The 57671-nt window shown below is 62.0% G+C and carries 33 protein-coding genes, 1 tRNA gene and 1 pseudogene (2 of these 35 cut by a window edge); 20 read left to right on the forward strand and 15 right to left on the reverse strand.

Annotated elements, in window-relative coordinates:
- A protein-coding gene (locus ACN19L_RS11455; protein ID WP_426489646.1) for a translocation/assembly module TamB domain-containing protein crosses the window boundary here: on the reverse strand, nucleotides 1-1753 show its 5' portion. Its footprint begins 3734 nt before the window's first position; 1753 of the gene's 5487 nt are visible here — the first part of the coding sequence; its start codon is at nucleotides 1751-1753; the stop codon falls past the left edge of the window.
- 238 nt (nucleotides 1754-1991) lie between these two features.
- Here ACN19L_RS11455 and ACN19L_RS11460 point away from each other — a divergent pair, with 238 nt between their 5' ends.
- The 8 genes and pseudogenes from ACN19L_RS11460 (at nucleotide 1992) to ACN19L_RS11495 (ending at nucleotide 25661) form a co-directional block, all read left to right on the forward strand.
- Nucleotides 1992-2390, forward strand: coding sequence for a carboxypeptidase regulatory-like domain-containing protein (locus tag ACN19L_RS11460; RefSeq protein ID WP_426489647.1), 399 nt, complete (start codon nucleotides 1992-1994; stop codon nucleotides 2388-2390).
- A 209-nt stretch (nucleotides 2391-2599) separates the two neighbouring features.
- Nucleotides 2600-5335 (forward strand): 4-alpha-glucanotransferase, encoded by a 2736-nt coding sequence (locus tag ACN19L_RS11465; protein WP_426489648.1) that lies wholly within the window; start codon nucleotides 2600-2602, stop codon nucleotides 5333-5335.
- A 767-nt stretch (nucleotides 5336-6102) separates the two neighbouring features.
- Nucleotides 6103-12987, forward strand: a complete 6885-nt coding sequence (locus ACN19L_RS11470) for a T9SS type A sorting domain-containing protein (RefSeq protein ID WP_426489649.1) — start codon at nucleotides 6103-6105, stop codon at nucleotides 12985-12987.
- Nucleotides 12988-13297: 310 nt separating this feature from the next.
- Nucleotides 13298-14118, forward strand: a pseudogene (locus ACN19L_RS11475) (IS5 family transposase).
- 297 nt (nucleotides 14119-14415) lie between these two features.
- Complete coding sequence (locus ACN19L_RS11480; RefSeq protein WP_426489650.1) at nucleotides 14416-21594, forward strand: T9SS type A sorting domain-containing protein; 7179 nt, start codon at nucleotides 14416-14418, stop codon at nucleotides 21592-21594.
- A 144-nt stretch (nucleotides 21595-21738) separates the two neighbouring features.
- Nucleotides 21739-22686, forward strand: a complete 948-nt coding sequence (locus ACN19L_RS11485; protein WP_426489651.1) for an NAD(P)/FAD-dependent oxidoreductase — start codon at nucleotides 21739-21741, stop codon at nucleotides 22684-22686.
- A 105-nt stretch (nucleotides 22687-22791) separates the two neighbouring features.
- Nucleotides 22792-25302 carry a DUF5686 family protein gene (locus ACN19L_RS11490; RefSeq protein WP_426489652.1) on the forward strand — a complete coding sequence of 837 codons (2511 nt, stop codon included), beginning with the start codon at nucleotides 22792-22794 and terminating at the stop codon, nucleotides 25300-25302.
- An 83-nt stretch (nucleotides 25303-25385) separates the two neighbouring features.
- On the forward strand, nucleotides 25386-25661 hold the full coding sequence (locus ACN19L_RS11495; protein WP_426489653.1) for a hypothetical protein: 276 nt from the start codon (nucleotides 25386-25388) through the stop codon (nucleotides 25659-25661).
- Between the two features lie 125 nt (nucleotides 25662-25786).
- On the opposite strand, the gene ACN19L_RS11500 is transcribed toward ACN19L_RS11495, so the two are convergent.
- From ACN19L_RS11500 to hemW, 4 genes are all read right to left on the reverse strand, one after another.
- The gene (locus ACN19L_RS11500; protein ID WP_426489654.1) at nucleotides 25787-26560 is read right to left on the reverse strand and encodes a cyclase family protein; all 774 of its coding nucleotides are present in this window, start codon (nucleotides 26558-26560) and stop codon (nucleotides 25787-25789) included.
- Nucleotides 26561-26592: 32 nt separating this feature from the next.
- Entirely contained in the window at nucleotides 26593-27237 is a 645-nt protein-coding gene (locus ACN19L_RS11505; RefSeq protein ID WP_426489655.1) for an alpha/beta fold hydrolase, read from the reverse strand.
- A 111-nt stretch (nucleotides 27238-27348) separates the two neighbouring features.
- Nucleotides 27349-27834: a hypothetical protein gene (locus tag ACN19L_RS11510; protein WP_226271721.1), complete on the reverse strand. Its 486-nt coding sequence runs from the start codon at nucleotides 27832-27834 to the stop codon at nucleotides 27349-27351.
- A gap of 162 nt (nucleotides 27835-27996) precedes the next feature.
- Nucleotides 27997-29133: a radical SAM family heme chaperone HemW gene (gene hemW / locus ACN19L_RS11515; RefSeq protein WP_426489656.1), complete on the reverse strand. Its 1137-nt coding sequence runs from the start codon at nucleotides 29131-29133 to the stop codon at nucleotides 27997-27999.
- A gap of 109 nt (nucleotides 29134-29242) precedes the next feature.
- Between hemW and ACN19L_RS11520 the strand changes: the two genes are divergently transcribed.
- The gene (locus ACN19L_RS11520) at nucleotides 29243-31111 is read left to right on the forward strand and encodes a BamA/TamA family outer membrane protein (RefSeq protein WP_426489657.1); all 1869 of its coding nucleotides are present in this window, start codon (nucleotides 29243-29245) and stop codon (nucleotides 31109-31111) included.
- 145 nt (nucleotides 31112-31256) lie between these two features.
- Here ACN19L_RS11520 and ACN19L_RS11525 read toward each other — a convergent pair whose 3' ends face one another.
- Nucleotides 31257-32411 (reverse strand): alpha/beta hydrolase, encoded by a 1155-nt coding sequence (locus ACN19L_RS11525; protein WP_426489658.1) that lies wholly within the window; start codon nucleotides 32409-32411, stop codon nucleotides 31257-31259.
- 231 nt (nucleotides 32412-32642) lie between these two features.
- Here ACN19L_RS11525 and ACN19L_RS11530 point away from each other — a divergent pair.
- A tRNA-Met gene (locus tag ACN19L_RS11530) sits at nucleotides 32643-32715 on the forward strand.
- A gap of 200 nt (nucleotides 32716-32915) precedes the next feature.
- On the opposite strand, the gene ACN19L_RS11535 is transcribed toward ACN19L_RS11530, so the two are convergent.
- Nucleotides 32916-33398 carry a GAF domain-containing protein gene (locus ACN19L_RS11535; RefSeq protein WP_426489659.1) on the reverse strand — a complete coding sequence of 161 codons (483 nt, stop codon included), beginning with the start codon at nucleotides 33396-33398 and terminating at the stop codon, nucleotides 32916-32918.
- Nucleotides 33399-33745: 347 nt separating this feature from the next.
- Here ACN19L_RS11535 and ACN19L_RS11540 point away from each other — a divergent pair, with 347 nt between their 5' ends.
- A complete protein-coding gene (locus ACN19L_RS11540; RefSeq protein WP_426489660.1) occupies nucleotides 33746-34291 on the forward strand; it encodes a dihydrofolate reductase family protein in 546 nt (181 codons plus the stop codon).
- Nucleotides 34292-34408: 117 nt separating this feature from the next.
- Here ACN19L_RS11540 and ACN19L_RS11545 read toward each other — a convergent pair whose 3' ends face one another.
- From ACN19L_RS11545 to ACN19L_RS11560, 4 genes are all read right to left on the reverse strand, one after another.
- Nucleotides 34409-35089, reverse strand: coding sequence for a phosphatidylserine decarboxylase family protein (locus tag ACN19L_RS11545; RefSeq protein ID WP_426489661.1), 681 nt, complete (start codon nucleotides 35087-35089; stop codon nucleotides 34409-34411).
- Between the two features lie 244 nt (nucleotides 35090-35333).
- Nucleotides 35334-36623, reverse strand: a complete 1290-nt coding sequence (locus ACN19L_RS11550) for a Glu/Leu/Phe/Val family dehydrogenase (RefSeq protein ID WP_426489662.1) — start codon at nucleotides 36621-36623, stop codon at nucleotides 35334-35336.
- Nucleotides 36624-36946: 323 nt separating this feature from the next.
- Nucleotides 36947-37909, reverse strand: a complete 963-nt coding sequence (locus ACN19L_RS11555) for a phosphatidate cytidylyltransferase (RefSeq protein ID WP_426489663.1) — start codon at nucleotides 37907-37909, stop codon at nucleotides 36947-36949.
- A 48-nt stretch (nucleotides 37910-37957) separates the two neighbouring features.
- On the reverse strand, nucleotides 37958-38983 hold the full coding sequence (locus ACN19L_RS11560) for a CPBP family intramembrane glutamic endopeptidase (RefSeq protein ID WP_426489664.1): 1026 nt from the start codon (nucleotides 38981-38983) through the stop codon (nucleotides 37958-37960).
- Nucleotides 38984-39135: 152 nt separating this feature from the next.
- On the opposite strand from ACN19L_RS11560, the gene dusB reads away from it, so the two are divergent.
- Nucleotides 39136-40125, forward strand: coding sequence for a tRNA dihydrouridine synthase DusB (gene dusB / locus ACN19L_RS11565; RefSeq protein ID WP_426489665.1), 990 nt, complete (start codon nucleotides 39136-39138; stop codon nucleotides 40123-40125).
- Nucleotides 40126-40288: 163 nt separating this feature from the next.
- On the forward strand, nucleotides 40289-41251 hold the full coding sequence (locus ACN19L_RS11570; protein WP_426489666.1) for a DMT family transporter: 963 nt from the start codon (nucleotides 40289-40291) through the stop codon (nucleotides 41249-41251).
- Nucleotides 41252-41298: 47 nt separating this feature from the next.
- Here the strand turns inward: ACN19L_RS11570 and ACN19L_RS11575 are convergent, their stop codons facing one another.
- The 4 genes from ACN19L_RS11575 to ACN19L_RS11590 all read right to left on the reverse strand — a co-directional run bounded on the left by ACN19L_RS11575 (nucleotide 41299) and on the right by ACN19L_RS11590 (nucleotide 49687).
- On the reverse strand, nucleotides 41299-42261 hold the full coding sequence (locus tag ACN19L_RS11575; protein ID WP_426489667.1) for a lipid A-modifier LpxR family protein: 963 nt from the start codon (nucleotides 42259-42261) through the stop codon (nucleotides 41299-41301).
- Between the two features lie 160 nt (nucleotides 42262-42421).
- Complete coding sequence (locus tag ACN19L_RS11580; protein ID WP_426489668.1) at nucleotides 42422-42997, reverse strand: transposase; 576 nt, start codon at nucleotides 42995-42997, stop codon at nucleotides 42422-42424.
- Between the two features lie 33 nt (nucleotides 42998-43030).
- Complete coding sequence (locus tag ACN19L_RS11585) at nucleotides 43031-47812, reverse strand: DUF3320 domain-containing protein (RefSeq protein WP_426489669.1); 4782 nt, start codon at nucleotides 47810-47812, stop codon at nucleotides 43031-43033.
- A gap of 117 nt (nucleotides 47813-47929) precedes the next feature.
- Entirely contained in the window at nucleotides 47930-49687 is a 1758-nt protein-coding gene (locus tag ACN19L_RS11590) for an amino acid permease (RefSeq protein ID WP_426489670.1), read from the reverse strand.
- 111 nt (nucleotides 49688-49798) lie between these two features.
- On the opposite strand from ACN19L_RS11590, the gene ACN19L_RS11595 reads away from it, so the two are divergent.
- From ACN19L_RS11595 to ACN19L_RS11625, 7 genes are all read left to right on the forward strand, one after another.
- On the forward strand, nucleotides 49799-50521 hold the full coding sequence (locus ACN19L_RS11595; protein WP_426489671.1) for a carboxypeptidase-like regulatory domain-containing protein: 723 nt from the start codon (nucleotides 49799-49801) through the stop codon (nucleotides 50519-50521).
- Nucleotides 50522-50592: 71 nt separating this feature from the next.
- Nucleotides 50593-51303, forward strand: coding sequence for a carboxypeptidase-like regulatory domain-containing protein (locus tag ACN19L_RS11600; RefSeq protein ID WP_426489672.1), 711 nt, complete (start codon nucleotides 50593-50595; stop codon nucleotides 51301-51303).
- A gap of 154 nt (nucleotides 51304-51457) precedes the next feature.
- Nucleotides 51458-51772: a hypothetical protein gene (locus ACN19L_RS11605; RefSeq protein ID WP_426489673.1), complete on the forward strand. Its 315-nt coding sequence runs from the start codon at nucleotides 51458-51460 to the stop codon at nucleotides 51770-51772.
- Between the two features lie 277 nt (nucleotides 51773-52049).
- Nucleotides 52050-54512 carry a TonB-dependent siderophore receptor gene (locus ACN19L_RS11610; RefSeq protein ID WP_426489674.1) on the forward strand — a complete coding sequence of 821 codons (2463 nt, stop codon included), beginning with the start codon at nucleotides 52050-52052 and terminating at the stop codon, nucleotides 54510-54512.
- 114 nt (nucleotides 54513-54626) lie between these two features.
- Complete coding sequence (locus ACN19L_RS11615; RefSeq protein ID WP_426489675.1) at nucleotides 54627-55334, forward strand: ABC transporter ATP-binding protein; 708 nt, start codon at nucleotides 54627-54629, stop codon at nucleotides 55332-55334.
- Between the two features lie 3 nt (nucleotides 55335-55337).
- On the forward strand, nucleotides 55338-56756 hold the full coding sequence (locus ACN19L_RS11620; RefSeq protein WP_426489676.1) for an ABC transporter permease: 1419 nt from the start codon (nucleotides 55338-55340) through the stop codon (nucleotides 56754-56756).
- A 4-nt stretch (nucleotides 56757-56760) separates the two neighbouring features.
- A protein-coding gene (locus tag ACN19L_RS11625; RefSeq protein WP_426489677.1) for an ABC transporter permease crosses the window boundary here: on the forward strand, nucleotides 56761-57671 show its 5' portion. It continues 472 nt past the right edge of the window; only the first 911 of its 1383 coding nucleotides appear in the window; it begins with the start codon at nucleotides 56761-56763; its stop codon lies off the right edge, out of view.

The following is a 57671-nucleotide window of genomic DNA, read 5'->3' on the forward strand; positions in this document are numbered from 1 at the left end:
TATTGGTGAGGGCCAGGTTGCTGATGCGGCCCCGCACCTGCCCGCTCATGGTCATGGGGGCGTTGGGGTTGATGCCCAGCTCCGGCAGCGTGCCCTTGGGCAACAGGCTGCGCAGGTCGTTTTCGGTGGTGCGCACGTAGCCCAGGTTCAGGTCCAGCACCAGCCGGTCGTCGGTGTTGGGCAGGCCCTGGATGCGGCCTGAGCCCCGCACCACGGAGTTGCGGAAGCCCGTGAAGTCCAGGTTCTGCACCCGCAAATCACCCAGCCGCCCGCTCACCAATCCACTTATCAAAAACGACTGATTAGGCCCGCTGCTGAACGGGGGCGTGTCAATCAGGCTGGGCGTGATATACAGCACGTCGCGGAAGCCCAGACGGGCCTCGCGCAGGTCACCGTTCATCCGCAGGTTGGGCAGGTCGTCGGGAATAGCCGCTAAGTCTTTGAAGCCAATACCGATGCGGCGCTTGAGGTGGCTGTGGGGCGTAACCAGGTCCAGGTTATTGAGCTGAATACGGTTGGCGTCGTAGAGCACGTCGGCGGCAGCGCGGGTGATGGCAAAGCCACTCTGCTCCTGCCCCGCCAATTGGTTGATACGGCCGGTGGTGCTGTCCTGGGAGTAGCGCAGGTCCTCAGTATTGAGCGTGAGGTTCGTGAACTTCAGGTGGTTGTAGTCCATGCCCTTAATGCGCGTCTGCTGCCGGGGCTCGTTGAAGTTGTCGAAGGCCACGTCCACCCCGCTGATATCCGACTGCTTGAGCGTCACTACCCAGCTGGCTTCCTGGCCGGTGGCGTTTTCCACCGAGGCGTTCAGGTCGCGCACGGCTTCGGCGGGGTTCACCACGCGCCGCTCCACCGGCACGTTCTCGTTCTGGGCGTAGGCAAAGGTGGTATTCTTGAGCCGGAGCGTGTTCAGCGCCACCCGGCTATTTTTCAGGTCGATGTTATCGGCCGTCACGTCGGCCTCGCCAATGCGGGTGCTGATGAACTGGGCTGAGGGGTCGTTCCGGTAGCTCAGGCTCACGTTCTGGAGCTGGGCCCGGTTCAGGCCGAATTCCAGCTGCAAAGCGGCCGTATCCTGGGGAGTGTCCGGCGGCACCTTCGTCTGCACGATGGTAACGCCGGTGTTGCGCAAAGCGGCCTGGTCTACCCTATAGGTGGAGCCATCCACGTCCACCTCGTCCATGCTCACGGCCAGCTCGCCCACCCGGGTGCGCACGTTCATCCCGTCCACCTGGTCGTTGTAGGTGAGCAGGATATTGGTCAGGCGCAGGTCGCCGATGTTATACTTAAAGCCCGCCCCGGTCGTATCGGCCGGGGTGGTTTTTACCGTGGAGGTATCCCCGCTGGCAAACGCTTTTACAATAAAGTCGTAGTTGGAGATACTGTCGGGCTCGGTGCGCTTAATGGCCAGCCGCCCGTCGTTCAGCTCCAGGCTCTTCAGGTTCACCTGTGAATTGAGCAAATCCCAGATACCCAGGTCCACGCCCAGATGCCCTACCGACAGCAACGTGTCGCCTTTCTGGTCTTCCAGGTACACGCCATCGAAGCTAATGGCGTGCCGGAAGTCGGAGCGAAACTTGCCGATACGGACCTCCGTCTGCAGCTTATCGCGCAGGTAGTCTTCCGCCTTGCGGGCCACAAAGTCCTGGCCCGAAGAAGTCTGAATATAGACGTACAGGCCAGCCAGCAGCAGCAGCACCAACCCAATCAGGCCCAGCAGGCCATATAAAATACGACGTAGAGTAACCGGCAAAAGGCAGAGCGTATAGATGAAACTCAGTGAGCCAAACGCAAAATTTTGGCTATGGTTTGGCAACCTACTCGTTTCAGCAATGACAACTGCATTTTATTGACTAATCTAGCTGAACAGTAGCGCGCCGCTACCACTGTACCGGGGAAACAGCATTTTCCCGGTACGGTCCGTTCTCTCTACCCGTTCACCGCTCACACCCATGCTACCACCCGCTGTTTCTCGCGTATTATCAGTCCGGATGCGTCCTCTTGCCCGTGCCACCGGCTCACTGGCGCTGTTACTACTGGCTTTGACCGGCCGGGCCCAGTCGCCCTCTCCAACTGCCCCCCTGGAGTTTACGGGGGCCGTATTCAGCACCTCCGGGCAGCCACTGGCCGGGGCTACGGTGGCGGTAGAGGGCAAGGCCCTGCAAACAGCCATTGCCAACGCCGAAGGATTCTTTTTGCTCCGCCTGCCGGCCGGGCAACCGGCCCGGCTGGTGGTGGCATTTCCCAGCCACGAAACGCAGATAATAACACTCAACGCCCCTGAAAAAGAGAAAAATCTGGTCGTGACGCTCCCGCAACTTTCGAAGTACTCCGCCGATGCCAAGGCATTACGAGCCCGCCAGAAAAAATACCGCCGCGCACGACAATAGCATCCGGGAGACTGGGCGGGTTATTGAGCACTCACTCCGGCCACGCGGCCCTGCATCAACGCGGCACCAACCAGGCATCAACCCGGCATTAGTCCGAAAAAAAATCACCGTAATTGCCCCCCGAAATGGCTGGTTACCGCAGGTTTCCGGTGCTGTTTTAGCGTATTAAGAGCTATCTTCGGGCCCCAATTTTTACTTGTCCGTTCCCGATGATTCTTCGCTTTACGCTACCCTTCCGCACGGCCTGGGGCCAGCGCCTGGTGGTGTGCGGTTCCTTGCCCAGTCTGGGCCAGTGGAACCTCGACCAAGCCCTGAGCCTCCATTACCAGCCTGAGTCCGGTTTTTGGACCCAGGAAATCAGCCTGCCCGACGACCAGTTGGGTACCGTAGAGTACAAATACGTCCTGCTGGATGAGCGGGACGGCGGCAAGCACTGGGAATGGGGTCCCAACCGCGCCATCGGTACCGAGCCCGGTCAGTTTACCCGTATTGTGCTGGAAGATTACTGGCGGGCTCCTGCCCTGCCCGAGAATGAGTTGCATACCGCCGCCTTTACCAAGGCCCTGATGCGCCGTCTGGTGGCCCCTGCTCCGGCCGCTAACCCGGCCCGGCTGGCCGACTCGGTGGTGCGCTTCCAGCTTTCGGCCCCGCGCGTGGATTCCGACCACCAGCTCTGCGTACTGGGCTCAGACCCCGCGTTGGGGGCCTGGGATGCCAAGAAGGCCGTGGTATTATCGGATGCCGACTACCCGACCTGGTGCGCCGATGTGGCCCTGGAAAATCCGGGCCGGACGGTGCAGTATAAATACGGTATCTGGGACCCGCGCGACAAGAAGATTCTGCAGTTGGAAGCCGGCGAAGACCGCCTGATTGCTGCCAGCCAGGACAAGCGTACCCTACGCGTGAAGGCCGACGACCAGTTTCGCTACCCCACCGGCAACTGGCGCGGAGCCGGCGTGGCGCTGCCGGTGTTTGCCCTGCGCAGCCGCCAGGGCCTGGGCGTGGGCGAGTTTCCCGACATCAAGCTTTTGGTGGATTGGGCCGTGGCTACCGGCCTCAAGCTGGTGCAGGTGCTGCCCATCAACGACACCGTGGCCACTCACACGTGGGTGGATAGCTACCCCTACGCCGCCATTTCGGTGTTTGCCCTGCACCCGCAGTATCTGAACCTTGATGCCGTAGCCGAGTTGCAGGACGAAGCCGCCCGCGAGGAGCTGGCCCGCCTGCGCGAGGAGTTCAACGCCAAGGATTTTGTGGATTACGAGCCGGTGATGAACGCCAAGTGGAAGTTCATCAAACAGCTCTACCAACAGGAAAAGGCGGCCTTGCTGGCCGACCCCATGTACCAGCTGTTCCGCGACGAGCAGAAATCCTGGCTGCTGCCCTACGCGGCCTTCTGCGGCCTGCGCGACCGGTTTGGTACGGCCGACTTCACGCAGTGGCCCGAGGAGTTCCGCTCACCGGCCGTGGCTGCGGAGCTGGTGCGCGAGGACAACCCTGAGTTCGACGAGTTTGGCGTGCATCTGTTCACGCAGTTCCACCTTGACCGGCAGCTGCTGGACGCCGTGGACTACGCCCGCCAGCACGGCGTGGTAGTGAAGGGCGACCTGCCCATCGGCATCTACCGCCACTCGGTGGACGCCTGGACGCAGCCCGAGCTGTACCACATGCACCAGCAGGCCGGTGCCCCGCCCGACGATTTCTCGGTGACGGGCCAGAACTGGCGTTTCCCTACCTATAACTGGGAGCGGATGGCCGAGGATGGCTACCAGTGGTGGCAGCAGCGCATGGGCCACCTGGCCCGCTACTTCGACGCCCTGCGCATCGACCATATTCTGGGCTTTTTCCGCATCTGGGAAATTCCGGGGCACTCGGTGGAAGGGTTGCTCGGGCACTTCTCGCCCGCCCTGCCCCTGCACCGCCACGAAATTGAGCAGCGCGTGGGCTGGTTTGATTACGGCCGCATGTGTGAGCCGTATATCCGCTGGCACACTCTGCAAGAAATCTTCCACGGCCAGGCCCAGAACGTGTTCGATGAGTTTATGGAGGATGCCGGCTACGGCGCTATCCGCCTGAAGGAGCACGTGCGCACCCAGCGCCAGATGGAGGCCGTGTTTGCCGAGAAAATCCAGCAGGATCCCGCCAACACCGAACACTATACCTGGCTGCGTACCGGCCTGTATAAGCTGGCCAACGAGGTGCTGTTCGTGCCCGACGACCAGCAGCCCGATTTCTACCACCCGCGCATTACGGTGTACCTGAGCCGCTCCTTCAAGGAGCTGGACGAGCAGACCCGCCCCCGCATGCACGAGGTGTACATCGACTTCTTCTTCCGCCGCCACGAGGATTTCTGGCGTCGCCAGGGGCTTGTTAAGCTGCCCGCCGTGCGCTGGGCCACCGATATGCTCATCTGCGGCGAAGACCTGGGCATGGTGCCCGAGTCGGTGCCGGGCGTGATGAAGGCCTTGGGCATCCTGGGCCTCAACATTCAGCGCATGCCCTCCGACCCGAATGTAGAGTTCGGGCACCCCAATGCGGCCCCATACCTGAGCGTGGTAAGCCCCGGCTCGCACGATATGAGCACCGTGCGCGGCTGGTGGGAGGAAGACCGGGAGAAAACCCAGAAGTTCTTCGAAACCATTCTGGGCCATTGGGGTGAGCAGGCTCCGCAGTACTGTGAGCCGTGGGTAGCCCGCGAAATAACCGTGCAACATCTGTATTCCCCAGCTATGTGGGCCATTTTCCCGCTGCAGGATTTGCTGGCCATGGATGCCCGCCTGCGTCGCCAGGACCCCTTGGAGGAGCAGATTAACGTGCCGGCCAACCCCACGCACTTCTGGAAATACCGCTTCCACATTCCGCTGGAGGAGTTGCGCCAGGAAACCGGGTTCAATGATGAGGTGCAGCAGCTGGTAAACCAGAGCGGCCGCAACCAGACGTATTAACCCTCCGCGTATCCGCGTATTCATTCGGCAAACGAAAAGCGCCCGGCCAGTTGGTCGGGCGCTTTTCGTTTGGTAGGGCCGGAATGGTTAAGTAGGTCGCGTTCCACCGACGTAACCCCGAACTAGATGTGACTGGTTGTCCGCTTACAGCAATCAGTCACTGTTTTCAGCGGCGGGCAGATCCCGCCGTTGCTACAGGTGGCGTAAAGCTCAGCAGGGGCAACCGGTACTATTTCGGCTCCAGCTTTTTCCTGTTTCATTTCTGGAAACTGTGTGTATACCCAGGATGAAATCTGTCAACTCAGAACCGAGCAGCTACTGGCATCCCGCTGCTTTATTTATTGATTTTCAACCTGATACACGATAAGCCTTTTAGCACTTAAATCAGTTTCGATTTTCCTCGGAATCTGATTCAAAATGATTCAACTTCCCAATTTTAGAATGTATCTATCTCATTACTAAGCAATTGAACCAATTGCTGTTTTCTGTACGTAAGTTAACACAGCACGACTGAGCTTTTGTCGGAAACAAAGAGCAGTGGCGACGGAATTGTGAGGTATCGATTCCGTTAGTCGCCCCCTGAATGCCGGAGTACCGGCTCTGCTTTGTGTAACTGACAGCGGCTGATCTGGCTGAGTTTATACCCTATTTATGCACTCATGAGGAAAGCTTTACGTCTTTGGGCAGCACTCCTTTTTTGCGCCTATCTGGCCTCACCCAATGCACGGGCTCAACGTACGGTTCCGGCCAGCACCCTACCCGCCGTGATGCCCAGCATCAGTGACCTGCAACCCCCATCTTTCCGGCAGCATAAGCCGGTTGTTGTGCCGGCCCAATTTGTAACAATGCAGGCTACGCCCGGCCAGAGTGCCAGCCGGCCTACGGCGGCCCCCACCGTTGCCAGCCAGACGGCTACTATCGGGGGTACAACCGGGCTATTCTACATTATAAACCTGGCGGTAACCAACGACGGCGGCTCTCCGATTACTGCTTACCGCTTCTTTACTGTGCCCAACCCGGCCGTGGCGGAGCTGTATGTATTCAACTCCAGCACCAATAACCTGCGGCAGATAACGACTGTACCGGACGAAACATTACTGGCCGATTATAACCAGGTACTGATTCGCCCGACGGCCAATGCCGCGGGCACCACCGCCTTTCAATGGCGGGCCCGCAACAGCAACGGGGAGCTTTCCTCCAGCTCGGCCACCTTCACTATTAACGTGGAGCAAACGCCGGTAGCCGCCCCGCTGGTGTCGCAGATTGTGCCGGCCGGGGCGCCGGCCACTCCGCTCACGGAGCCGCTGTCGGTAGAGCCCGGCAGCATTGCCGCCACTGATTACGTGATTCTGAGTTTGCCCACGGCCGCGCAGGGCGTGCTGGCGCTGAACGGCACCCCGGTTACGGTAAATCAGGTGCTTACGCCGGCCCAGGCCAACCAGCTGACGTTTGACCCCGCCGCCGGTTTTTTCGGTACGGCGGTTTTTAACTACCGGGCCCGCAACGCCAATGGCACCAACGGCAGCAACGCCAGCTACGGCATTCCGGTAGCCAAAGCCATTTGCGGCCAGGCCAGCACGCTGAATTTCGCCACTCAGCCCGACGGGCGGAATTTTCAGAATACCCAGTCGATACTGGTGGAGGGCGTGACCGTTACGGCCAGCAACTACACGGCTCCCGGCGGACAGACGACGTTGCAGGTGGAAGACAACCCGGCCCTGCCCGGCAAAACGCTGCTGTGGTCAACGGATTACACGTCCTCGGCCAACAACACGTCGTTCGTGGACTTCACCTTCAGCCGGCCGCTGGACAACTTCTCCCTGGCCCTGGCCGACATCGACCAACTCAACAACTCCTGGCGCGACCAGTTGCAAGTAGATGGCTACACGGCCGGCGGACAGCTGGTAACGCTGTCGGCGGCGGATGTGGCCCTGGCACCCAACGGCTCCAACAACTTCTCGGCCACCAACCTGATTACGGGCCAGGGCAACACCAACAACTTCGGGCCCAACAGCAACGTGGTAGTCACGTTTCCGCAGGCCATTGTGCGCCTGCGCCTTACGTACCGCAACACGGAGCCCATTGCCGACCCCGGCGGGCAGGTAATCGGTATCAACTCGATGTCGTGGTGCTCGGTGGTAGATGTGTACACCCGCTTCACGGCCGGGCCGGTGGCGGCCAACGTGGGCAACACCGTCAGCTACACGGTGGAGTACGGTAACAACGGCCCCGACGCGGCCCAGCAGGTGACGCGCACGGTTACGCTGCCCCTTGGGGCGACCAACGTAACCATTCCCTCGGGGGCTAGCTACGATGCCGCTACCCGCACCATTGACTTCGGCACGGCCGCCTCGGTGGCCAGTGGTAGCCCGGCATCATTCACGTTCAGCTTCACGGTGCCCTCGATGACGGGAGCTTATGCTCTCACGGCCAACACCAGCACGCCCGGCAACGAAAACGGGGCCACGGCCAACAATACGGCCACCCGCAACCTCACGGTAAGCGACTGTAACCAGGTAAGCACTCTTAACTACGCCACGGCCCCAACCGGTGACCGGCGTACGGCCGTGGAAACGCTGGGCGGCACCACGCTCACGTACACGGGCTACACGGCCACAGCAGCGGGTACCAACGTGTTCAGCGTAGGTACCAATACCGGCATATTGCAGGGCCAGTCGTTGGTCTGGACGCTTAACACGACTACCACGCTCGGTAACGCAACCGTTACGCTGCTTTTCAACCGGCTGGTAGATAACCTGACGCTGAATATTCAGGATATTGACCGGAACACTACCACGGCCAACTTTATTGATAACGTGCAGTTTGATGGCTACTCAGTGCCAACTGGCGGCACGGCCGTGACGCTGAGTGCCACTAACTTCTCGCTCGGCGCAGCGAATAGTTTTGTTTCGCCGAATACCGTCCGCGGTACTGCCTCCGCAGCGGCCGGTGATGCGGCGGGCAACGTTACGGTGCGCTTCACCACGCCCATCCGGCGGTTGGTACTTACCTACTCCAACGCTTCCGGCAGCTTGACCGGAGCGCGGGAGCAAAACTTGGGCATCAACAACATTTCCTTCTGCGCTCAGGCCGACCTGGCCACTACGGTAACGCCCCAGACCACGCCAATTAACGCGGGTACCCAAGGGCAGTTCAACGTGACGTTCACCAACAACGGCCCCGATGCCTCCAACAACGTGGTGCGCCAGGTGCAGCTGCCGGCCGGCCTCGCGGGTGTAACCGCTTCCAATGGCGGTACCTACAATAGCGCCACCGGGCTAGTGACCTACACGGCGTTGCCTTCGTTGGCCAGCGGGGCTTCCCAGAATTCCACTATCACTTTCACGGCTCCGGTTAATGCGCCTTCCGTCACGGCTACGGCCGTTATCAGCGGCGACGCCAGTGAGGGCGGCAACACGGCCAACAACTCGGGCAGCGGCACGGTGGTCATAACCCCCGTGGCCGACGTGACGACGGTTATCAGCGGGCCGAGTACGCTGCTGGCAGGACAGCCGACGGGCACCTACACAGCCTCGTTCAGCAACACGGGCCTGAGCACTGCCAGCACCGTGACGCAGATTGTTACCCTACCGACCGGGGCAACCAATGTGGTGATTCCCAACGGTGCTACCTATAACACTACGACCCGGGTTATTGACTTCGGCACGGCGGCCACGCTGGCGGCCGGGGCCACTACTACCTACCAGTTCAGCTTTACGGCCCCCACTACTCCCGGAGCCGCCAGCCTCGTCAGCAATACCAGCACCACTACCGCGCAGGGCACCAACCCCGGCCCCGATCAGTTTACGCTGCCGCTGGACGTACAGGCCGTGGCCGATGTGGCCGTGGCTCTGACCACGACAGCTAGCCCTATCAGCGCGGGCGGCCAAGGCCAGTTCAACGTAACGTTCAGCAACAATGGCCCCAACACGGCCACCAACGTGACGCGGCAGGTGCAGCTACCGGCCGGCCTGACGGGCGTATCGTTGCCGGATGGGGGCAGCTATGATGCTGCCACGGGCCTGGTTACGTTTCCCCCGCTCTCCACGCTGGGCAGCGGGGCCTCGGCCAGCTTCCGGATTCTGTTTACGGCCCCGGCTACCGGCAATGGCGTAACGGCCACGGCCAGCATTTCAACCCCGGATGTGGAGCTGGGCCAGACCGCCAACAATACGGCCACGGCTACTATTGCCATCAATCCGGCCTTCGACCTGCTCACGCGCATCACCGGCCCCACTACCACAGTAGCGGGCACGCTCACCACGTTCAGCGTCATCACCCAGAACAACGGTCCTTCGGTGGCGGTGGGTGCGGTACAAACGGTGCAGCTCCCGGCGGGCCTGACGGGGGTGTACGTGAGCAACAACGGTACCTACAACAGCAGCACGGGCGAGGTAACTTTCCCAGCCATTCCTGCCCTGACCAGCGGGGCCAGCCAGAACAACACCATCAGCTTCCTGGCTCCGGCGGCGGGCTTTACCGCTACGGCTAGCGTAACGCCCACTTCCGGCGACGCCAACCCGGCCAACAACTCCGCCACGGCGGCGGCTACGGCCGTTACCCCGGCTCCGGCTGGCAGTGCCAACCTGTTCACCACCATCAGCACGCCCGTTACCTCGGTGGCTCCGGGTGGCGCGGTAACGTACACCATCAGCCAGGGCAACGATGGGCTGAACCCGGCCGCCAACGTAGTCACGTCGGTTTCGCTGCCGGCCGGCCTGACGGGCGTGACGGCATCGGGCGGGGGCACGTACAATAGCACTACGGGCCTGGTTACCTTCCCGAGCATTGCCTCGCAGCCAGCGGGTAGCAGCACTTCTTACACGGTTACGGTAAACGCGCCGGCCTCCGGCACGCTTACCGCCGTGGCCTCGGTGGCATCCGGCACTACCGACCCCATGCCCGCCAACAACCTCTCCTCCACCGCCGTGCGCATCAACCCGGTAGCGGACGTGGCTACCACGCTCAGCGGACCGGTAACGGCTACGGCCGGCCAAGCAGTTACCTACACCGTTTCAACCCTCAATGCCGGGGCTGCCCCGGCCACTGGGGTTGTGCAAACGGTGCAGCTGCCAGCCGGGCTGACGGGCGTGACGGTATCGGGCGGGGGCACGTACAGCAGTGCCACGGGTCTGGTAAGCTTCCCGGCCATTGCTTCTCAGCTGCCGGGTGCTTCCGTAACCAACACTATTACCTACACTACGCCCGCCAGCGGCCCGCTGAATAACGTAGCCTCAGTGGCAACTACCACCGAGGAGGCCACCGTGAGCAATAACCGCTCGGCCGTTACTACAGCGGTAACGTCAGTAGCGGATGTGGCCGTGAGCCTGACTGCTCCGGCTACTGTGGTGGCCGGTAACCCAATAGTGTATGCGGTTACGACGACCAATAACGGCAGCTCGGCGGCCCAGAACACCGTAACCACTGTGCAGTTGCCTACGGGTCTGGCGGGCGTCACGGTGTCGGGCGGAGGCACGTACAGCAGTGCCACGGGCCTGGTTACCTTCCCGGCCATTGCCTCGCAACCGGCCGGTTCGGTTACCAACACCATCAGCTTTGTGGCTCCGGCCACCGGGCAGCTGGTAGCCACGGCCAACACGGCCGCCGATAACGAGGAAGTTTTCACGAACAACTCTGCGACGACGACTACCACGGTGACAGCCGCTACTGCCCAGACCGTGGACGTGGTAACTACACTGGTAGTTGACAACGCAACCCGTACGCCCGGCCAGCCGGTTACCTTCACTGTGACGGTGGCCAACGCGGCCTCCAGCGGCACGGCGGCTACCACGGTGCAGCCGGTAGTGTACCTGCCGGCCGGCCTGACGGGCGTTGTGCTGCCAAGCGGAGCTACCTACAACAGCACCACTGGAGTGGTTACCTTGCCAGTCAGCTCCTCGCTCGCAGCGGGGGCCACGGGCGTATCGTACGTCATTACGGTAAATGCTCCGGCCAGCGGGTCGTTCACGGCCCTGGCTTTTGCCAGCGCCGACCAGACCGATACTAACCCGGCCAATAACTCCGCCACGGTGCCGGTTACCGTTACGCCCCAGGCCGATGTGACGACTACCGTGGCCGGTCCGGCCAGTGTGAGCCCGGGAGCCTCGGCCACGTACACGGTGCTGACGCAGAACAACGGGCCGGCCGCCGCGGCGGGCGTACGGCAAACGGTGCAGCTGCCTACAGGCCTGACGGGCGTCATCGTATCGGGCGGGGGAACGTACAGCAGCGGCACAGGCGTGGTTACTTTCCCGGTTATCAGCGCACTGCAGCCAGGCTCGGCCAATCAGGTAACCAATACCATCAGCTTTACGGCACCCGTTACGGCGTTTTCGGCCGTGGGCTCGGTTACCACCACTACGGCCGAAACCAACAGCGGCAACAACAGCTCCACCCAGAATACGGCCATGGCCAACCTGGTACCCACGGCCGTTGCTGTAGTTACCGCGCAAACAACTCCGGCCGGTAACTCAGCTGGTCCGCTGGCCCTCTCGGCCCTGCAGGGGCGTGATGCAGATGGCACCGTTGAGTTCTTCAACATCACCACCCTTCCCACGGCCGATCAGGGCGTGCTGTTCTACCAGGGCAGCGCCGTAACGCTGAATCAGCGCATTCCGGCCGCCGATGCCGCCCTGCTCACCTTCGACCCCGCCGCCGGCTACGTAAGCAATGTATTCTTCACCTTCACCGCCACAGATAATGCCACGGCCGTTTCCGCGCCCGCGTTGTACACCATTCCGGTGGGGCAGGATGTGAATTCAGTGTACACGGTTGTACCGGTGAAGGGCGGGGCCACGGTGAATGCCTACCAGAACAACGACCCTATTGCCACGGTATTTGACGTGAACGGGGGCAAGTACAGCGCGGCCGGTGCCGTTGCTACCAACGGCCTCACGGCCGCCTCCACCAACCCGGCCGGCACCACCCAACTTGCTTCCCTGGGCCTGCAGCTCAACCCCACTACCGGGCTGATTTCGGTACTGGACCGCACGAAGCTGCGGGCTGGTTCCTACACCATCCAGGTAACTACGGTGGATGCGTTTGGGGGCACCAACACCCAGCCGGTTAACTTCACTATTGGGGCGGCTCCACTACCGGTTACGCTGGTGAGCTTCTCGGCCAAAGCCACCGGTCCGGATGCTCTACTCACCTGGAGCACGGCTCAGGAGCTTAACAACAGCCACTTTGTGGTAGAGCGAAGCCTGACCGGTCAGAAATTTGAGGCCATCGGGCAAGTGCAAGGGCAGGGTACCAAAGCCACGACTACCAGCTACACCTTCCTCGACCGGAGCATAGGTCGGCAGACGAGCAGTGCGGTGTACTACCGGTTGCAACAAGTGGACCTCGACGGCTCCGCCACCCTGACCAGTGTGCAGACCGTGACCTTCTCCAGCCTATCCGCAGCACCCGTGACGGTGTACCCTAACCCCACCACCGATCAGGCAGAGACCTTCATAGACCTGGCAGGACTGCCAACCGGCAGCTATTCCATCACCATCATGGATATGGCCGGCCGGGTAGTACGCACCCTCAGCAGCCCCGGCGGTAGCCAGCAGACACTGAGTACCATTGGCCTGCCCAAGGGTAGCTACCTAATAAAGCTCCAAGGCAACGGATTAATTATAAACCGTTCCTTCACCAAGGCAGACTAACCGCCCGATCATCTGCGCCTTCCGGCTGTAAAAGCCCGGCTACCAACTTCTGGTGGCCGGGCTTTTTTCGTGTTTCGGCAAGGCCTGTTGCCACGTTCAATACAACCCCACCCCGGTAGCCAGCTTGCCGAGTGGGTGGCTACTGACCTGGCTTCGCGAAATCATAATTTCGTAATGCGCACAAGAATCCGGCTGCTAGCTCAGTTGCGTAGTCTTGGTGCTGACCGGAGGAGCCGCACGTTGGAACAGTGGAAGCTAATAGACACCAAACTAGGCTGTGTCTGAAAAGTGGTGTTGCTTAACTTAGAGTATGGCAGCACGATACGAGTTAACGGATGCGCAGTGGGTCGTGGTGGCAGCCGAGTTGCCACCGCAGCGCACGGGCCGGCCGCGGCGCGACGACCGGCCGCTGTGGAACGCGTTGTTGTGGATCCTGTGCACGGGTGCGGCGTGGCGGGACTTGCCGGCGCGCTACGGCCCGTGGCAAACGGCTTACGAGCGGTTCCGGCGCTGGTCCTCGGACGGCACCTTCGAGCGGGTGCTGGCCGCCTTGCGCTTACGCCTGGACCAAGATGGGCTGCTCGACCTGGACACGTGGCTGGTGGACTCGACCACGGTGCGCGCCACGAAAAGCGCGGCCGGCGGGGCGAAAAAAAAGCCCAGTGCCTCGGGCGCAGCCGCGGTGGTCTGACCACGAAGCTGCACGTGGTCTGCGACGGAGCGGGCACGCCACTGGCCCTGCAGCTCTCGGCCGGGCAGCGCCACGACGCGCCGCAGTTCGAGCCCTTGTGCGAGCAGGTACGCGCCCGCCGCCGACCGCGTCAGCTCATTGCCGACCGCGGCTACGACGCACAGCACATCCGCCGCTGGCTGCGCCGGCGCCGCATTCGCGCGGTCATTCCGCGGCGCCGGCCTGCCGCAGGCCAGCACTGCCGCCGACGCGGCCGCCCGCCGCGCATCGAGCCGCAACGGTATGCCTGCCGCAACGTCGTAGAGCGCTTTTTCGGTTCGCTCAAGGAGCACCGCCGCGTGGCTACTCGCTACGACAAACATGATGCACACTTCCTCAACATGGCCTTGTTGGCCTGTATTCGGCGCATTTTGCAACACCACTTTTCAGACACAGCCTAGTTTTTACTGATGAAATCAGCTGGTTTACCGCTAAGAAAGCCCTGTTCGGCGAGTAGCAAGCAGTTGAATTTCATCTCGTATTACTTTTGTTTCTGGAGTACCTTGCTCCCAAACTCATATCGGATTTTTCTGCATTCACCTTATATCTTTCCCATGAAAACACGCTTACGATTGGCGGTGTTATTGACTTTGGGAGGCTTGAGTTGCTCTGTTGCACAGGCGCAGCTGCTATTGCCTACCCAACGTGACGCGGCGACAGACGACTGGTCAAACGGAATATCGGCTCTGGTGCAGCCGATGCGAACCTTATCAGCTGCAGGCAAGCCCGGCACGGCCAATAAGGTAGCCGCCCTGCCCGTGGCCGTGGACGTGCTGTCGACCACCAATGTGCCGCGCACTAATACGGCCACCCAGCTAACAGGCGGCTTGGCGGGCACCGACACTGACAACGACCTGAATCGGTTCCGTATTGTAACGCTGCCGCCCGCCTCGCAGGGTACGCTGGAAATTGCCAATGCAGCCCTTAACGGCTGGATTACTGCCGCGGCTAATACCATCTATTCCAGCCAGCAGGCCCAGTTTCTGCGCTTTACCGCCCCAGCCTCGGCTACCGTAGGCACCACGTCCTTCACTTTCCGGGCCATCGATGCGGCCAACAACGAATCGTCTAATACGGCAACCTACTCGTTTGGTGTGGGCACGCCAAATACCAGTTCTATCACTGCCGATATAATATCCAGTGCTGCCCCCGCAACTACGCTAGCGCCACCGCTCTATGGCACCAACTTGGACGGGGCCGGCACTGCCGTTGATTTCGTAATTAACTCTGTGCCCAACGCCGGCTCTCAGGGCGTACTTGCCCTCAATGGCAGCGCCGTGACAACAGGTCAAGTGGTGACAGCGGCACAAGCCAGCCAACTCACATTTGACCCGGTAGCCAGCTTTTTCGGCACGGCCTCATTCACGTATTCAGCCCGGGGCAACGGCTCAGCTACTGACCCTACTCCGGCAACCTACGCCATTCCGGTAAGCAAAAGCACCTGCACCGACGGGCGAGCGGTCAATTTCCGAGCTCAAGCGGATAACGAGGACTGGAAAGCCACGCGGACGCTCACAGCCGGAGGTATTACCCTCACTGCCAGCAACTACACTTCTGCCGCTGCCGCCGCCGAAACGCAGCTACAGGTTGTAGGTGGAACGAGTAATAAAACCCTGACTTGGACGACGGATTATACTGGCACAACCAACGTGTCGTCAGCCGTTACGCTGACGTTGAGCCAGCCCGTGACGGGATTTACGTTCTCAATAGGTGACATTGACAAGCTGGTGGGCACAAACGCCAATACTGGCTGGGAAGATGTAGTGAAGATTGACGCGTACCGGGCTGATAATAGCTTGGTAACGCTGAGCGCGGCAGATGTAAGCCTCGGCAACTCGAATACATTCAGCGGGAACAACTCGATTACTGGCACGGCCAATAGCACTTCCACTGCTGGTAACGTGGTAGTAACTATTCCGGCCCGCATAAATCGGGTGGTGATTACGTACAGCAACGCGCAGCCGTCAACGGTACAGCCCAACCCTGGCAACCAGATCATTACCTTTAACTCGTTTGGGTGGTGTTCTTTGGCTGACGTAGCTACGTCGATTACCGCCCCGGCGTCTTTGCAGGCCGGGCAAGTATCGGGCAACTACACCGTTACCTACGCCAACAATGGCCCGGACGCAGCCACCGCAACCACTCGGGTGGTTACAATTCCCGCCAATACGGCCTCTGCCGTTACCTCGGCCAGCGGCACCGTTACCGGCAGCCAGGCCGGCGGCTGGACTATCACTTACCCCAGCGGCACTTTCGCCTCCGGCAACTCGGTCAGCTACACTTTTAACCTGACCCCGCTCCCGGTAGCCAACGTTACTGCTACAGCCACGACGACGACCGGCACCGACCAGGGTGCCGATACCGGAGCTAACACGGCTTCCGTTACCACGGCGGTAACGCCGGTGGCCGATATTACCACCACCTTGAACACCGCGCAAACGAACGTAGCGCCGGGCACTTCCATCACCTATACCGCGCAGGTAAACAACAACGGTCCTTCGCCGGCTCTTTCGGTAGTACCCACTGTACAGCTGCCGGCTGGCCTGAATCTGGTGGCCGCTAACCTGCCTGACGGGGGCAGTTACGACAATAACACAGGAGTAGTAACGTTCCCCACCACGTCGTCGCTGGCCAGTGGAGCTTCCACGTCTTACCGCATTGTGTTCCCAGCTCCCAACTACAACACGACCATTACGGGCAAAGCTAGCAGCACCTCTACTACTACGGACCCCACTACCGCCAACAACGACGGTAGCCAAGCCAACGCCAATGTAGCTACCACGGTAACGCTGCCCGCCAATGGCTGCGCCGGTGCCCAATACGGTCCCACCCGCAGCAGCGGTCTGTACGGCGAGTACTTTAATGGCTACTTCAATGATGATCTGGCGTTCCTGAATGGTAAAACGGCTGGCCTGACCCGGTATGATGCCACGCTGAACTACCCTTCAACGGCAAGCTGGGGTAACCTGACGCCTACGGCCGCTGGCACACCCAGCAACCCTGATACCTACACTGCCCGTTACCGCGGCAGCCTCAATATTGCTACCGCCGGTTCCTATACTCTATATCTGACTTCTGACGACGCCGCTTACCTGTGGCTGGACGGAGCCGCGCTGTCTCCTACTGTTGCCAACGCCCTCATCAACAACGGTGGTCAGCATGGTTCCCAGGAGCGAACCGCTACGCTGAACCTTTCGGCTGGCGTGCACAACCTGTTAGTGATATACGGCGAGAACTTTGGTGAAAACGTGCTGAGACTGGAATATGCCAGCACTAATGCCAACGTTGCCCGTCAGGTTATCCCGAACTCGGTGCTGTGCGCCAGTGCCTCGCAGCCCCCGGTGGCCAGCAACATCACCAACTCCCCCACTATACCGGACAACAACGGCCCCACGGCTATTGCTGCCCTGAGCGCCACTGACCCCGACGGGCAGATTGACAGCTACACCATTCTGACGCTGCCAAATTCGACAACGGGCATTCTGTACCTTGCTTCGGGCTCCACGCTTACGGCTGTGACGGCTGGCCAGGTGATTCCGGCTGCCAGCGCCGGTAACCTGCGCTTCGACCCCACGGTGGGCACTACTTCGGCCAACTTCACGTACTCGGCTACTGATAACAGCGGCACGGTATCCAACACAGCTACCTATACTATTCCGGTGGGTGTATCGCCCGCTGCGATAAACGACCAGAACTTCACGGCTCCGAATACGGCCGTATCGTTCAACGTGACGACCAACGACACGGGTGCGAAAGACGTTGCCACGGTTGACCTCGACCCCAATGTGGCTGGTATTCAGACGAGCAAAACGGTAGCGGGTCAGGGCACCTTCACGGTAGATAACACCGGCCAGGTAACCTTCACGCCCGTGAATGGCTTCATTGGTACGGCCGTCATTCCGTACACCATCAACGGTACTTCGGGCGCGGTATCCAACCAAGCTAATATTGCCGTAACGGTACGGTCTCTGGCCGACGTATCCACGACCATCAGTGCCAACGCCAGCACGGTTACGGCCGGGCAACAGGTTACGCTAACGGTGGTAACGGCCAACTCCGGCGCAGCCGGATTCACTACGGCTACCGGCGTGAACCAAACGGTGCAGTTGCCGGCTGGCTTGGGCACAGTTACGTTCTCCAATGGTGGTTCCTATAACAATACGACCGGCCTAGTAACCCTGCTCAGCAATGGTACGCTGAATGCGGGTGCTTCCAACACCTACGGTATTACGTTCACGGCACCCAGCAGTGGCCCGGTAGTGGGCACTGCCCAGGTAACGACCACCAGCAACGAAACAGTGCTGACCAACAACCTAAACTCGGTTTCGGTGAACGTAACGCCCACCTACGACCTGACCACCCGCATCAGCGGACCGGCCACGGTGGTAGCCGGCCAACCGGTGACCTTCAGTGTATCGTCCCTGAACCTCGGCACTGGTCTAGCCAGCAACGTGGCCCAGACGGTTACGCTGCCCAGAAACCTAACCAACGTGTACGTATCGAACAACGGTACTTACGACGCCGCCAACGGCATTGTGACGTTCCCGACGCTGGCAACGTTGCCCAGTGGCCAGAACGTGAATCACGTAATTAGTTTCGTGGCTCCGGCCGCCAATGCTACGCCAATTTCGCTGGTTGCCAATATTTCGGGCGCGGGCAATGAAACGCCCACGAACAATAACCAGGCTTCCGCGTCGCTGACGGTTAATGCCGCTACCACGACCAACCAAGCCAACCTGTTCTCGACCATTACGGCCTCTACTTCGGCCCCGGCTCCCGGCGAGGTATATACCTACACGGTAAACTTCGGCAACAACGGTCCGGCTACGGCTACCAGCACGAGCCTGCGCATTCTGCTGGCTCCGGGCCTGACGGTTACGGGTCTGCCCGCAGGCTACTCGTACAATTCAACAACGGGCGAAATCACTCCCTCGGCCGTAACGGCTACGATGGTAAGTGGCTTCTCCAGCAGCTTCACCTTCAACGTAACGGCTCCGGTGGCGGGCACCGTGCTGGCTACCTCTTCTATTGCTGGTACCACCATCGACCCGGTTCCGGGCAACAACCAGACGGAAGTATCAGTAACCGTGACGCCCCGCACCGACCTAGTAACTACTATTGCTGGTCCCAGCAGTGCCACGGCTAACCAGCTGGTGACCTACAACGTGACGGCTGCCAACAACGGTGCGGCCGCAGCGGCCGGTACCACGCAGGTAGTCCGCATCCCGGCTTACCTGGGTACCAGCAACGTGACCATCTCCGGGGGCGGCACTTACAATAATGGCACGGGTGAGGTGACCTTCAGCCTGGGTACCCTTGAGGCTGGTCAGCAACTGCAGAACACGGTGAGTTTCTACATGCCTACCGAAACACAGATTACGGCAACCTCTTCGGTGGCAACGGGCACTCCGGAAACTTCCCTGACCAATAACACGGCCTCGGTAACCACTACCGGCCAACGCTCCTCGGACGTACAGGTGTACCTGGCAGCCCCGGCCAGCCCCATTGTAGTAGGCACACCGGTACTGTACTCGGTAACCACGGTGAACAACGGCGAGTCGGCAGCGGCTTCGGTAACCACCACGGTCCAACTGCCGACTGGCCTGACGGGAGTAACCGTATCGGGTGGCGGCACTTATGATGCGGCTACTGGAGTAGTAACCTTCCCTGCCCGTACGGGGGTAGCCCCGGGCAACGACGGTACCATTACCAATACCATCAGCTTTGTGGCTCCGGACGGTAAGCGTCTGGCGGTAGTGGCAACGGCCAACGTATCCAACGCAACCAACGACTTGGATCTAAGCAACAACGTGGCCCTGTCAAACATTACCGTTAACCAGCCCACCACCACGTTCAGTGACTTGGCCGTGACCATCAGCGCCAATGCCGCTACGTACACGGCGGGCTCGCCCATCACGTACACCGTAACGGTTACCAATAACGGTACGGCTACGGCCACTGATGTGCGCACTCGCATTGCGCTACCGGGCGACCTCACGGGTTTCACCAGCTCCACTGGCTCTTCCTATAACGCTAACACGGGTATTGTACAGGGGGCTCCAGCTACTGACAATATCTCCCTTGCCAGCGGTGCGTCTACCACGTACACCTTCAGCGTGAATGCCCCAGCGGCCGGCCCGGTTCTGGCCGTCGCCAGCGTATCGTCGGATGTGTCGGACAACGTGCCGGCCAACAACATCAGTCAGACCAGCGTAAACGTAACCGCCCTAGCTGATGTGGAAACGATTATTGACGGGGTGGGCACTGCTACGGCCGGCAATACGGTATCATACACGGTGATTACCCGCAACAACGGTACCTCGCCGGCCAGCAACGTACAGCAGACGGTACAGCTGCCCACGGGCCTGACGGGAGTAACTGTATCGGGCGGCGGCACTTACGACAGTGGTTCGGGTGTAGTAACCTTCCCAGCTATTACGACCCTCAACTCGGGCAACGCCCAGGCGGTAACCAACACGATCAGCTTCCCCTTCCCCACAGCCTCGTACCGCTTGGTAGCCAACGTAAGCACTGGTACCACCGAAACGGCGACGAGCAACAACACGGATGGCTTCACGACCAACATTGCCAACCAAGCTCCGGTAGCACGCAACGTGGTGAATAACATCACTGCCCCCGATGCTACCAACGCGGCCGTGGCTCAGCCAATTTCAGCTCTGTTCGCCACGGATGCCGATGGTAACATTCGCTCCTTCACCATCAGCAACCTGCCAAATACCACCACCCAGGGTACTCTATACGTGAATGGAGTGGAGGCTACTGAAAATCAGGTGGTGCTACTGGCTGATGCATCGAAGTTGTCGTTCAAGCCTGTGAACGGTTTTGTTGGCAACGCCTTCTTCACCTACACAGCCCTCGACAATAACAACCTAGTATCAAACAACACGGCAGTATATACGCTGCCCGTAGCGTCGGATAACAACTCGGCCTACGCTACTACGCCCACCAAAGGTGGCGCCAATCAATACCAGAACAATGATGTGCTGGCTTACGTGGTTGACCCTAATGGAGCCGTGTACAGTAGCACGGGTACCGTGTACGATGCCACTACGGGGGCGCTAGTAACCAATGCTTCTAACGGTCTGCCCACCTCTGGCACCAACGCCACCATTTCTGCGGCCGACCAGAACAAGCTGAGTGCCGTGGGTCTGGCTCTGAACCCAGCTACCGGTCAGGTATATGTGATTAACCGTTCGCTGCTCAAACAGGGCACTTACTCGGTAAGCATCACCACCACAGATATCTACGGAGGGGTTACTACCCAAACGGTGAACGTGCCAGTTGGCGCCAACCCCCTGCCCGTAACGCTGACGGCCTTCACGGCCCAAGCCGCCGGCCAGGACGCCAAGCTGACCTGGAATACGGCCCAGGAAGTGAACAACGACCACTTCCTGGTGGAGCGCAGCTTCGACGGGCAGCAGTTCTCAGCCATTCAGCAGGTGAAAGGCCAGGGTACCAAAGCCACAGCCACCAGCTACACCGCCATGGATGCACAGGTGGCCCCCGCCGCCCAGGGCCGGGTAGTGTACTACCGCCTGCGCCAAGTGGACACGGATGGCACCAGCTCGTTCAGTTCGGTGCAAGCAGTGCGCTTCCCGACCACCATCCGGGCGGCCGTGGAAGTGTATCCCAACCCGGCTTCCGGCCAGCAGGATGCCCGCCTCGACCTGAGCACACTCAGCCAAGGCACTTATCAGGTAACTATCACCGATATGGCTGGCCGCACAGTGCGCACGTTTGCCCAACCGGGCGGTAGCACCCAGCTGCTGCAAGTAACAGAACTGCCCACCGGCAGCTACCTGATTCAGGTACGCGGCAACGAGCAGTCCTTCACTAAGCGGCTGGTGAAAGAGTAATCTTCGAAGGAACTCCTGTTACCCGTTGAACGGCCCCCTCTCCGCTGGAGAGGGGGCCGTTTCTGTTATGGTCAGCCCACTTCGGCCAACCCCACACCCGCTTTAAGGGTATAGAATTCCTTACCCAATTACCCTGATATCCACATGCGCCACCATGCCCCCCGCCAGCCCCTTACCGATGTTGATGTTGCCATAGTGGGCGCGGGCTCCGCCGGCCTGAGCGCCGCGCTGGTGCTGGGCCGCTGCCTGCGGCGGGTGCTGGTGCTGGATGGCGGCGCACCGCGCAACGCGCCTTCCCCAGCCGTACAGGGCTTTTTCACCCGGGACGGTACCAAGCCCGCCGACCTGCTGCACTTGGGCCGGGAGCAGTTGCAGCCGTACGAAACGGTGGAAATCCGGGAAGCCCGGGTAATGGGTATCACCCCGAAAGACAAGCATTTTGAGCTGACGCTGGAAGGTCGCACCGGCCGCACGAGTACCGTTACGGCCCGCAAGGTGCTGCTGGCTACCGGCGTGGAAGACGAGCTGCCACCCATCGACGGGATGCGGCAGTTATGGGGCCGGGGCGTACTGCACTGTCCCTACTGCCACGGCTGGGAGGTGCGGAATCAGCCGCTGGCCGTGTACGGCCGCGCCAAGCTGGTAACCGGGCTGGCGTTGCTGGTGAGCCGCTGGAGCCCCGATGTGGTAGCCTGCGTGGAAGACCCGGCCTACCTCACGGCCAACGCCCGCCGCCGCCTGCGCCAGCAGAAAATTCAGGTGCGGGAGGAGCCCATTATCCGGTTGGAGGGTACCAAAGGCGGAGAGCTCCGGCACATCGTATTTGAGTCGGGGGCGAAGCTGGCCCGCACGGCCGTGTTTATCCACGCCCACCAGCACCAGCGCACTGCACTGGCTGAGCAGTTAGGCTGCCGCCGCAACAGCAAAGGCGCGGTGTGGGTGGATAAAAAGCAGCAGACCACCGTGCCCGGCCTCTACGCCGCCGGCGACACTACCCCCGGCACCCAGCAGGCTCTGCTGGCGGCCGCCGAAGGTAGCGCCGCCGCCATCAACATCAACGAAACCCTCACTCGCGAGGAGTGTCCGAAGTAAGCGCGACCTGCTAGCCAGGGTGGGTTCGTTCGGTTTTCCGGTTACCGCTCGGTATCTTACTGCAGTTAGTTTGCCCTGCTCCGTCCCATTCCGATTGTTTCCATTATGCGTCCATTTTACCCGCTGCTGTTACTGCTCTTGCTGGTAGGCGCTCCGGCGGCCCAGGCGCAGCGCATCGTGTTCAGCGGACGTATCACGGAGGCCAGCACGGGCAAGCCCGTTCCCTTTGCCTCAGTGTTTGTGCGCGGAACAACCCAGGGCGCTACCGCCGATGAGACCGGCCGCTACCAGCTCACGGTAACCGGCCCCGTGGATACGCTGGCGGCTTCGGCCATTGGGTTTACCACCCTGAAGAAAAAGGTCAGCACCACGGCCGGAGCGCAAACCGTGCATTTTGCGCTGGGCAGCGGCTCGGTTTCGTTGGGCGAAGTGGTGGTGCGGCCCCGCGAGAATCCGGCCTACCGCATTCTGCGGCGGGTGCAGCAGCAGAAGTCCCGCAACAACAAGGGCAGCCTCACCGCTTTCGAGTTCGACAGCTACAACCGCACCGAGGTGGCCCTCAATAACCTGCCCGATGCCGTGAGCCGCCGCCGGGTGCTGCGCCAGCTGACGCAGGTGGCCGACAGCCTGGGCGTGGGCCGCGACGCCAACGGCAGGGCCATGGTGCCGGTATTTGCCTCCGAAGTGCTGTCGAAATATTACCAGTTGAATGAGCCTCTGCGGCGGCGGGAGGAAATCCGGCGCACTCAGATGCGCGGGGCCACGCCCCGGGAGGGCTCGGTGGTGTCGCAGATTATGGGCTCCTCTTTTCAGGACTGGGACTTTTACCGCAACTGGCAGCAGTTGCTGGGCAAGGACTTTATTTCGCCCATTGCTGATGGCTGGAAGTTCACCTATGAGTACGAGCTGCAAGACTCGGTGCTGGTGGGTTCCGACTTCTGCTACCGCATTGGGGTGCAGCCCCGGCGGCCGCAGGACCTGGCCTTCGTGGGCACCATCTGGATTACTACCGACACCTACGCCCTTCGCAAGCTGGACCTAGTAGTCAGCCCCGAGGCTAATCTGAACTTTGTGGAGCGCGTGGCGGTGCAGCAGGAGCTGGTGCCCAGCTCGGCCGGGCCCGGGCTGCCGCGGCGCACGCACGTGGTTATCGGCATCCGGCCCACCAAGGGCAGCACCGGCATAGCCGCCCGCTTCACCACCATCAATTCCGGCTTCGTCGCCAACCAGCCCCGGCCTTTGCCCTTCTACGACCGGCCGCTGGAAACGGCCGCCGATGCCTTCGACGTGCCCAAGGGCTTCTTCGAGCAGAACCGCCCCGATACCCTGAGCCAGCAGGAGCGCGCCACGCTGATGGTGCTGGACACCGTGCGCAAGCTGCCGGCCGTGCGCTCCTTGCTGGAGCTGGCCGATGTGGCCGTGAACGGCTACTACCGCGCCGGTAAAATCGACTGGGGCCCGCTGCTGAGTACGTACAGTTTCAACAACATTGAGGGCCACCGGCTGCGCTTCGGTTTCCGGACCACGCCCGAATGGAGCCGCGACTGGCTGCTGCGCACCTACCTGGCCTACGGCACCCGCGACGGGCGCTTCAAGTACGGCCTGCGGGTGCAGCGCGTGCTGGACCGCCGCCACTGGACGGTCACCAACTTTGAGCACCGCCGCGACTTGGACCAGGTGGCGCTGCTGGATAACGACTATGCCCTCGAAAACCCGCTGTTCGAGGCCTCGGCGCGCCTGGGCAACATCAGCGGCAGCCGCCCCCTCATCCGCGACCTGACCACGCTGAGCCTGCAGTCGGATTTATTCCGGGGGTTCACGCAGCGGGTAATTCTGCGCCGGCAACGGTTTCAGCCGCTGTACCCGTTTGCCTACTACACCCGGGAGTTTGCCCCCGGCGCCCCTACCAACGACCGGTTCGACCTCTCGGAGCTGGTGCTGGAATCCCGCTACGCCCGCGACGAGGTGCTGGTGCCCGACAACCGCAACCGCCGCACGGCCATTGGCCTGAAGCGCTGGCCGGTATTCACGGTACGCTACACGCTGGGCGTAGATGACGTACTGGGCTCCGATTTCCGCTACCACAAGCTCAACCTGCTCATCGACCAAAGTATCCGGCTGGGCCAGGTGGGCCGCCTCGACTACCGCCTCGATGCCGGCTATATTCCCAGCACGGTGCCCTACCCGGTGCTCAAAACCCACCTCGGCAACCAGTCACCGTTTTATAACGCCGGGGCATTTAACCTGATGCGCTATTTTGAGTTCGTGAGTGACCGGTACGTGGCGTTGCGGGCCGAAAACCTGTTCGATGGGTTTCTGCTGAACTCCCTGCCCGCCATCAAGCAGCTCAACTGGCGGCTGGTAGCTACCGGCAACGTGCTGTGGGGCGGCGTGAGCGAGGCCAACCGCCGCATTATTCCCCGCGAAGACCCCGTGAATGGCGGCCCGCTGCCGGCGTTTCAGTCGTTGGGCCGCCTGCCCTACGCCGAAGTTGGGTACGGGGTCGAGAACATTCTGCGGGTGGCGCGCGTTGACTTCCTGCACCGCCTCACGTACCGAAACTCGCCCGGAGCCCGTACCTTTGGGGTCAAAGTCAGCTTGCAGTTCAAGCTGTAGCCTGTAGTTTAATTTGCTGAACCTGACGAGCTTCAGCACGCACCGGGAATTATCCTGGTCGATTTTTTGTAGAACAGCGCATCATGCCGAAATACGAAGTTGCCAACCTGACGCTGGCGGAAGCCACCCGCCACGCTCCTTTAATTGATTACGCCCGCTGCGTGGACGCCGGACAGCGCCCCTACAACCACGTGGGCGACTGGCCCGAGGAAGGCCAGCTGTACCCCGTGCGCGTAGTGGACTCGCGCACCGAAGGTATGCCCCTGGTACACGTACTGGGCTTCGAAGGCGAAGCCCCCTACTATAACGCCTACGGCCCCCACCGCTTCGAAATGCTCCTGACCGTGTGGCTGAACTAGCCCGCCCGTCATTCCGAGCGAAGCAAGGAATCTGATGCAGCATATATCAAACAGCCCCCGGCCTGCTACAGGTCGGGGGCTGTTTGGTTGCAGTCGCTTCGGTTCGCCACTGGTGGCGTATCAGGCTACGCCTGCCGCAGCGCGTAGAGCACCGGCTTACTGGGGCTGGCATCCAGCTGCAAACTGGTTACCTGCAGATTCAGCAGATACAGGCCATCCTCCACCTCGTCGGGCACGAAAATCAGCTCCGTGATGGTGGCCGCGTGGCGCGTGTTGTGCGGGTACTGCCAGAAGGCGTGGTGCGCCAGCAGCTGGCCGCCGTCCTCTTCCCGGTCCACACTGGGCAGGTCCAGCAGCAGGTGCTCCATGTGGTGCGCGGCCAGGTATTCAGCCAAAGCGGGCTCTAGGTAGGTGGGATTGGTGCCGGAATAGTGGCGGGTGCGCTTGCTGCGGTGGTTGGGCAGCGTGCGGAGAATAAGTGCCTCGGGCTGCACGGCGGCATCGGGGCCGTGTTCCAGCTCCCGGCGCACATCTTCCAGCAGCACTACCTCGTCGCCGTTGGGCCGGGGGCGGGGCTGCACCGATACCAGCCGGGCCACAAACAGGAACCGCCGCAGGCACCGGTCGAGGGTAGCGGCGGGGTCGGGGGAAATGTGGCCGTAGCACTCCGTATGGGTGCCGTTGCCATGGGGCGTGAGGTGCACGCGCTGGTAGTTGGTGCTACCGCCCAGCGCCACGCTGCCCACAAAGCTGCCCACCCGAATCACCTCCACCTGCACCGGCTCGGCCCAGAAACAGTTTACCTGCTGCTCGCCGGGGGCCAGCGGCAGCGAAATATCCAGCGGCGCGGCCGGGTCGAAGGCGAAGGTATGACCCTGATAGGGGTACGTGGCAAGCATAGGGGTGATGAGGTAGTGAGGATGATGGGCATTTAGACTTCCGCCGCCAGCTTGTTCAAAATGCGGCTGATTTCCTTGGCGTGGCTGTATACCATGAAGTGGCCACCACCGGGGATGAGATACTCCACGGGTGTGGGGCCGGGCGGAAATACCCGGTCGTGGGTGCCCAGAATCTGGATACTGCGGCCCACGTGGGTGCTGTCCCAGTGCAGGAGGCTGGCCACGGCCCAACGGGTGTAGCGCGGCTCCATATCCCGCAGAATCTGCTTGAACATCCGGTACTCCGCTCCATTCTGCACCCCGAAATACCACTGCCCCGCCCGCGGAAACAGCTTCAGCCACTGGGGCGGAAACACCCGGTAAAGCCCCGAGGCCCGCACCAGCTTCAGCAGCGGCGGCAGACAGCTGGCATCCGGAATGCTGCTGATGAGCACCGTGCGCAGCCCCGGCCGCAGCCGGCTGATTTCCAGCGCCACCACGCCCCCAAACGACACGCCTACCAGCAGCCCCGTGGCGTCCGCCGGAATATCGGCGGCCATGCGGGCCGCGTAGTGCGGCAAGGATTCATCGGGCTCCGGCGTGAGCCAGGGCAGCAGGCAGGTTTCGCCGCGCAGCAACGGCTGCAGCCGCTGAAACACCCGCTCATCGGCTCCCAGGCCGGGAATGAGGTAGAACATAGCTGGTTGAGAGTTGAATGATGAGTTATGAGAGTTGAGTTCCGGGCTATTACTGCCGCTGCTACAGTACAATCAGTTCATAACTCAACTCTCATAATTCATCCTTTTCTCTCACGGCTCAATGCGCAGGAACACGTCTTCGAGGTAGAAGATATTATGGGGCTGGCCCGATTCGTACTCCTCCTCGCTCTCAGCGTTCATACTGATATCGAAGCTGTCTTCTTCCTCGCCTTCCTCTTCTTCATCCTCAAACAAGTCGGCGGGATAGGTGCAGGACAGCTTCAGGGCCACGTTGGGCAGGGGCACGGGCGGGTCGGCCTCCGTATTGTACTGCAGCAGGCAGGGCCACTCCTGCACGGTGGCCAGGGCATCGGCTACGTCTTCCTGAAGGGCTTCGGCCCGGCTGCCGGCCAGGCGCAGCAGCAAATCCAGCTGCTGGAACGGCAGGCCCAGGTGGAAAAAATGCGGTTCCTGATCAAAGTACGTGGTAGCCCAAATCGTTACGTCGTCGGAGTTGTCGAATACAATGGCCGTAATCTGTACCTGCTCAATAAAGAAATCGGTATCATCGGCCAGGGCGTCAATTAATCGTCTCATTTTCATGCTGCTGGCAACTTAACCGGTAGGGTACCCGGCGGCGGTAGCCCGCGCTACTGCTGAGCGGGCGGCCGGTTGGCTGTTTCAAAGAAAAAAGAAAAGCCGACAATGGCTACTATTTCCCGATGCGGGCGGCCCGAAACGCAAACACACAGAGGCGTGCTAGCCCTGAAACAGCTCCAATGTAATGTGGTCGGCCAGCAGCTTGCCGGCATCAGTCAGGCGCAGATACTCATCCGCGTCGAGATGAGCCAGGCCGGTTTGCTCAAGCTCCCGCAGGTAAGCGCCCTTCTCGCCCCGCAGGTCTACGCCCAGCTCAGTGCGCAGGCGGACCAGGTTGCAGCCCTGGGCGGTGCGCAGGCTGGTCATCAGGTACTCGTTGGCCTGGTCGCGGGGCGAAAGGTACTCCACGGTGGCCGGCACGGTGCCCTGCTCTAGCACCGCCGCCACGTACTGGTGGTTGTGGGCCACGGTGTACTGCCGGCTGCTACCATTGAAGGAATGGGCGCTGGGCCCCAGCCCCAGATAGGGCACCCCGCGCCAGTACGCCGAGTTGTGCCGCGATTCGCGGCCGGGCTGGCAGAAGTTGCTGATTTCGTACTGCTGGTAACCGTGGCGGCCCATTTCCTGCAGCAACAGCTCAAACTGCCGGGCCACAAACTCCTCCGGTGCGGCCCAGAACTTTCCTTTCTGCAGCTGGCGGCCAAACACCGTGTCGGGCTCAATGGTGAGGGCGTAGCAGCTCAGGTGGGGCACCTGCAGGGCAAAGGCCTGGGCCATATCCTGCTCCCAGATGCCGTGGTCGGGGGCGGGTACGCCATAAATCAAATCCACCGAAATATTCTCAAACCCGGCATCCTGGGCCCGCCGTACGCCCGCCGTGGATTCCTCCGCCGAGTGGGCCCGGTTCATCATCCGCAGGTGGGGCTCGTGGAAGCTCTGCAGCCCGATGCTGAGCCGGTTGATGGGCGAGGCGGCCAGTTCCCGCACCTTGGCGTCAGTGAGGTCGTCGGGATTGGCTTCCAGCGTGATTTCCGCGTCGGATGCTACCCGGAAGTGCCGGTGTACCGCCGTGAGCAGAGTATCCAGCTCCGTGGCCGTCAGCAAGGAAGGCGTGCCGCCCCCGAAGTAAATGGTGTTGAGCGTGGTATCGGCGGGCAGATAGCTCCGGCGCAGCTCCAGCTCCCGCACCATGGCCTCCGTAAGCCGGCTTTTCAGCCCCAGCGAGGTGCTGAAGTGAAAGTCGCAGTAGTGGCAGGCTTGCTTGCAGAAGGGAATATGTAGGTACAGGCCGGCCATGCGGTGTAGAACTGGCTGCCGCCGCCGAAAGTTCGGTAAACCGGTGAGCGGAAGCAGGAAAGGGTACTTTTGGGAAATTAAACGCGCTGTTTCGCGTTTAGCCCTGCAAATGTACGCCCGCGCCCTTGTTTTCTGGTGGTTACTGCTGCTGAGCCCGTGGCTGAGCGGTGCCGTTTACGCCCAGGGTACTACCCCACTCAATCCGGCGGCACCGCCCGTTTCGGCCGTGCCCGCCGCGGCGCCACCGCCCGACTCCACCCGCAAAACCCCGCTGGCTCCACTACGGCCGGTGCGCCCCGTTACCCTGCGCTTGCTGCTGGAAACTGCCGACCAGCCTGTGCTGCGGCCTTACCGGTACCGCACCACGTTGCCCGATTCCTTGGCCGCGTTGCGGGAAGTGCGCAATTTGGTACTGGCCCTTCAAAACGATGCCTACCTCACGGCTTCGGCCGATGAAGTGCAGTGGCACCACGATACGCTGCAGGTGCGCCTGTACGTGGGCGAGCAATTCCGCTGGGCGCAGGTGCGCAACGGCAACCTCGGCGACGGCCTGCTCACCCGGGCCGGCTTCCGCGACAAACTGTTCCGGCAGCAGCCGCTACGCCCGCAGGAGTGGGCCCGCCTCCAGGAAAACATCCTGCACGAAGCCGAAAACCAGGGCTACCCCTTCGCTACGCTCCGCCTCGATTCGGTGGGGCTCACCGAGCAGGGCATTACCGGCCGGGTAGTGCTGCAGCGCGGCCCGCTGGTAGTGTTTGATTCCATCCAGATTCTGGGCAAGACCAAAACCCGCGCCCGGTTTCTCACCGATTACCTGCAGCTGGAGCCCGACCAGCCTTTCAGCCAGCAGCGCATTCAGGAAGCCGCCCGCCGCCTGCGCCAACTGCCCTACCTGCAGCTCAAGGCCGAGCCGGAAGTGCGCTTTGCCCGCGGCCGGGCCCGGGTATATTTTTTGCTCGAGGACCGCACGGCCAATCAGTTCGACGCCATTGTGGGCGTGCTGCCCAATCCCTCGCCCACTGTAGGCCAAAAACGCGTGCAGATTACCGGCGACATTACCCTGAACCTGCGCAACCTCAACGGGGGCGGTAAGGGTGTAGGGCTGCAGTGGCGGAAGCTGGATGCCAATTCCCAGTTGCTCGATGCCCAATACGTGCACCCCGCCTTTTTCGGGACGCCCCTGGAGCTGAGCGGCTCCTTCAATCTGCTCAAGCAGGATACCCTGTTCCTGAATACCCGGCCGCGGCTACAGGTTGCCTACCCCACGGCCCTGGCCGGGCGGCTGGCCGTATTTGCCGAGTGGCGTAACTCCCGCCTGATTTATTCCTCCCTCGATAAGGCCACGACGCTACCGGAAAACGTTGATTCCCGCTACGCTTCCTACGGCCTCAACTATACCTGGAACACCCTCGACGACCCGTACTTTCCGCGGCGGGGGCTGCTGGTAAGCGGGCAGGGAGCCGTGGGCACTAAGCGTATCAGCAAAAACGCCGATTTGCCGGAAAGCTTCTACGAAGGCGTGCCGCTGAGTACCCGGCAAATCACGCTGGGGCTGCGGGCCGAGTATTACCTGCGGGTAGGCCGCCAGGGCGTACTGCTGACGCGGCTGCGGGGTGAGGCGCTCATTAACAACCGCCTGTTCCTCAACGACCTGTTCCGGCTGGGCGGCCTGGCCACGCTGCGGGGCTTCAACGAGCTGAATTTCTACGCCAGCCAGTACGCCGTGGGCACCGCCGAGTTCCGGCAGTTCACTGGATCCGATGCCTACGTGTTCCTCTTCGCCGACCAGGCCTACCTGCGCCGCGCCCTCCCCAACGACCCGTATCCGCAGGATTCGCCCACTGGCCTGGGGGCGGGGCTGAGTTTCCGCACCGGCGCGGGGCAGTTTCAGTTTGTGTACGCGCTGGGCCGCAGCCAGCAGCAGCGGCTCTCACTCAGCGCCGGCAAAATCCACTTCGGCATCACCAGCCGATTCTAACTGTCAGAGCTCAGAACAAAGAGGTTAAAACCAAGAAGTGGGGTTCCACTCTGCGCCCTAGGTGGGACAACGGAGCGGAAGCCGCACTTCCTGATTCTAACCTCTTTGTTCTAAGCGCTCAGTTTTATACTCTGAATCTCAGGCTCTACTTCATCAGGGCGTTTTTCAGCTCGCCAGCGGCTAGGTCCTGGGCCTCGGTGGCCTGGGGCACTAGCGGCGCCATCCCGAAGAACTCGTGCGTTACACCGTCGAAGTTCTGGTACTTGGTGGCTACGCCGGCTGCTTTCAGCTTATCGGCCAGCATTTGGCCGTCGCTCATCAGCGGATCCAAGCTAGCGGTAATAACCGTTGTGGGCGGCAGGCCCTTCAGGTTGGCATTCACCAGCGAAATCATGGGGTTCTTGCCATCGGCGGAACTGCGCAGGTATTTATCAAAGAACCACGCCATCATGGGCTTGTTGAGCGGCTTGGCCTGGGCATTCTTCTGGTACGACGGCGTGTTCATGTCGTAGCCGGCAATGGGGTACACTAGCACTTCGTGCTTGGGCATCATCACCTTTTTGTCGCGGGCCATCATGCTCACGCTGGCCGCCAGGTTGCCGCCGGCGCTTTCACCCACCACGGCCACGTTTTGCGGGTCGCCTTTGAAAGATGCGGCGTTGCGCAGCACCCACTGATAAGCCGCAAACGAATCGTTGTGCGCCGTCGGGAATTTGTGCTCCGGTGCCTGCCGGTAGGCCACCGATACAAAAATGGCCCCGGTTTTCTCCACCAGCCCGCGCACCGAGGCGTCATACGTATCGAGGTTGGCAATTACCCAGCCGCCGCCGTGGTAATATACCACCACGGGCAGCGTGCCGGTAGCATTTTTGGGCGTGTAGATGCGCACTTTCACGCCGGGCATCACCATGCGGCTCATGGTATCAGCCGTTACCGGGGGCATAGGCATATTATTTTGCTGCATCAGCTTCATCACGGCATCGGCCGGGGTGGGCTGTTGCCGGGCTTCCTGCGCCGATAGGGTCTCAATGGGCTTGCCGCCCAGGCCGACCAAAGTTTCAATTACGGCCTGCATTTCGGGCTTGATGCCGGTAGCCCAGGCCGGAGCCGGCCCGGTGGGTTTCACGGGCGTGGGGCCAGCCGGCGCATCGGGTGCGGGCGTAGCAGTAGCTGTGGTATCCGTGGCAGTACTGGTAGAGGCCGACTCGTTGGTTTGAGCAGTGTTACAGGAAGCCAAGGCTAAGCCGGCCAGTACCAACGGCGTGCTCCACTTCGAGAGCGTAGTAGTGAGGGAGTTCATGGAGGTGCAGGTTGAGGGAAGAATTGAACTGAATATTTACTGCTTCCCCTTACGGAACTGCCCGGCTTATAGCGTAGGAAGAGCATAATCCTATACATCAACCCTAGTTTCCGCCGTAAGCCAGCTATTTTACCAATCTGAATATCAATCAATAATAAAATATTCTTGTATTTTTGCACCCCCAAATGCTGCGTTTGTCAAAAAGGCTTGTACATTTGTATTACCAAACAGTGCGGGGTGGAGCAGTTGGTAGCTCGTTGGGCTCATAACCCAAAGGTCACTGGTTCGAGTCCAGTCCCCGCTACCTCGAAAAAGGCCCGGTAACTTTTATAGTTACCGGGCCTTTGTGTTTCTACCTTTTTTCAGGCAGGATGCGGCCCCTACTGAACTGGTCTTTACCGGAAGACAGGCAGATACGAATACCAGCCGAGCGTTTCTCGGCGTACCCAGGGCCGGATACGCTACTCACAAACCAGCAACTTACCCGGCCCCGGCAACCGTTTGCTAAAACCAGGAAGCTACCAGCGGCATCAATTGCTCCAGGGCCTGCTGGTCGGCTTCGTCAAAATCATTGAGCTGGTCACTGTCCACGTCCAGCACGGCTACTACCGCGCCGTCTTTCAGCACCGGCACCACAATTTCCGATTTCGACTCCGAGCTGCAGGCAATGTGGCCCGGGAACTGCTCTACATCGGGCACCAGCAGCGTGGCGGCTTGTGCCCAGCTGCTGCCGCATACACCCTTGCCGCGCCGGATGCGCGTGCAGGCAATCGGGCCCTGAAACGGGCCCAGCACCAGCTCGTCCTGCTTTACCAGGTAAAAACCCACCCAGAAAAACCCGAATGCCTGGCGCAGAGCGGCTACGGTATTGGCCAGGTTGGCTATTAAATCCGGTTCGCCGGTGGTCAGGGCCTCAATCTGGGGCCAGAGCTGACGGTACTGTTCGGCTTTGCTGAGGGTGGTATCGAGGTGAAGTTCTTCGGCCATGAGACAAGGTGAATTACGGGCTGCAGGCAGAATAACTGCCCACCGGCAACAAGGTTGGTGCCGACTACCAGTGTAAAGGTACGGCAGCCCCCGCTACTGTGGCAGGTTCCCGTTTACCCGCTGGCATTAGAGCTTTGCCAGGCAGAAAGATGTTGTATTTTACGGCTGCATCTACTGGCTACTGTTCAAGCAGTTACCCACTCCCTGCCCTTTCGTTTGTCGTTTCCTGATTTCGGTGACCGTCCGGTACCGGCCAGGGTCCCGTACGTAAGGTTTTGCCGGGTAGCGCCCGGTGGCTGTTCGCTCTGTTCTTTCCTGCCTCACAACCATTCCCACCCAATTCCCCCATGCGTAAAGTTGTTCTCTACATTGCCACCAGCCTCGACGGATACATTGCCTCGCCCGATGGCTCGGTGGAATGGCTGCCTACGCCCCCGCCCGGCGAAGATTACGGGTACGCCGACTTCCTGGCCACTGCCGATGCCACCCTGCTGGGCCGCGCCACCTACGAGCAGATTACCACTTTCGGCGAGTGGCCCTACCCCACCCTCACCAACTACGTGTTCACCCGCCGTCCGCCCTACGAGGCCGCCCATCCTTCGGTGCAGTTCATCACCGATGACCCCACGCGCTTCGTGCGCGAGCTGCGCCAGCAGCCCGGCGGCACCATCTGGCTGATTGGGGGCAGCACCCTGGCTTCGCCTTTGCTGGCGGCGGGTTTGGTGGATGAGCTGATGCTGTTTGTGGTGCCCCGGGTACTGGGGGCCGGCATTCCGCTCTGGCGCCACCAAGACCACGCCCAACCCCTGCACCTGCTGCGCAACCAGGCCTGGCCCGACGGCATGATGCTGCTGCACTACCGGTTATCAGAAGCAACGGAAACAGCGAGCTAACGGCGAAATACTCCCTAGCCAACAACGGCCGCCCCGGATATCCGGAGCGGCCGTTGTGCTTTCACTGCAGAATCAGAACGAATCTGTGTAATCAGCTCACGCTGTGTATATCCGTGCTTAGAAAAGACTGGGCGTAGTGGTTTTCAGTTGAGCAATAACCGTCTGGCCACCTTTTACCTTCTCACCAATCTGCACCTTTACCTCCGTGTCCACGGGCACGAAGATATCCACCCGGGAGCCGAATTTGATGAAGCCGAACTCCTCGCCCTGGCTTACTTCGTCGCCTTCGTTCACGTACCACACAATGCGGCGGGCCATGGCCCCGGCAATCTGCCGGAACAGCACGAACGGGCCGGCTTCCGACTCCACTACTACCGTAGTCCGCTCGTTTTTGGTGCTGCTTTTGGGGTGCCAGGCCACCAGGTAGTTGCCGGGGTGGTACTTGAAGTAGCGCACGATGCCCGAAATGGGGTTGCGGGTAATGTGCACGTTAATCGGCGACATGAAGATGCTGATCTGCTTGCGCTCATCGTCGAAGTATTCCGGCTCGTGCACGTTCTCAATCACCACCACTTTACCATCGGCCGGGGCAATTACTAGGTCTTCGTGGGTGAAGAGGCGGCGGGCCGGGCTGCGGAAGAACTGCAGCAGCGTGAGGAACACGATGACGGAAATACCGGCAAATACCTTGTTGAACCCGTCGTTTTCGGCGTTGTAGCGGAACAGCAGCAGGTTCACGGCCAGCAGGGCCAGCAGGGTAAAGAACAGAATTCGTCGTCCTTCTTTGTGGATCTTCATGTATCGCAGATTTGCGCTGATTACGTTGATTTCGCTGATTCAGACGACTTTCTGAGAATAAAAGTGCTAGCCTGCCCCGCGCTTACCCAACTGCCCCATCGGGGGCAGCGGACATAAAGATAGCCCGAGCCACCGGCCCGGGCTATCCAGAAGCAAATATAAGGAGGAGTTAGGAGACGGAATACAGGAGTCAGCGGCAAACGCTGATACTTTCTCCTGCCCTTTCCGTTACCGGCTCATCGTACTAGAAGCCACCACGGAACTTGTAGGTCTGGGCTACTTTATCAATGGCTACCACGTAGGCGGCAATGCGCATCGGGATGTTGTATTTCTGGCTGGTGGCGTACACTTTCTCGAAGGCATCGGTCATGATGCGGTCGGCGCGCTCGGTTACCATTTCCTCGCTCCACTTGAAGCCCTGGCGGTTCTGCACCCACTCGAAGTACGATACCGTTACCCCGCCCGAGTTGGCCAGGATATCGGGCACCACCATAATGCCCTTCTCGTTGATGATGGGGTCGGCGGAGGCCGAGGTGGGGCCGTTGGCACCCTCCACAATCAGCTTGGCTTTGATATCGTGGGCGTTGTGCTCAGTGATGACGTCCTCCACGGCGGCGGGCACCAGCAGGTCTACGTCGGCGGTCAGCAGGTCGTCGGCATTGTCCATCAGGGTAGCGCCGGTGAAACCATCAAGGCGGCCGCTGTGGGCGTTTTTATAGGCTACGGCCTCATCAATGTTGATGCCGTTCTCGTTCCAGTACGCGCCCGATACGTCGGATACGCACTTGATTTTCACGCCCTGTTCGCTCAGCAGCTTGGCAGCCCAGGAGCCCACGTTGCCAAAGCCCTGCACGGCGGCCGAGGCTTGGGTGGGGTCCATGCCCAGCTTTTTCATGGCGGCCAAAGCCGATACCATGACACCACGGCCGGTGGCCTCGGTACGGCCCAGGGAGCCACCCATTACCAGCGGCTTACCGGTTACCACGGCGGGCGAGGTAGCACCCACGGTTTTGCTGAATTCGTCCATCAGCCAGGCCATTTCGCGGGGGCCGGTGCCCATGTCGGGGGCCGGAATGTCCCGGTCGGGGCCGAATACGTCCTTCATGGCCAGGGTGTAGCCCCGGGTGAGGCGCTCAATTTCGCCGGCGCTCATCTTGGTTGGCTCGCAGATGATACCGCCTTTGGCACCGCCGTAGGGGATATCCACCACGGCGCACTTCCAGGTCATCCAGGCGGCCAGGGCCTTCACCTCGTCGAGGTGCACGTTCTTATCGTAGCGGATACCGCCTTTGCTGGGGCCCAGGATGGTGTTGTGCACCACGCGGTAACCTTCAAACACGCGCACTTTGCCGTTGTCCATCGTCACGGGAATGTGCACGATAACCTGCTTATCAGGGGCTTTCAGTACGTCGTAGGTTTCTTCATCAAGGCCGAGGATTTCGGTGGCCACGTTGAAGCGCGACATCATTGATTCCAGCGGATTCTCGGCATCCACGCGGGGAGCCGGTTCTTTGTACACCGTGGTGGCAGCCATACGGAGGTGGGGTTGGGGTGGGTTGAGGAAATGAACGCCCCGGCGGAAATGGTGGGCAAGTCGGCCGGAAGCGGGAATTTTGGGTGGTCAAAGGTAAGCGGTTTACTGCATACGCGGCACGGCCGTTGCGTTGGGCCGGTTGGCGGCCAGCGGCGGCATTAGCCGCGTAGCAAACTCCGTGCGAAATGCCGGTGAGTTTGGCAGTTTATTATTCAGTTTCTGCTATTCTTTGCAACACAGGCACCGGTTTGCTGCCATAAAAAAATCGGGCGACTTCCCGCCGGAAGTCGCCCGATAGTCAGCAGGTTACCCATTGCGGTAGCCTACCCGAACAGTAGCTGCAGCAGCGCCAGTACCGGCAGAATAAATAGGAAGGCATCGAACCGGTCGAGCAAACCACCGTGGCCGGGCATGATGCGGCCGGAGTCCTTCACGCCCACGCTGCGCTTGAGCATGGACTCGGCCAAATCACCCAGCGGCCCGAACACGGCCACCGCGCCCGCCGCCACCAGCCGGTACGTGAGCGAGAGTTCCGGCAGCAAATAGCCCAGAGCCCAGCCCACTACCAGCGTCAGCACGAAGCCGCCAACAGCGCCTTCCCAGGTTTTACCGGGCGAGATTTTGGGGGCCAGCTTGTGCTTACCGAAGGTTTTGCCGGCCGCGTAAGCACCCGTATCGGAGGCCCACACCAGCAGCAGCAGCGCGAAGATGCGGCGGTAGTCGTAGCCGGTTTCGGTGAAGGCCACTACGCTCAATAAGCTCATGGGCAGACTCACGTACAGCAAACCTAGTAGGGCCACGCCCACATTAGAGAAGGGGGAAAGCTCTTGGTTTTCGCGGGGCCACGCCATCATTTCCCGCAGGATGAGGATGACGGGCAGTAGTAGCCCTACTGCATATAAGACACCTTGAGCCACAGGAAGCATGTTAAACCACGAAGTTGCTTGCTCCATTGGATAAATGGTGCCTTGCCGCATAACTCCGGCATAGTGGTAGACTCCGTTCAGGTAATGAATGGCACCGAAAAGGCTTATACTCAGTCCTCCACCCAACAATGCCGCCGGCTTGTACCCGGCGTGCCGCATCATGCGGTAAAACTCCCAGAGCATACGCATCTGCACGGCCCCGAAGAACAGGGCAAACGTCCAGGCGCTGTACCACACGCTGCCCAGCAGCAGGGCAGCCCCAATCAGCCCGAAAATGATGCGCTGGGCCAGGTTGGACATGCCGGGCTTATTGGCGGGCGGTTCGGTGGTAGCGGGCGTGGGGGCGGGAGAGGTAGTCAACGGAGAAGTAGCAGAGAGAGGATAGAGAAGGCCAACCGGAACGGGCAGCTAGTTGGCTTTGGTGGCGTCCACACCGTCGTGGCTGAGGGTGCGGGCGGCGGGCGTAGGAGCCTCGGGGCGGCTTACGGCCACGCCGCGGCTGCCCAGGGTGTGCATTTCGGTGGGTAGCTCATCGGGGCGCGGGGCCTGAGTTTGCTGGTAAAGGTACCACAGCCCGGCCGCGCACAGCCCCAACGACAGCAGCACCCAGTACCAGGGCAGGGCCTCAGTGGAATCGGGGTCGAATTCGGTGGCCGTCCACTGCCGCTGTTGCACGTACAGCAGCAGCAGCTGGAAGGCATTCTGGGCGAAGTGAGCCGCCATGGGCACCAGAATGTTGCGGCTCCACTCATACAAGTAGCCCAGTACCAGCCCCAGCACAAACCGCGGCACAAAGCCCTGAAACTGCAGATGAATGGCACTAAAGATGATGGCCGCCAGCCAGACGCCGCCGTGGCGGCCCAGCCACTGCACCAGGTTGCGCTGCAGCACGCCCCGGAAAAACAGCTCCTCGCTCACGGCCGGCACTACGGCCATTACCAGCACGGCCACCCAGAAGCGCAGCGGGGAGGAAAAGTTAGTAAGCGTTTTCAGGATGGCATTGGCCTGGGCCTCCTTGGCCGTGGCCCACTCTGGCAGGTGCCAGCTGGCGTTCCAGGCAATGAGCACCGACATAGCCGGCAGGCTGGCTACTATAATAAGAGCCGCCAGCACGGGCCAGCCCAGCGGCACCGGGCGGCGGGGCATAAAGTAATCGGCTGGTTTGTTGCTGGTAAGAGCCGCCAGGGCCAGCGCCGCGCCGCCCAGCCCGCCCAGCAGCAGTACGCCTTGGCTGAGCATGGATACGCCCCAGCCATTGGGGTAATCGGCCGGGCGCTGGGTTACGTTGCCCATATCCTGCATGCCCACTCCAAACAGCAGGGAGTTGAGCACCATCACCAGGAAGCTGCCCACGCAGAAGGTGGCCAGCAGCAGCAGCAGCAGCAGCCCGATGTTCGTCAACGGGTGCAGCTTACTGGAAACGAAACCTTTCATGGCGTTTTGGTGCTTAGTGCTTGGATTTTAGTGCTTAGCGGCTGGTGAGGCCAACTGTGCGCCGTGGCTGAATGAGCTATGCACTAGGCACTACGCACCGAGCACTAAATCCTATTGTCGTAAATTTGCGCAAAATACTAGAATAGCCTGCCGTGGTACACATCCGCAACATTGCCCTGCCCGATTTCCCACTCTTGCTCGCGCCCATGGAGGACGTGTCGGATCCGCCGTTCCGGGCCGTGTGCAAACAGGGCGGGGCCGATTTGATGTACACCGAGTTTATTTCCTCGGAAGGCCTCATCCGGGCCGCCGCCAAAAGCCGGCAGAAGCTCGACGTGTTCGACTACGAGCGGCCCATCGGTATTCAGCTCTTCGGCTCCGATGTGGAGACGATGGGCGAGTGCGCCCGCATCAGCACCGAAGCCGGACCCGACCTCATCGACATCAACTACGGCTGCCCCGTGAAGCAGGTGGCCTGCCGGGGTGCCGGCGCGGCCCTGCTGCGCGACATCCCGAAGATGGTGGAAATGACGGCCGCCGTGGTGCGCAACACCCATTTGCCCGTGACGGTGAAAACCCGCCTGGGCTGGGACGACTCGACCAAGAACGTGGAGGACGTGGCCGAGCGTCTGCAGGACATTGGCATTGAGGCCCTCACGGTGCACGGCCGCACCCGCGTGCAGATGTACAAGGGCGAGGCCGACTGGGAGCTGATTGGCCGCATCAAGAACAACCCCCGCATCAAAATCCCCATCTTCGGCAACGGCGACATCGACTCGCCCCAGAAGGCCGTGGAGTACAAAAACCGCTACGGCGTGGACGGCGTCATGATTGGCCGCGCGGCCATTGGCTACCCCTGGATTTTCCGGGAGGTGAAGCACTACGCCGCCACCGGCCAGCTGCTGCCCCCGCCCACCGTGGAGGAGCGGGTGCAGGCCTGCCGCATGCACTTCGAGAAAAGCCTGGAGTGGAAAGGGCCCCGGGCCGGGGTGTTTGAGATGCGCCGCCACTACGCCCAGTATTTTCGCGGCTTGGAAGGAGCCCGCCAGTGGCGCACCCGCCTCGTAGACAGCAACGACCCGGCGGAAATTCACGCCATCATGGACGAAATCATTGCCGCCGAGCCGGTGCTGGTGGGGTAGCACTGGCAGGTGTTGCTTTGAGTATTCCAATTGTCATCCTGAGCGGAGCGCAGGACCTTATCACGTTGTTACATCCATCGTTTCAACGTGATAAGGTCCTGCGCTCCGCTCAGGATGACAGTTTTTATCTGTTTGTCCTCTTTTCTCCACCTTTCCCCCACCCATGCCTACCACTACTCCTGCCCCCGCCGTAACGGCTGCTCCCGAAGTACCGCCCGTGGCTTCGCCCCCGCCCCACCGCACGCCGGCTTCGGCCTGGGTGCTGCTGCTGGTGCTGGCCAGCATCTGGGGCACGTCGTTTATTCTGATGAAGAAGGGGCTAGTGGTGTTTTCGGCGCTGGAACTGGGGGCGGCGCGGGTGAGCGTGGCGGCGCTACTGTTGCTACCGTTTGCCTTGCGCCACGTGGGCAAGGTGGAGCGCAGCCGGTTTAAGTGGCTGCTGCTGAGCGGGGTGGTAGGCACCCTCATTCCGGCCTTCCTGTTTGCCTACGCCGAAACCCGGCTGGCCTCGGGGCTGGCGGGCGTGCTCAATGCGCTTACGGCCGTGTTTACGCTGGTGGTGGGCGCGGCCTTTTTCGGGCAACGACTCACGGGGTTGCGGGTGCTGGGCATTGGGCTGGGGCTGCTGGGCACGGTGGTGCTCATGCTGCTGGGCGGCAGCGGCGGCGACGCCACGCCCTCGGGGGAAAGCAACGCCTGGTACGGCCTCTACATCGTGCTGGCCACGCTGGGCTACGGCGTGAGCGTGAACGTCATCAAGCACCACTTCCAGGGCATTCCGGCATTGGCCGTAACGGGGCTGCTCCTGCTATTCATCGGCGGGCCGGCGCTGGCGTTTCTGCTGCTGGGCACGGAGTTCGTGTACAAACTGCAGCACGTGCCGGGGGCCTGGGCGGCCTTCGGCTACATTGCCCTGCTGGCTACCATGAGCACGGCCGTGGCCATGGTGCTGTTCAACAAGCTCATCCAAAGCTCCACGGCCTTGTTTGCTTCCTCCAACACCTACCTGGTGCCCGTGGTGGCGCTGGGCTGGGGCTTGCTCGATGGGGAGAACTTCAACCTCTGGCACCTGCTGGGCATGGTGATTATCTTGGTGAGCGTAGCCATTATTCACAGGGCCAAGTAGAGCGCCGGGCAGACCACCAGTGTCTGCAGTTCCGAAACAGCCACCCCCTAAAAGGCCACCAACACCCCAAACTGCACCCATTTGTGCGTGCGGGCTCCGGTAAATTCCGGGGAAAGCCACACGGCGGAGGCTGTCAGGCGCAGGCCGGCGTAGCCCAGGCCTACGGTGCCGGTACCTTTGGCTACCGCGCGCCGCACGGCCGCGGCGGGCAGGGTGTACGGGTTATCGGAGCGAAATAATCCGCCCTGTAATGTGGCGTTGTAGCCCACGAGGCGGCCTTCCAGCTGAGCTTCGGTGTAGAGCTGCACGCGCCGCTGATTGGGCTGACGGCTCACGCCCAGGTTGCTGAAATACGGCTGAAATAGACCAACCCGCAGCCGCGCTCCGGCTCCGGCGTGGGTGTAGAGCGTGCCCAAGGAGGCGTTGACGTCGCCAATCAGCTCGGCGGCGCGGCCCACGGCCAGTATTTGCTGTTCCAGCCGTGCCTCGTAGCCCAGCACCACATCGTTGCGTATCTGATAGTCCCAGCCCCGGGGCGTGGGCGCGCCCAGCCACCGGTGCAGCGTGGTCTGGAAGCCCTTGGCCCCGGCCGCGGGCCCGATGAACCCCACGTTCAGGGCCGTGGTGAGGCGGAAGCGGCGCACTGGCTGGTTAGCCACCCGAAACAGGCTGGCGTACCAGTACGACGCATACGGCCGGTCACCGACCCGAATAAACGGGTCCTGAATACGCAGGGGGGTAAACCCATCGTAGTGCAGCCGGATGCCGTGGTAGCGGGTGCTGCCCGCCGGCACCGGACCCAGCAGACGGTTTATGGGCGAGTGGCGCAGCGCCGGCAGCACCACGCCCCCGGTCATGCCCTGAGTGAAGTAGTAGTCGGTGCGGAAAAAGGCGTCGTTGGCGAAGGTGTAGAACAGCAGCCGGTCAGGACTGGTTTGGGCGCTATCCGGATGCTGGGCGCGGGCGGCTCCGGCAGTAAACAGGTAAATCAGTAATAGCAAGGCGCGCATTGGCAGGAACACTTTCCGCTACCTACGCACCAATCCTTGGTGCGGCTTTCCAGGCGAGCGTGGAGACGCGTAGTCGCGTCCTGGCGTTGAACGAGTGGGGCCACGCCCGGCAAATAACAGCAGCAATGGCGTGACGCGAATACGCGTTCCTACACCCGGTTTAACCCTGGTCGGGCAGATAGGGCCAGTGGTGAAACCGCTCCGGCAGCCCCAGCCGCTGCGGGTGGGCCAGCAGATACGTTTGCACGCGGGCCAGCTCGGCGGCGTCCAGTAGGGGCAGCTCGTGGAAGCCGGTTTGCCAGAAATCAGCTTCGGGCGGGAGCTGGCCGCGCAGCAGGCGGCGGGCCTGGGCGGCAGTGCGCTGGTGTAGCAGCTCCACGGCTTTCGGCAGCGAGAGGCCGGATCCGGCCGGCAGGTGCAGTACCGCGTGCAGGTGGTTGGGCAGCAGCACAAAGCCCGGCACCCGCAAACCTTGCTCCTCCAGCATCAACAGCTCCCCGGCAACGGTTTCAGCTAGCTTTTCCTTTTCCAGGTACGCCGGGCCCACGGTACGGGCATCCAGCAGGGCATCAAAGTCGGCGAAAAACTGCTTCTCGGCGCGGCGGTGGGCCTCCGGGGAGCGGGCGGCTTGCTGGGTGGCTACACGTTGGGCGTGCAGCTGCCGGCCGGCCCGCGCCGGAACGGAGCCGGCCAGGCGGAGGGTGAGCAGGATGGTTTCGCCTTCGGATGGAAGCATACGGTGTTGGCCCGCAGAGGGCGCAGAGCTGTTTTAAGTAGCCGGTTGCAGGATGCCATCAATTTCCAGCAGCTCGCCCCGCTCCAGCAAGCCGGCCAGTACCGGCTCCAGTTGCTGGCGCATTTCAGCCGTTAATCTACTGAATCCCAGCAACCGGACGGTGGCAAGCAGTGCCTCCTCCCGGGGCAGCGCAAAGCTTTGCCCCACTACGGTGCGCAGGGCCAGAACCAATTCCTCGAGCGATACGAACGTGAGCTTGCGGGAAATGGCGGGCAGCTGGCTTCGGTTGCGCAGGGGAGGCTGCTGCATGGTATTTTCCCACAAGAACTCGCCCTGTTGCCGCAGGTGCCGCAAATTGGCCGCCAGCAACGCCGCCGCCCGAACGGCTTTGCGCATGCGGGCCCCTACCTGCGTGGCTCCGCCCGCCTGGGCCAGCCGACGCGTCGCCTCATCCAGGTGAATCGGGCTTTCAATACGAACCACCAGGGTAAGCCAGGTAGCCAGCTGCCCCAGGCTGTGCTGGTGCAGTTCCCGATGCCCCACGGCCTGCGGCAGCTGCGCCAGCTGGTACGGCTCAGCCAACGCCTGCCCAGAAACCGACGACACTTCTCGCTCAATCTCAACAGCTTGCAGTTTTTCCTCTATCGGAGGCGAAATAGCAGGCGCAGGTTGAGCAGTAGCCTTGCGGGCTTCTTCAATGGCCTGCACGGCCCGCTCGGTTTCGCGCGCCGGGTCCCGGAACCAGTCGGTGCTCCAGATGCGGTGTAGCCGCCAGCCCACGGCCTCCAGCACCTGCTGGCGCAGCCGGTCCCGGTCGCGGGCCGAGCGGGCCGCGTGGTACATGGCCCCGTCGCACGCAATACCCAGCACGTAGCGGCCCGGCTGGTCGGGGTCCACCACGGCCAGGTCGAGGTAGAAGCCTTGGCTGCCAACCTGGGTGCGCAGCTGGTAGCCCCGGGCCGTGAGGGCGCGGTACACGGCCTCCTCAAACGGCGACTCCACTGCGCGGCCGGTTTCCGTGTGCTGGCTAAGGCGGCCGTGCCGGGCGAAGTTCAGAAAGGTTTTAAGGGCCGCCACGCCCCGGGCCTGGGTCCGGCTCAGGTCCAGGTCGTCGGCGGTGAGGTTGGTAAAAACTTCGCAACGCTGCTTAGCCCTGGTGATGAGTACGTTGAGGCGCCGCTCCCCGCCCTCGCCGTTCAGCGGCCCAAAGTTCATGGCAAGAAAGCCTTCCCGGGTACGGCCGTAGCCGAGGCTGATCAGCATCACATCCCGCTCGTCGCCCTGCACGTTTTCCAGGTTTTTGATGAAGAACGGCTCGTGGGGGTGCCGGTTGAAAAACGCCTCGGTTTCGGGGTGCTGGCGGCGTAGTGCTTCCAGCGCATCCTGAATAGCCTGGCGCTGCACCGTGCTGAAGGCCACCACCCCCAGCGTGAGCTTAGGCGTAGTGTGGGCATGGTGCAGCACCGCCACCGCCACCGCCTGCGCCTCCAACGGGTTGGTGCGCGTGGTGCCCCGCTCGTAGTAGGTTGCGGGCAGATGATGATACACCAGACCCAGCTCGCCGCCACTGCCGGGGCTCGGGAAAACGACCAGCTTATCCTCGTAAAACAGGTGATTGGAGGGCTGGATTAAGGATTCGTGGCGGCTGCGGTAGTGCCAGCGCAGCATCCGCTCGGGCATTTGCCGGGCCTTGCATAACTCCAGAACGCTCTGGAGGTCAGCGGTTACGTTTCCTTCGTCCGAGTCCTCCTCACCGCTGGTCAGGGAGTCAAAAAAAGAGGACGGCGGCAGCTGGTTGGAATCACCCACCACCACCAGCTGCCGGCCCCGGACAATGGCCCCCAGCGCATCCACGGGCTTCACCTGGGAGGCTTCATCGAATATTACCAGATCGAACTCCACCGAGCCCGGCGGCAGGTAGCCCGCCACCGACAGCGGCGACATCATAAACACCGGCTTAATGGCCTGCACGGCCCGGCCCGCTTCCAGTAGCAGGCGGCGCAGGGGCTTGTGGCGCATTTTCTTGGCAAACTCGTTCCGGAGCACCAGCATCTGCCCCCCGGCCTGCGGGTGCGGTAGCCCTTCATGGTGGCGGAGCAGAGCCCGGATGCGGTGGAAATACTGGGTCGCCTGGTCGGCCTGACGGAAGTGGGCGGCGGTGGCCTCGTGGCGGGCCCGCTCGAACTGCCGCAGGGCCGGGTGTTGCTCGTAGGCCCGCCGCTGCAGGTATTCCAGCCAGGTCTGGCGCACGGCGGCGGCCAGCCACTGCGGAGCCTGGGGCCAGCTTTCGGCCAGCAGCAACAGTTCCGGCAACTGCTCCTGCTGCACGGTGGCGGCTACGTTGTTCCATTCCGTCACGAGGCGCAGGGCGGGCACATTGGCCGCCCAGGCCGCCAGGGTTTTCTGCTGCACGTCGAACGACTGAAACTGCAACCGCCCTTCCGGCCCAAACCGCCGGGCTTCATTCAGTTGCAGCCTGTCTGCTACGGTCTGCAAAGCGGCCCGATGCTGATTCAAAGCCGTTTCCAACGCAGCCAATGGAGCCGTTACGAATTGAGCGGAAGCCGCTTGCGCCAGGTACGGCAGCAATTCCGGCGGCAGCTCCCCCCGGCTGATGCGCTGGTGCGTGAGGGCCAGGTATTCCTGAACGGTGGTCAATCGGGCCCAGTCGGAACGGAGCCCGTGCCACGCGGGCCCGAATAGCCCACTTGCCCAGGAATCGGCTTCGGTTAGCTGCTGGTGGTGGCGCGCCGCATCGTGCACGGCATCCATAACGGGCAGGATTTCCCTGCTATCCTTGGGCAGCGGGCCGCGCCACACCGTTTGCAGGCGCTGGCGGGCCCGGCGGTAGTTTCCACTCAAAAACCGCCACCACTTGCCGCCATACAGTAGCACGGCGGCCCGCTCCTGGTGCAGCTCCTGGCCCCAGGCCTCGGGCAAAAGCACGGCATCGTACCGCTCGCGCACTGCCTTATAGCCAGCGCCGGCCTGCAGCAGCTCCGTCAGGCGGCTGCGTTGCTGGTGCCACGCCGCGTCGTGTACGGCCACTCCGGATAGCGGCGGGGCCAGTTGGGCCTGTCGGGCGGCGGGCAGCAGCTTTTCGGCCGCGGCACGGTCGGGAGGTGGGGGCAGCCGGAGTAGCTGGGCCAGGCTGGCGGCCTGCGTTTGCAGGGCGTGCACGGCGTTTTGCGCGGTGGACAAACAGGTGGCAATGGCCGCCTGGTCGGCGGGGAGCAGCACCGTTAGCTCACTACCCCAGAACTGGAGCTGCTTGGGTGGACCAGTCTTTTGCAGCGTGGCCTGCAGGCTACGGGCCAGGTTTTCGGCTCGGGCAGCCTCGGCATCCGTCCAGCTGCCCAGGTTGGCAAAGGCAACGCGCGGCAGCTCCACCGCGCCGCGCTCCTCGTTCAGCCGAAGCAGTTCGCCCGCTACCTGCTGGGCCGTGCGGCGGCTCTGGCCAATGGGCGCATTCACAGCCAGGGCGTAGTCGTTGAGGGCCTGGCGGTGGCGGGGCAGCTGGGCTACCTGGTCTGCCAGCGCCTCCCCGCCCGCCGGCTTACCCAGGGCCAGCGTATTTTTCAATTCCTCCAGCACCGCCTTCTTGTTGGTTTTGTGGCTGTGCAGCTCCAGGCAGGCGGCCCCCAGCCCTAAGGCATCGAGCCGGCGCTTCACCACTTCCAGCGCAGCCATTTTCTCGGCTACGAACAGCACCCGCTTACCCGCGCCAATGGCTTCGGCCAGCAGGTTGGCAATGGTTTGCGACTTGCCGGTGCCGGGCGGCCCCTGAACTATAAGGTTGCGGCCTTCCTGCACCGCCAGCAGGGCCAGCAGCTGGGAGGAGTCGGCATCAAGTACCTGGTTCAGTTCGTAGGCCGGGCTTTCCGTGTCCAGAAATGCGCCTTCGTCCACGCTGGGCGGGGCGTCGGTAAAGCCGGTTTCCTGGTCGAGCAGGGCGCGGATGGCCGGGTGCGCCAGCAGGGCGGACGTCCCACCCTCGGCAGTAGGCCAGGTAGTCGGGTCCAGGTCCCGGTAGAGCATCAGCTTGCTGAACGAGAAGAAACTCAGCGTAATGGCATCGGCTGCCACGCTCCAGCGGCTGCGGCCGGCCAATGCCTCCCGCACGGCGGCCACGTACTCCGGCAACGACTGATTATCGAGGTCGGGCAGCGGTAAGCTGATACCGAAATCAGCTTTCAGCCGAGCCTGGAGGCTGAGGTTGCCTTCCACCTCGGCCCCGGAGTAGGTGAGCTTGAACCGCTCAGCCACGGTGCCGCGCTCCAGCACCACCGGCAACAGCACCAGCGGGGCGCGGCGCGGCTCCGGGCTGTTTTCGGCCTCGTACCAGGTTAGTTGGCCCAGCGCCAGGTACAGGATGTTCACGCCGGTTTCCTCCAGACTGGTGCGGGCCGTGTAGTAGGTGTTCAGCAGGCGGGTTTCCAGCTTTGCGGGCAGCTCAGCGGTTTGCAGCCTGTTATCGGCGGGGTCGGCGGCCAGCGCGGCGGCCGTGCTCAGCTGCCCGGGCGTGGCCGCAGTGGGCATCGGCAGGCCCAAGGCGGCGGCGCGGCGCGCGGCGCGCTCCGGGTCGCCTTTCCAGCCCGCGGGTACGGGCCGGGCCGCTTCCGGCAGGGGCGCAAACACCATGGGCCGGCCCTTCTGCACCAGCCGCTCCCACACCGCCGCCGCCTGCTCGCCTACCACCTCCACGCCCCGCACTTTCGAGGGCCGGAAGTTCAGCAGCGGGTTGCGCAGCCCCAGATCCAGCAGTTCCTGGCGGGAGGCAGCAAGGCGGGCAGCAAGCACGGAATCGACGGGCATACAGGCGTTAAAAATACGGTGAGCGGCTCAGGTCAGCTGTCGGCGGTTTACGCAACAAACCCGCCACCTCTGCAGGCCGGCGGGTTTGGTTGGGCTTCCTTAAAAAGAGCTAATCTTTTACTGACCAACTGCTTTCCGCAGTCCCAGCTTGCTGTGCTTGGCCCCGTAGTTGAAGTACACCACCAGCCCCAGCAGCAGCCAGGCGAAGAACAGCACCCAGTTGTACACGCCCAGCTGAGTCATCAGGTAGAGGTTGGTGAGCAGGCCCAGCACCGGCAGCAAGCTCAGCTTTTTGCGGAACGAGAGCCAGGCCAGCGCCAGGCAGAACCCAAAGAACACCAGCATCGGAATGTAGTGGCGGCCTTCCTCGTAGCCGCTGCCCAGGGCCGTGGTAAACTCCTGAATACCGGCCTGGTTGTACACGAACAGCAGCCCCGCGCCCACCAGCAGCACCAGCGGCACCAGAAACTGCCCGTTGATGTAGGGCACCTTGAAGCGGGCATCACTCTTGCCGTAAGGGTCGATGATGAGGATGCCGCCGCACACCAGGGCAAAGGCAAACAGCGTCCCGATAGAGGTCAGATCAATTACCAGATCCATGTTCAGCAGCATGGCCGGCACGCCCACGAAGAAGCCCGTGACAATAGTGCTGAACGAGGGCGTGTGGAACTTGGGGTGCACCTTGGAAAACACCGGGGGCAAGAGCCCGTCCCGGCTCATCGTCATCCAGATGCGGGGCTGCCCGATCTGGAACACCAGCAGCACCGAGGCCATGGCCAGCACCGCTGATACGGCCACCACGCCGCCCAGCCACTTCACGCCTACTTTGTTGAACACGTAGGCCAGCGGGTCGCCCACGGCCAGCTCCTTATAGTTTACCATGCCGGTGAGCACCAGCGTGATAATCACGTACAGAATCGTGCAGATGATAAGGGCGTAAATCATGGCCCTGGGCAGGTCGCGCTGGGGGTTTTTGCACTCCTCGGCCGTCGTCGAAATGGCATCAAACCCGATGTAGGCAAAGAACACCGCCGACACGCCTTTCAGCACGCCGCCAATGCCATTGGGGGCGAAGGGGCTCCAGTTTTCGGGCTGCACGTAGAACGCACCCACCAGAATCACCACGGCTACTACCACCAGCTTCAGGGCCACCAGCAGGTTGCTGGCATTCTTGCTCTCCTTAATGCCCACATACACCAACGCCGTAATAGCCAGCGTGATAAGCCCGGCCGGCAGGTCCAGCACCAGCCGCAGGCCACCGCCCAGCTCGGGGGCGGCACTCCAAGCGTTGTAGCCTTCCAGCTGGGCCGCTGAGGCCTCACTCAGGGGTTTGCCAGCCTGCATCAGGGCCAGTACCTCGTTGTAGTATTTGTGGGCGCTCTGCATGCCCATGGTCAGCCACACCGGCAGGTTAATGCCGACCCCGCTCAGCAGCCCGGTAAAGTAATCCGACCAGCTGATGGCCACCACAATGTTGCCCACGGCGTACTCCATAATCAGCGCCCAGCCGATAATCCAGGCGGCCAGTTCCCCGAAGGAGGCGTAGGCGTAGGTGTAGGCCGAGCCCGATACGGGAATGGTGGCGGCAAACTGCGCGTAGCACAGGGCCGAGAAGGCACAGGCAATGGCCGTAAACACGAACAGCAAGGACACGGCCGGGCCGCCATCATGCGAGGCGTTGCCGATGGTACTGAAAATACCAGCCCCGATAACGGCGGCAATGCCCAGGGCTGTCAGGTCGCGGACGGTGAGGTGACGCTCCAGGCCGCCGTGGCTGTGGCCATCGGCATCGGCGGGCGGGTTGTGCAGAATGTCGTCGAGGCTCTTGCGGCGGAACAAACCGGTGGAGCGGGAAGGGGGAATCTGAGTAGACAAGGCGTTGGAGAGGGGTTGTAAGAGGGGCAAAAGATACAGAATAATGCCGGCGGCTGCACATTCTCCTCACGGCTACCCTATCTTCCGGCAACTACCGTTATCCGCTCCACTGTGTCTTCCCGCATTTCTATTCCCGAGCCCTGTCCCGCTTCCTGGGCCGATATGACGCCCGCACCCGGTGGCCGCCACTGCGCCGCCTGTAACAAAATAGTAGTGGATTTCACCGTTATGACTGAGGTCGAAGTAGTAGCCGCGCTGCGGCAGCCGGGCCGGGTGTGCGGCCGGTTCCGGTCTGAACAGCTAACCACCCATGATACGCCGGCCGGCGGCTGGGCCCGGTGGCTGGCCGCCGCCGCCGTGACGCTTTCAGCTTGCGAAACCAATCCACCCGCTACAATTCCCCCCGATTCGGATTCGGTGCCTACTTCGCAGAGTGTCGCTACGCTACGTGTGCAGGGCCGCGTGGTGGATGCCACCTCTGGCAGGCCGCTGTCCGGTACGCTTATTATCAGTGAGGAGGATACGTCCTGGCACACTCGCACTCGTGCCGATGGCACCTTCGCGTTACAACTGCCCCAGAGGTTGCGCGGCACCCGCCTGGTAGCGGCCCAGCCCATGCCCAGCGACCTACGACCCACCGACCCCGAGCCCGGTTTCTACATTCCGCGTTACTTCAAGGCGGAGGATGGCTCGCCGGTTGTCGTTCGGCTGCGCAACCCGGGCCCGATGATTGGTCAGCCGACCCTAGAGCCTCAGGAAAACTATTCGCCGGCCGTTATGCCGCGCATCCTGCATCTAGCCCCGCCCCCACCGCCGCCCACCCTGTCCAACTAACGTTTTTTCACCAGCGCGTGTGGAATCCGGCGCGGCGCGGCATCAGACTGCCTGAACCGAAGCCCACTATTATGTCCCGCGCCCTCACCCTTGCCGTTCCCCAGCCCTGCCACGAAAACTGGCAGGCCATGACACCCGCCGCCCAGGGCCGCCACTGCGCCGCCTGTAATAAAGTGGTAGTTGATTTCACGCGCATGACCGACGCCGAGGTAGTGGCCTACCTCACCCAGGCCAGCGGCCGAAGCTGCGGCCGGTTTCGGGCGGAGCAGTTGCAACGGCCTCTCCGAGTGGCTACCGAAGCGCCGGTTTCGCGGCGGTGGCTGGCCGCCGCACTGGCAGTGCTGGGGCTGGGCGCGGCCGGGCCGGTGGCGGCGCAAACCCGTTCTGCCGCCCCGCAGGAGCAGCGGCTGTTGCTAGGAAAGCCGGTAGCACCAAAGCCTGCCTCACCTGAACGAGTTATCCGGGGACGGGTGACGGATGCAGGTAGTGGCGAGGGGTTACCGGGCGTTACGGTGCTGCTGAAAGGTAGCCATGTGAGGATAGATACTCAAGCTGATGGCTCATTCGAATTGACATTGCCTGAGTTGGCTGGTCAGGAATCAATGCTCATATTTTCCGCAGTTGGTTTTAACACGAAAGAACACCTAATCAGAAGCTTACAGTCTTCAGAGAATTTTGTCAAGCTGCAATTAAATCCTGATGTTAAAGGTTGGGCGGTTGTAACCCCAATAGAAGCCCCCCGCGGCCTGTGGCAGCGGCTGACGCGGCCGTTTCGACGGTAACAGCGTGATGGGAGAGTAGCCTAAGCACTTGCTGAAAGTGCGCTTTTTTACATGTAACCACGTTGCATTTACCAATTCCGCCTCTACCTTTGCCGCTCATCAACTGAGGCGGTGAAACGTGCTGAATAAGCGTAAATTGGTTTCCTGGTGGCTGTTGCTGCTGTTACTGCGGGTGCTCACCCCCGAGGCAGCCCTGTTGCGTACGCACTTTCACCAGCACACCGACGACACCGCTACCGCGCGGTACGCTGCTCAGGCGGGAGCAAAAGCCGTAGTTTCGGCCGAGCACCAGCACTGCCAGACCGAGCACCTGTTTGACGCGCCGTTTCAGCCGGCTGGGCCGGTGCTGCTGCCCGCGCCCCTGGAGCTGCGGGCGTATGCCGTGTACCGGCCGCAGGCTCCGGTGTGCCGGGCCTCCCACCTCCTGGATGGCGCTTCCCTGCGCGGTCCGCCCGCCAGCCGGGCTTAACCGGCTCCAATCTACTTTCCGGCTTACTCGTGCTCTGCCCCTGGCTTATCGCCTGCGGAGCCGGCGCAGCTTATCGTTCCGGGTAGCTGGTACCCACCATGCCAGGCGTAGCCGCTTACGACCTGTCACTCTGCTAATTGCGCAGAGTGAATTACCGGCCATTGCGCCGTTACGAGCCCGCGCTTAGCCGCCTGCTGGGGCGCATCTCCTCTCATTTTCCTGACTTCAACCCACCCGGCGGCTTTGTGGCCCCGGGCCTGGGTACGCGCATTTTTTCATGCAACGAATTCTATTCTGTCTGCTGCTGCTCTGGCCTTTGCTGGGAGCGGCACAATCTTTCACGGGCCACCTTGACGGGCACGTAACCGGGCCGAACGGGCACGGGCTGGAAGGCATTTCGGTGGTGGAAACCACCGGCCGCTTCTCCGCCTTGACCGGAGCCGACGGCCACTTTGCCCTCACGCTGCCATTAGGCGAATACACGCTCATCACCCGCAGCCTGAGCTACCAGGAGCAGCGCCGCACGGTGGTGCTGACCACTGAAACACCCGCGCTGACGGTGGATTTCACCCTGCACCCTACTACCACGGCCCTGCAGGAAGTGGAGGTGCTGGGCCGCAACGAGAAAACCTACAAGAGCGACTACAGCTTTGTGGGCACGCGTACGGCCACTGAGCTCCTTGACGTGCCGCAGTCGATTTCGACGGTGACCAAGGAGCTGATGGAGGACCGCCAGGCGCTGCGCCTCACCGAAACGGTGAAAAACGTGGCCGGTGTAGCGCAGTACTCGCACTACGATGACTTCACGATTCGGGGGTTTCGCAACGGCTACGAGAGCGGCTTCCGGCTGCTGAATGGGTTGCGCTCGGGCTTCAGCTACGGTAACGCATTCACCCAGGCTCCGCTCACGGTGAACCTGGAGCGGGTGGAGGTGCTAAAAGGGCCCGGCGCGGCCCTGTTCGGCGACATCAACCCCGGCGGCACCATCAACATGGTAACCAAAAAGCCCCTGCAAACCGACCGCAAGGCCCTCACGTTTTCCACGGGCAGCTTCAACACCACCCGCGCCACCGCCGACTTTACCGGTCCGCTCACGGAGCAGAAAAACGTGCTCTACCGCTTTAATGCCGGCTACGAGAAGAGCAACACGTTCCGCGACGTGAACGATACCCGCTCCCTGATGCTGGCCCCCACCGTCACGTTTCTGGTATCGGATAAAACTACGCTCAACGCGGAACTGGTGTACACGGCCATCGACGGCTTCCTGGACCGGGGCCTGCCCATCAAGAGCAACAACCTGTACGGGGTGCCCCGCTCCTTCACGCTGAGCCAGCCGAGCGACTATTTCCGCACGAAAAACTATTACCTCAACGCCTCGCTCAACCACCGCTTCACCGAATGGCTCTCGTTCAACGCGTCCTACCTGGATTTCACCTTCAACGAAAACCTGAGCGAGCACCGCACCCTCAACTCCTACGACAACTCCGACCCCACCAAGCCCACCAACTCGGTGATGAACCTGCGCTACTTTGACCGCCGCGTGGAAGAGTACACCAAGAACCTGTCGGCCTACTTTGTGCTGAACCGCAGCACCGGTCCGGTGGCCCACAAAGTGGTAGCGGGGGCCGACTACATCCGCTTCCACACCGATAAGGAAAGCGCCATGTTTGAGGCGCGGCAGCGGGTGGTAACCAGCGTGAGCAACGGCGTAGTCAGCCAGCGGGTGGTGCCATTGCAGTTCGACCTGAACAACCCGACCTACGAAATTCGCGACCCGAGCACCTACGTGCGCCGACCCACCCCGGCGTTTTTCCTTGACTACCTCAACGCCGTGTACCACACCACCGGCCTGTACGTGCAGGACCAGCTGGAGCTGACGCCCCGCCTGGGCCTGCTGCTGGGGGCGCGCTACGAGCTGTTTGCCGATGAGCGGGACTACGGCGACGGCTCGACGAACATTCCGCAGACCAGGTTTCTGCCCCGGGCGGGCCTCACCTACTCCCTGCGCCGCAACCTGAACTACTTTGCCAGCTACAGTGCAGGCTTCCGACCGCTGCGGCCCGAGCTGATCCGCTTTCCGCAGCGCTACGGCCGCTCGGAGCCTTTCAGCCCCGAGACCAGCTACCAGCTGGAAACCGGCCTGAAAGGCGAGTTTTTCCGGAAGGCGCTGTTTGCCACCGTGGCCGTTTACCAGATTGAGCGCCGCAACCAGCTGGTGAATACCGGCTCGCTCACGGCCGAGGGGGCCGCCATTTACCGCCAGAACCAGGCCCGCTCGCGCGGGGTGGAGGTGGAGCTGACGGGCAACATCCTGCCCAATTTCAGCCTGAATTCCAGCTACGCCTTCAACCACACCGCGGTAACCAAAGCCGACCTCGCGGCCGAACTGGGCCAGCCCCTGGCCAACGCGCCCCGCAACTCCGGCGGCCTGTGGGCCAAATACACCTTCCTCTCACCGACGCTGCGCGGCCTGGGCGTGGCCGTGGGCGGCAACTTCGTAACGCGCCGCCGCTTCGAAAACCAGGTGAAGCCCCTGGACGGCGGCCCCGACGAGTGGGCCTACTGGCCCGGCTACGCCGTGGCCGATGTGGCTCTGTTCTACACCGTCAACCGCTTCAACTTCCACGTGAACCTGAACAACGTGCTGAACACCTACTACTTCGTGGGCGGCTACGACTACTTCCGGGCCAGCCCCGGTACCCCCCGCAACTTCATGGCCACGCTGGGCTACACGTTTTGAGTAAGGTGGGCGGGTAAGCGGGTATGGGGGTAGGAGGGTGAAAAGAAGCCGCCTTCCCTTCCTACCCCCATACCCGCTTACCCGCCCACCCTCTTACCCTCCTACCCTAACTACATGACCTACCTTCTCGAAGCCCGGGAGCTACGCAAGCAGTACGCCGATAAGCTGGCCCTGCGCGGGCTGAATCTGCAGATTGCGCCGGGCGAAATTTTCTGTTTGCTGGGCCAGAACGGGGCCGGCAAGAGCACCACCATCAACCTGTTTCTGGGCTTAGTGGCGCCTACCTCGGGCGCAGCCTTCGTGAACGGGCTGGAAGTGGCCGCCAATCCGCTCGAAATCAAGAAGCACCTGGCCTACATTCCGGAAAACGTACTGCTCTACCCGCACTTGTCGGGGCTGGAAAACCTGGCGCTGTTCAGCAGCTTGGCGGGCTTCAAATACCCGGAAGGCGAGCTGCTGGCTTACCTCACCGACGCCGGGTTGCCGGCGGAGGCCGTGCGGCGACGGGTGGGCACCTACTCCAAGGGCATGCGCCAGAAAGTGGGTATTGCCATTGCGGTGGCCAAGCACGCCACGGTGCTGCTGCTCGATGAGCCCACCTCCGGCCTCGACCCCAAGGCCAGCAACGAGTTTTCGGAGCTGCTGCGGCGGCTCAGCGGGCAGGGCACGGCCGTGCTTATGGCCACCCACGACATCTTCCGGGCCAAGGAAGTGGGCACCCGCGTGGGCATCATGCGCGAGGGCGAGCTGGTGGACGTGCGCCCCACTGCCGCCCTCAACGCCCAGGAACTGGAGCAGCTCTACCTCACCTACATGCACTAGCCGATGATCCGGAGCATTGCCCGAAAAGAATTTATCAGCACCCTGCGCGACCGGCGTTTTGCGGTGCTCAGCGGCCTGGTACTACTACTGTTGCTGGCCGCCACGCTGGTGGGCCGGGCCTCGTTCCGCACCCTGCAGCAGGAGCGGCAACTGGCCCAGCAAACCGTCAACGACAAGTTTCGGAACCAGCCGGCCCGGCACCCGCACCGCGTGGCCCACTACGGCTCGTTTGCGTTCCGGCCGAAATCGGGGCTGAGCTTGCTGGACGGCGGCGTGGACTCGTTTACGGGCAGCGCCGTGTACCTGGAAGCCCACCAGCAGAACAGCATCAACTTCAGCCAGGCCCAGCAGGCCGGCTCCCTTATCCGGTTCGGGGAGATGACCGTAGCCTTCGTGCTGCAGCTGCTGGTCCCGCTGCTCATCATTTTCCTGTGCTTCGGGGCCTTCTCGGAGGAGCGCGCCACGGGTACGCTCAAGCTGCTGCTCAGCCAGGGCCTCACGCTGCGGCAGGTAGCCTGGGGCAAGATTCGAGGGTATAGCCAGGCCGTGGCGCTGGTGGTAGCACCGGCCCTGGCCCTAGCGGCGGCGTTGCTGTTTACGGGTGAGGAGTTTGCCGGCGGCCTTGATCTGGCAGTCCGGCTGGTACTGTTCGTAGTGAGCTACGCGGTGTACTTTTTCCTGTTTGTAGTGGGCGCGGTGGTGGTATCGGCCTGGCAGGCCAGCTCCCGCGCGGCCCTGGTTACGCTGCTGGGCCTCTGGATTCTGGGCTGCATCATCTTGCCCAAAGCCACGGCCAACCTGGGCACCACACTCTACCCCACCATCACCAAAGCCCAGCTAGACGCCGAGGTGCACGACGAGGCCCAGCACGGCATCAACGGCCACGACCCGCACGACCAGCGCGCCGCAGCTCTGAAAGCCGACCTGTTGAAAAAGTACGGGGTTGACTCCGAAGAAAAGCTGCCGGTGAGTCTGGCCGGGGTGCAGATGGCGGCCGGGGAGGAGTATTCGGCCAAAGTGTATCAGCGGCATTTTGCCGCGCTGAATGCCACCTACGAGCAGCAGAACCGCCTGTCGGAGTGGGCCGGCTTGCTGAATCCCTACCAGGCCATCCGGCCGCTGTCAATGGGACTGGCCGGCTCTGATTTTGCCCACTACGTGCACTTCCAGCAGGCCGCCGAGGCCTACCGCTACGGGCTGGTGCAACGCCTGAACGGCCTGCAGGCCAGCATGGGCTACGGCGACAAAGAGCGGCGCCTGGATGCCAGCACCTGGCGGAAGCTGCCGGTATTTTCTTATCAGGCCCCGCCGCTGGGCTGGGCGCTGCCGCGCCTGTTACTGCCGGTGGCGGCGCTGCTGCTGTGGGCCGTGGGGTTGTGCTGGCTGGGGCTGCGGCTGATTTCTAACACGTCTGTTTCCTGAGCTGATGCGCGTATTCTCGATACTGTTTGCCGCCGAGTGGCGTCACTTCCGGGCCGCTAAAGGGCTGGTATTGCTCTGTGGGTTGCTGCTGGCCACCGGCCTCTACGGCATCTACTACGGCACCACCGAAATTGCCCGGCAGCGCCAGCAGCTGGCCGCGCTGCCCGAGCTGACCCGCCGCAACGTGGCGGAAATGAAGGAGAAGTTTCCCGGCCCGGCCGACGCCGGCGACATCGGCTATTTTCACTCCACCTTCGCCGTCCACCACCCCGATGCGTGGGCGGCCCTCTCCCTGGGCTTGCGCGACGTGAACCCCAGCTACGTGAAGCTGCGCCTGCTGGGCCTGCAAAACCAGCTCTACGCCACCGATAATACCAACCCCCTGAAGCTGCTCAGCGGCAACTTCGACCTAGCCTTTGTGCTGGTGTATTTGCTGCCGCTGCTCATCATTGCCCTGAGCTTCAACTTGCTGTCCAGTGAGCGGGAAGAAGGCATTTTGCCCCTGCTACTGGCCCAGCCCATCCGGCCGGCCACGGTTATCGGGGCCAAGCTCGCCTTTCGGATGGCCCTGGTGTTCGGGCTGGTGGGGCTGCTGTCGGGGGTGGGGATGGTGTGGGCCGGGGTACCGCCGGATGGCCGCGTGCTGAGCTGGCTGGCGCTGAGCACCCTGTATTGTTTGTTTTGGTTTGGGGTGGTGCTGGTGGTCACGGCTTTGCAGCGCACTTCGGCGGTGAATGCCGTGGCCTTGCTGGGCGTGTGGCTTTTGGTGGTGGTGCTGGTGCCCAGCCTGCTGAGCCTGGGCGTAGCCGCGGCCCGTCCGTTGCCCCAGGGCATCGAGCTGACCATCAGGCAGCGCGAGGAAATCCACGGGGGCTGGGACCGGCCTAAAATGGAAACCATGAGCCGCTTTTTCGC

It is taken from the genome of Hymenobacter sp. 102 (assembly GCF_049949205.1).
In the GTDB taxonomy this organism is placed as follows: Bacteria; Bacteroidota; Bacteroidia; order Cytophagales; family Hymenobacteraceae; genus Hymenobacter.

Coding starts and splice junctions, on each gene's coding strand:
- ACN19L_RS11545 (WP_426489661.1), bottom strand. CDS start 35,089: ATGAAGATCCACAAAGAAGGACGACGAATTCTGTTCTTTACCCTGCTG.
- ACN19L_RS11570 (WP_426489666.1), top strand. CDS start 40,289: ATGCCTACCACTACTCCTGCCCCCGCCGTAACGGCTGCTCCCGAAGTA.
- ACN19L_RS11620 (WP_426489676.1), top strand. CDS start 55,338: ATGATCCGGAGCATTGCCCGAAAAGAATTTATCAGCACCCTGCGCGAC.
- ACN19L_RS11560 (WP_426489664.1), bottom strand. CDS start 38,983: ATGAAAGGTTTCGTTTCCAGTAAGCTGCACCCGTTGACGAACATCGGG.
- ACN19L_RS11505 (WP_426489655.1), bottom strand. CDS start 27,237: ATGTTCTACCTCATTCCCGGCCTGGGAGCCGATGAGCGGGTGTTTCAG.
- ACN19L_RS11525 (WP_426489658.1), bottom strand. CDS start 32,411: ATGAACTCCCTCACTACTACGCTCTCGAAGTGGAGCACGCCGTTGGTA.
- ACN19L_RS11490 (WP_426489652.1), top strand. CDS start 22,792: ATGCGTCCATTTTACCCGCTGCTGTTACTGCTCTTGCTGGTAGGCGCT.
- ACN19L_RS11465 (WP_426489648.1), top strand. CDS start 2,600: ATGATTCTTCGCTTTACGCTACCCTTCCGCACGGCCTGGGGCCAGCGC.
- hemW (WP_426489656.1), bottom strand. CDS start 29,133: ATGGCCGGCCTGTACCTACATATTCCCTTCTGCAAGCAAGCCTGCCAC.
- ACN19L_RS11485 (WP_426489651.1), top strand. CDS start 21,739: ATGCGCCACCATGCCCCCCGCCAGCCCCTTACCGATGTTGATGTTGCC.
- ACN19L_RS11540 (WP_426489660.1), top strand. CDS start 33,746: ATGCGTAAAGTTGTTCTCTACATTGCCACCAGCCTCGACGGATACATT.
- ACN19L_RS11585 (WP_426489669.1), bottom strand. CDS start 47,812: ATGCCCGTCGATTCCGTGCTTGCTGCCCGCCTTGCTGCCTCCCGCCAG.
- ACN19L_RS11600 (WP_426489672.1), top strand. CDS start 50,593: ATGTCCCGCGCCCTCACCCTTGCCGTTCCCCAGCCCTGCCACGAAAAC.
- ACN19L_RS11500 (WP_426489654.1), bottom strand. CDS start 26,560: ATGCTTGCCACGTACCCCTATCAGGGTCATACCTTCGCCTTCGACCCG.
- ACN19L_RS11510 (WP_226271721.1), bottom strand. CDS start 27,834: ATGAGACGATTAATTGACGCCCTGGCCGATGATACCGATTTCTTTATT.
- ACN19L_RS11580 (WP_426489668.1), bottom strand. CDS start 42,997: ATGCTTCCATCCGAAGGCGAAACCATCCTGCTCACCCTCCGCCTGGCC.
- ACN19L_RS11615 (WP_426489675.1), top strand. CDS start 54,627: ATGACCTACCTTCTCGAAGCCCGGGAGCTACGCAAGCAGTACGCCGAT.
- ACN19L_RS11470 (WP_426489649.1), top strand. CDS start 6,103: ATGCCCAGCATCAGTGACCTGCAACCCCCATCTTTCCGGCAGCATAAG.
- ACN19L_RS11520 (WP_426489657.1), top strand. CDS start 29,243: ATGTACGCCCGCGCCCTTGTTTTCTGGTGGTTACTGCTGCTGAGCCCG.
- ACN19L_RS11610 (WP_426489674.1), top strand. CDS start 52,050: ATGCAACGAATTCTATTCTGTCTGCTGCTGCTCTGGCCTTTGCTGGGA.
- ACN19L_RS11550 (WP_426489662.1), bottom strand. CDS start 36,623: ATGGCTGCCACCACGGTGTACAAAGAACCGGCTCCCCGCGTGGATGCC.
- ACN19L_RS11535 (WP_426489659.1), bottom strand. CDS start 33,398: ATGGCCGAAGAACTTCACCTCGATACCACCCTCAGCAAAGCCGAACAG.
- ACN19L_RS11495 (WP_426489653.1), top strand. CDS start 25,386: ATGCCGAAATACGAAGTTGCCAACCTGACGCTGGCGGAAGCCACCCGC.
- ACN19L_RS11575 (WP_426489667.1), bottom strand. CDS start 42,261: ATGCGCGCCTTGCTATTACTGATTTACCTGTTTACTGCCGGAGCCGCC.
- ACN19L_RS11460 (WP_426489647.1), top strand. CDS start 1,992: ATGCGTCCTCTTGCCCGTGCCACCGGCTCACTGGCGCTGTTACTACTG.
- ACN19L_RS11480 (WP_426489650.1), top strand. CDS start 14,416: ATGCGAACCTTATCAGCTGCAGGCAAGCCCGGCACGGCCAATAAGGTA.